Below are 57,671 nucleotides of genomic sequence, written 5' to 3'. Positions count from 1 at the left end.
AATCGCGAAGAACCAGACAAAGAACGATATTTGCGTATTGAATTACGAAAATGAATATACCAGAGCCTTCGGCGGCAGATGTTCCGCTCATGTTATCTTTTTTTCCTCTGTAAGAAAGCTGGAGAGAGGAATTTATCTGGAAGGGGAAGATATATATATAGCAGGTATCGGCCATGAGCAGGATGATAACAGAAGAAAAATCATGACTGTATACGATATGAACCTTGTAGGACTGTGCAACGTGGAAAACATAATGGCGGCCATCGCCATCGCGTTGAGCATGGAGGTGCCTCTCGAAAATATTTTGAGTACAATAAAGCGTTTTAAAGCGGTAGAGCATAGAATAGAATTTGTTGCTACGAAAAACGGAGTGGACTATTACAACGATTCCAAAGGCACCAACCCGGACGCCGCGATTCAAGGAATCAGAGCGATGTCCAAACCTACCGTTTTGATTGGCGGCGGTTACGATAAGCATAGTGAGTATGACGATTGGATCGAAGCCTTCGAGGGAAAGGTAAAATGCTTTGTACTGATCGGACAGACAGCGGATAAGATTGAGGAATGTGCCATAAAGCATGGCATCAGCAACATCATCCGTGCCGATAGTTTCGACGAAGCGCTGAAGATATGCACAAGAGAAGCGAAATCTGGAGATGCAGTGCTCTTGTCTCCGGCATGCGCGAGCTGGGGAATGTTTCCTAATTATGAGGTGCGCGGAAATATGTTCAAGGACTATGTGAACAACCTTTAAAGAGTTGCAGTTCAGCCTGAGCTGTTATTTTAAAGACATATATAAAAAAGAGAAGGAAGGAGTAGGACATTTCGTGGCGGAAAGAAGAGTAGGAAGACAACGGAAAAAACAATCGGAAAATTTTTTTGATTATAGTTTGTTATTTATTGTGCTGTTTTTGCTCGGATTCGGGTTGATTATGATTTATTCGACCAGTTCCTATGAGTCAAATCTTCAGTTCGGCGACTCCACCTTTTATCTTAAAAAGCAGGTAATAGCCACTGTGATAGGGCTTGCTGCGATGATAGTGGTAGCAAATATTCCTTATCATTTTTGGGAGCGCTTTGCGACTCTCGGTTACATAGGCTCCGGCGTGCTGATACCGCTTGTATTAGTTCCAGGTATTCAGTATTCAGCAAATGGAGCGACCAGATGGATTCGAATCGGCGGCTTTACATTACAGCCTGCCGAAGTGGCGAAGTTAGGTATGATTTTATTTTTGGCGAGTCTCGTCTGCCGGATGGGAAGAGGGATAAGGACGACGAAAGGTTTTTTTACCGTACTCGCTGTGCCGCTGCCGATTTGCTTGATGATTTGGCAGATTACTAACAATTTGAGTTCTGCCATCATTGTATTCGGAATCGCGGCTCTCATGCTGTTTGTGGCCAGCCCTGAGTATAAGAAATTCATACTGCTTGGCCTGGGCGGCGTAGCCGCCGTAGCGGTGCTTATATTCGCCGTGGTAAACGCAGCCTCCTCCGACGGCTTGAATTTCCGTGGGGAGCGTATTCTGGCCTGGCTGGACCCGGAGGCTTACGCAAGCGGGAAAGGCTTTCAGACATTGCAGGCACTTTATGCCATAGGCTCGGGAGGGATTCTGGGCAAAGGGCTGGGGCAAAGCATGCAGAAGCTCGGTTTTCTTCCGGAGGCTCAGAACGATATGATTTTTTCGATTATCTGCGAGGAGCTGGGGTTATTCGGAGCGATAGCTATTATTATTATGTTTTTGCTTTTAATATGGAGATTCATGGTAATCGCCAACAATGCGCCTGATTTATTCGGAGCTCTTCTTGTAGTAGGTGTTCTCGGGCATATTGCGATTCAGGTTATTTTAAATATTGCGGTCGTAACGAACACGATTCCCAGTACGGGTATCTCATTGCCGTTTATCAGCTACGGCGGTTCCTCCGTATTATTTTTAATGATAGAAATAGGTTTGGTCCTTAGCGTGGCGAAGGGAATTCGCCTGAAAGATCTGTAAGAAGGACATGGGCAAAAGCACTAAGGGGAAGTACAAGATACGTTTTTTAGTAAGTACCATATATATAGAATAGGTCAAATTCATAAAATCTGGATTAGAAGGTGAATCATTGGATTCTATTCATATGTATGGTGGAAATTTCTTACGTGGAGAGGTAAAAATACAAGGCTCTAAAAATGCCGTTCTTCCCATTATGGCGGCTTCACTTTTAATAAAAGGCACTTGTGTTATAGAAAACTGTCCGCGGATCGCGGACGTATATCTGATGCAGAACTTGCTTCAAGAATTGGGCTGTTTAGTGACATGGTCTGAGAATACGGTAACGATAAATGCTTCGCATGTCATCGACAACGCGATGTCAGGAGAATCTGTAAGGAGTATGCGCTCCTCGGTGATGCTTTTAGGAGCTATGCTGGGAAGAATCGGAGAGGTGTTTATGGCGTATCCCGGCGGATGCGTCATCGGTAAACGGCCTATCGACCTGCATCTTGCCGCCCTTAAGGAAATGGGAGTGGAGATAACAGAACAGGAGCATTTCTTTACGGCGAAGGTAAGCAGGCTGAAAGCTATGGATTATACGCTTCCATTTCCCAGTGTGGGTGCCACGGAGAACATTATATTGGCGGCGGTCTTGGCGGAAGGAACGACAACGGTACGAGGTGCGGCAAAGGAGCCGGAGATAACGGCGCTGTGCGAGTTCTTAAAGGCTGCAGGAGCCGATATCGAAGGAGCCGGAAAGCAGACGGTGGTCATAAAGGGAGTGAAGGAACTTGGAGAGGCGAGGTATACGGTACCGGGTGACCGTATCGTAGCAGGTACTTATCTCATTGCAGCACTGGCCGTGGGCGGAAACATTTTCCTGGAAAAAGCTCCGGCGGAACATATGACTGCTTTGCTGAAAACTGCTGTGCAGATGGGCGGTAATGTCACTATAAAAGAGAGCGGCGTGGGAGCCGTAGCGATTCGAAGGCTGGAAGCGGTTCCGTATCTCAAAACGGAGGTATACGACGGATTCCCCACCGATTTGCAGTCGCCTATAATGGCGGCCATGGCAGTAGCACGGGGAGACAGTGTGCTGGAGGAGACTATATTTGAAAATCGTTTTCGCATCGTGGATGAGCTTAGGAGAATGGGAGCGGACATTCGAACGGAAAAAAACAAAGCCTACATAAGCGGAATAGAGCGGCTGAAAGGGGCCGTTGTGGAGGCAGAAGAACTGCGGGGGGGAGCAGCGCTTATAGTAGCCGGACTCGAAGCCGAAGGGGAGACGGTTATTAAAAACAGACATTTTATCGAAAGAGGTTATGAGGATATTTGCAGGGATCTTAGAAATCTGGGGGCAGATATAAACATTGGGTAAAATAAATGAGCCAAAATAAGGATAAGGGAAAAAAAGAGAATAAGAACAAAAAGATAAAGTCCGGCAGCGGCGGAAAAGGTGTCTCTAAGTCAAAGAATAGCAATTCAAAGGCTGGAAGTTCGAAGAAAGGCGGTTCGAAAAACGGCAGTTCGAAGAACATCAATGTGAAGAGCAGCAGTTCGAAAGTCGATTATGCAAAAAGCGTTAGCAGTAAGAAAGTTGACTCGGGCAGGATTCTGATGGAAAGTTACTCTTCGAGGAGACCGCGAGGCACGAACCTGCGCCTCGTTAAAAACGGAGATTTGCCGGTGGATCCGCCGGCAAAGAGGTACGAGAGAAACGATGATTGGCTGGCACAGCATAAGAGTCTGGTAATTATAGGAATATCAATATTTGTGCTGGCGGCATTACTGCTTGCGGGATATTATTATATTATCACTACTTATACGGTAACTACTGTGTATGTGGATGGTAATGTACATTATACAAATGAAGAAGTGATGGATATGGTAATGAAGGGCAGATACGGGAACAATTCGCTGTATTTGGCTACGAAATATAAGGATAAGGGGGTAGAGGGTGTTCCTTTTGTGGAGAAGATGGATGTGAATATTCTGTCGCCGAATACGATTAGGATCAATGTATACGAAAAAGCGTTTGCCGGATATGTGGAATACCTCGGTCAGTATATGTATTTTGACAAGGACGGTATCGTAGCGGAAAGCTCTCAGGTAAAGACTGCGGGAGTACCGCAGGTGACGGGGCTTAGCTTCGATTATATCATTCTGAACGAGCCGCTTCCGGTAGAAAATGACACGATATTCAAACAAATACTAAGTATTACTCAGCTTCTTGAAAAATATAGCCTGTCGGCCGATAAGATATATTTCGATGCTTCTTACAGTATTACGTTGTTTTTTGGAGGGGTAAAGGTTACCTTGGGTACGGGAGAGGATATGGATGAAAAAATAATGAAGCTGCAATACATCCTGCCGGAGCTGGAAGGCAAGAACGGAACGATTCCGCTGGAAAATTACACAGAGGATACGAAGAGCATAACTTTTGATCCTGACTAGGCAAATTAACAGTAAGAAAAGCAAAAAAAACGAAAAATAGGTTGCTAATTTAGAAAAATAATTATATGATAACATGTAGGAGTTTAATTGGGAATGATGAAGGAGGAACCACCTTGCTTGAGATTAAGACAAACGATGCTGAGGCTGCAGCAAAGATTATAGTAGTAGGAGTCGGCGGTGCGGGCAATAACGCTGTAAATAGAATGATTGATGAAAATATTGACGGAGTGGAATTCATAGGAATCAACACGGACAAGCAGGCTTTGCAGTTATGTAAGGCTCCTAAGCTTCTGCAAATCGGTGAGAAGCTTACGAAGGGACTTGGCGCGGGAGCGAAGCCGGAGATCGGTGAGAAGGCTGCGCAGGAGAGCGAGGAAGAAGTGACTTCTGCACTTAAGGGTGCCGATATGGTGTTCGTTACATGCGGTATGGGAGGCGGCACTGGAACCGGAGCAGCGCCCGTTGTAGCTAAGATTGCCAAGGATATGGGAATTCTTACCGTAGGTGTTGTAACGAAACCTTTCCGTTTTGAGGCGAAGGCACGTATGGTAAACGCGTTGAACGGTATTGAGAGAATTAAGGATAATGTGGACACGCTTATCGTTATTCCGAATGATAAATTATTAGAAATTGTTGATAGAAGGACAACCATGCCGGATGCCCTTAAGAAGGCAGATGAGGTATTGCAGCAGGCAGTACAGGGAATTACCGACCTCATCAATGTTCCGGCTGTTATCAATCTGGATTTCGCGGATGTACAGACTGTTATGAAGGAAAAGGGAATCGCTCATATCGGTATCGGTTATGGAAAGGGAGACGACAAGGCTAGCGAGGCTGTTAAGATGGCAGTGGAAAGCCCGTTGCTCGAGACGACGATTTCCGGTGCTACTCATGTTATCATCAATGTTTCCGGCGATATTACCCTTGCGGATGCTTCCGATGCAGCAAGCTATGTACAGGAGCTTGCAGGAGATGAAGTGAACATCATCTTCGGTGCGATGTACGATGCGAACAAGGGAGATTCCTGCACGATCACTGTTATTGCTACCGGCCTCGAGGACGCGGGTGCAAAAACGGCTGCATTCAGTACATATAAGCCTGGGTATATCACGCCTTCATCTTTACAGGGTAAAGGTACTCACAGCGCGGGAGCGATGGCTACCGGAGGCTTGAATTCAGGAGGAAGCATTGTGCCGAATATTACGCCGTCGGCAACTCCTTTAAAGACGATTTCCGGGATCAATAAGCCGGGTGACATCAGAAGCTCGGTGGAGGAAAAGACCCTTAAGATTCCTGATTTTCTTCAGAGAAAATAGGAAGTGTTTATATTTGAAGTCGCCAGATTAGAATGTTAATTTGGACAAGCTGTCAGAACCGGATAGTGAATTAAAAACGACGATCTTGAATCTTTATGATTACAAGACCGTCGTTTTTTATCGTATAGGAAAAACTGTCGTTATGTGCGGTAAATAGCATGAATTATCAGCGCCCTTTTGACAAAAAAAGCGGACAATACTTTATATAATGTTTAAATCGAAGGGGACAAATAAGCTCCTTCAAATAGTGAAAAAGGAGGTGACTGCGAAGGGTTACGGGATATGTATGTCTATGAAATAAATATTGATAGTCTGTTTCTCATAAACTTTGTTATGAACCTTTATTTTTATATGCTTGCCGCCAAAACCTTGAAGCGTACTGCCACGCGCATCCGGGTGGGATGCGTAAGCTTTGCGGGATCCGGTTTGTTTTGTCTGCTTTTGCTGATGCCGGGAATACCTGCATTCATAAAAAGGTTTATAGGGCCGTTTACTATCAATATGATAATGACCGCAGTTATTTTTAAGACAAAGCAGGTGAATGAAATACTGCGTTGTACCGGATATATGCTCGTGTACGCTTTTTTGTTCGGAGGGCTTATGAGGTATCTGTTTTCCGGTATCCCATTCTTACATATAAGGCAGGAAAGCATCTGGTGCATATTGGGAACCGGGCTGCTCGGTTATGAAGCGGGGGCCTGGTGGATTGCTCAGATGAAAAAAAGAAAAGCGGATCATATCTATGCGGTAAGATTGTTGGGATATGGAGATGAGATTACGGTAACAGCTCTTTCCGATACCGGAAACAGCTTAAAGGAGCCGGTTAGCGGCAAGCCAGTATCGATCATCGAGGAGGAGGTGCTTAATCGGCTTAGTGCAGTAATGGTGCCGGAGAAGTTTAAGCTGATACCATATCACAGCGTAGGGAAAGAGAACGGTATGCTGGAAGGATATGAAATACCGGAAATAATTGTGGAAGGTGAAAAGGGGAATATACGATGGCAGAAGGTAATTGTGGGTATCAGCAAGACAAAAATATCCGCAAATGGAAAATATCAAATGATATTGCATCCGGATTTATGCGACGAGGCGCCCGGCAAAGCAGGGCAGCATTTGTTAATCAGAAGACTAGGAGGAAAATAAATGGTTTTTAAAGTGGCAATACCGGGGAAGGTTCAGTTCAAGATCATCAGGCGGGAACCGAATTTTTTCATGACAAAGCAAGGGGATATTCACTATATAGGAGGAACGGAGGTGCTGCCGCCGCCGCTGGAGGTTGAGAAAGAAAATGAAATTATCAGCGACCTTGGAACGGAATATGAGGATGAAGCGAAGTCCATTCTTATAGAACACAATTTAAGGTTGGTAGTATATATTGCGAAGAAATTCGATAATACCGGAGTCGGAGTGGAAGATTTGATTTCCATTGGGACGATAGGGCTGATAAAATCCATTAATACATTTAACCCGGAAAAGAACATCAAGCTGGCAACCTATGCTTCCAGATGCATTGAGAATGAAATCTTAATGTATTTGAGAAGAAATAATAAGACGAAGTTAGAGGTGTCCATCGACGAACCCCTGAATGTGGATTGGGACGGGAACGAGCTGCTCTTATCGGATATTCTGGGAACGGATGAAGATGTGATATACCGGGACATTGAAAATGAAGTGGAAAGAAAGCTTTTGCTGAAAGCTATAAATAAATTATCGGATAGGGAAAGAACAATTATTAATCTCAGGTTCGGCCTAGGAACGCCGGACGGTCAGGAAATGACACAGAAGGAGGTGGCTACACTATTAGGGATATCTCAATCGTACATATCGAGGCTGGAGAAAAAGATTATGAAGCGTTTGAAAAAGGAGTTGATAAGAGAAGAGTAGTGCAGTGTAAGTAAAAGGGGTTCATATATAGGGAGGTGTTGAGAAGAAGTTGCCGGAAACGGGATGATTCTTAACACCTCCTCTTAAATATGAGATATTTATTGCTTTGAAACTTTCCTGTCAAGCGATGGTATTAGTGACCGAGGTCAACAATGATGATGTCGGGACCGATTTTTTTAATATCCTTGTAGAGGATTATGAATTCGGGTTCATTGTTAAACCAATTGCAGAGCCTATTGTTGTTCGATACGATAATTTTACAGATTTGCCCGGAACATTCCTCGAATTCTAAATCGATGACTCTCCCAAGACATTTGCAGTCCTTGAGGTTGATGACTTGTTTACATTTTAGTTCGGAAAAGAGCATATGAACACATCCTATCAATACTTACCATAGTATATGCTGCATATGAAAAATGATTCGTTACTATAATGTTTGATCGGACGATGTATAATTTCACCTCTTTCTGTAAATCATTTTATATATAGATTCACAGTCAGAAAGGCCGCGTTGCGTGTTTGTCTGAATCAATCATAAATGCAGGAGGCGTAAAATGATACAAGGAAAAGTGGAAATATGCGGAGTGAATACGTCGAAGCTGCCTCTCCTCAAGAATGCGGAAAAAGAAGCTTTGTTCTCCAGAATTGAGGAAGGTGATAAAGAGGCGAGAGAGCAGTATATCGAAGGAAATCTGCGTTTGGTGTTGAGCGTGATCAAAAGATTTTCTTCCAGTAATGAGAATGTGGATGATTTATTTCAAATCGGCTGTATTGGGCTGATTAAGGCAATTGACAATTTCGATTCTTCTTTAAACGTGAAATTTTCCACCTATGCGGTTCCCATGATTATAGGAGAAATAAGGCGTTTCCTTCGGGACAACAATTCGATAAGGGTCAGTCGTTCCTTGAAGGATACGGCCTATAAGGCGATTTATGCGAAAGAAAATCTGACCAAAAGAAATCTAAAGGAGCCGACCATCAATGAAATCGCCTCGGAAATCGGGGTATCGAAGGAAGATATCGTTTATGCCCTGGATGCCATACAAAATCCGATGAGTCTATACGATCCTATCTTTACTGATGGAGGGGATACGCTTTATGTGATGGATCAGATCAGCGATAAAAAAAATAAAGAGGAGACGTGGGTCGAGCATCTGTCCTTAAGTGAAGCGATGAAAAGGCTGGGCGAAAGGGAAAACGAAATTATCAGCCTGCGCTTTTTCGAAGGAAAGACACAGATGGAGGTGGCGGATATGATAGGCATTTCGCAGGCGCAAGTGTCCAGGCTGGAAAAAAATGCGCTGCGCATTATGAAAAATTATTTGACGGCATGACATCCAAAGGTGGGAGTATTGACAAGAAAGAATGGGATTTGCTATACTAATTATTAGTTGGATGGCAGAAGTCTCCATTTGCACAGAAGTGCAGGATTATTGAAGAAATTATTATGAACTTTTTTAGTAAACAAGTACCAAGAAGGTATGAGCATTCGGAAGAACGCTGTCTTTTTTGGTACTTTTTTGATTTATGAGAAAGGCATGGTTATTAAAATGAAAAAATCGAGAACTTACAAGGTAGTGTGGTCAGGACTGTTTATTGCGCTGGGAGTGGTACTTCCTTTTTTGACGGGACAAATTCAAAGTATTGGGAGTATGCTGCTTCCCATGCATCTGCCGGTACTTCTTTGCGGCTTTATCTGCGGAGGGCCGTATGGACTTGCGGTAGGATTTATCGTACCGCTTCTTAGAAGCGTGCTGTTTGGTATGCCGCCCATGTTTCCGGTAGCGGTTTCCATGGCTTTCGAGCTGGCGGTTTATGGTTTTGTGACAGGTTTTTTATATAATAGGCTGCCTAAGAAGAACAGCATGATCTACATAGCTTTAATTGCAGCAATGATTATTGGACGTATTGTCGCGGGAGCGGTAAATGTGGTATTATATGGTATAGAGGGAAGCGGCTATTCCGTGCAAATGTTTATGGCGGGTATGTTCGTTAACGCGATACCGGGAATCATTTTACAGCTCGTTCTGATTCCTCTGCTTATCATCATATTCAGAAAATCAAAAGTTATGGAGTAATATGTCAATATTAAAGGGTACAAAAGAGGCAATAACAAAAATCAAGAATGAAAATCCGGGAGGTACTATTCTCGTAGCAATAGACGGAAAAAGCGGCAGCGGGAAGAGTACCCTCGCCGCCGGACTCCATGAGGAGTTTGGCGGTAATGTGTTACATATGGACGATTTTTTCCTGCGTCCTAAACAGCGAACCGAAGCACGGCTTGCGGAGATAGGCGGTAATGTGGACTATGAGCGCTTCGGTAAGATACTCCAGGAGGTACGCCGGGGAGAAACTATCATATACCGAGCCTTTGACTGTAAAAAGCAGATTATAGGAAATGGAATAATCATCATGCCCAAGCAGATTAATATCATAGAAGGTTCTTATAGTATGCATCCTTTTTTTGGACGTGTTTATGATTTGAAGATTGCCTTGGATATTGGAAAGGAAGAGCAGCGAAGGCGTATTTTACAAAGAAACGGTGAAAAAATGCTGAAGCGTTTTGAAGAGGAATGGATTCCAAAGGAAGACGCGTATTTGGAGAAGTTTAAAATATACCAGAGGAGCCATTTGGTATTTCATACGGATAAAGAAGAAGGAATGTTAGTCTAACATTCCTTCTTCTTTGTGAACGCCTTCTTCTCATAATTTACTTGGAAGTGAGTCTTGATGGGCTGTTCCGTCTCTTTGGCGCGTTGCCGTCTGATAGATGGAAACCAAAAATACTCCAATTATCCTGATTTTTTCTAAATTGTTGTCATTTCCTCATATATTGGGTATAATTTGTTTATAAACATAAGTTGACAGCAGAGTAATATAACCATTACAGAATGAGAGGAAGGGACGTTTTATGAAAATTGCGTTTTACGATGCCAAAGCATACGATATTGCATATTTTGACCATGAGAATGAAAAATACGGATATAAGCTGAAGTATTTTGATTACCATCTGGGGCCCGAAACAGCCCGGCTGGCGGCAGGGTATGACGCAGTGTGCGCGTTTGTCAACGATGTCATTGACGAGCCGACCATCAACGCGCTGTATGAAGCCGGAATTCGGCATATTGCGCTTCGCTGTGCGGGCTATAATAATGTGGATTTCAAGACGGCGTATGGAAAATGCCATATTACTCGGGTGCCGGCTTATTCGCCCTATGCCGTTGCGGAGCATGCGGCTGCGTTAATGCTTACGTTAAACCGTAAGACACATAGGGCTTATATAAGAACGCGGGACAACAATTTCACCATCAACGGCCTTATGGGCTTTGACCTGCATGGAAAGACTGCCGGTGTTGTCGGTACGGGTAAAATCGGGCGTATATTCATTGATATCTGCCGCGGGTTCGGCATGAATATCGTCGCCTATGATCCTTTTCCGGCCAAGGATACGGATTTTGAATACGCTACGCTGGACGAGCTCTTCCGCCGCAGCGATGTAATTTCTCTGCACTGCCCTCTGACACCGGACACGCATTACATCATTAACGAGGAAAGCATTTCCAAGATGAAGCCGGGGGGATTGATTCTCAACACTTCACGCGGTGCGCTGATTGATACCCGTGCGTTGATCGAGGCGCTCAAGGAGCGAAGAATCGGCGGTGCGGCGCTGGATGTTTATGAGGAGGAAAATGAGTATTTCTTTGAAGATTTTTCAGACAATATCGTTTCAGACGACACGCTTACGCGTCTGATTGCGTTCCCGAATGTGCTTGTGACTTCGCATCAGGCATTTTTTACCAAAGAAGCACTCGAGCAGATTGCGGCGGTAACGCTGCAAAACATTAAGGAATTTGAAGAGGGCGGTCCGCTGCCAAATGAAATCTGCTATAACTGCATGAAAAAGGGCACAAACGATTGCCGAAAGGATTCTAAACGCTGCTTTTAAGGCGTATCTGTCCTCTTTTTTTATTTTACTCTCAAGTACTATAATAATTGTGGAGAAGTCAGATAAGAACAGGTCTCAGTGCGGCGGCTGATCTGATGGCAGGAGTATCGACAGCAGTCCGCCCCTTAACTCTCTGTGATAACTGATTCAGTGCATAATTTTAGTTGACATAAAACGATATTTCGAATATACTGATAATAATAGTACGAAATAGGAGGTTACATCCATGAAATGTCCTTTTTGCGGTCATGAGAACACGCGAGTTATAGATTCAAGACCGGCGGAAGATAATAATTCCATAAGACGCCGCCGTGTGTGTGACGAGTGTGACAAACGCTTTACCACATATGAGAAGATAGAGACGATTCCGCTTATTATAATTAAGAAGGATAATAACAGAGAGACCTATGACCGTTCGAAGATAGAAGCAGGTGTGCTTCGCGCATGTCATAAACGTCCGGTCAGCGCCAATGAAATCACGGGATTGGTAGAGGAAGTGGAGACAGAGGTTTTCAACATGGAGGAAAAAGAGATACCCAGCCAGGTCATCGGAGAGCTTGTTATGAACAAGCTGAAGGATCTGGATGCGGTGGCTTATGTAAGATTTGCTTCTGTTTACAGAGAATTTAAGGACATTAACACATTCATGGATGAGCTTAAGAAGGTTTTGGATAAATAAAACGGTAAAAAGTATATATAATAGATATGGTGGAGGATTGCTCATAAATGAAGAGCAATCCTTTTTATCTTATTGGAGTATAGGATTGTACTGCATTTAGTACTTGCATTTTGAAAAAAAATTTTATACAATAAAACGACAATTAAATATAGACGAAGAAAAGGAAGGAATTGAAACACATGAAAAGAGAAGGAATAACGAAACTTTTTTTGGTGTTTGTGTTGACAACACTGACTATTGCACTGAGCGCGTGCTCGGGTGATAAGACAGGCGAGAATTCTTCTAAGATTACCGTCGGAATACCTCAGGATATAGAGGACAGTCTTGACCCCCATAAAGCAGTGGCGGCAGGAACGAAAGAGGTATTTTTCAACATGTTTGAAGGTCTGGTAAAGCCGGACGCAAACGGTAATTTAGTTCCCGCTGTATCCAGTGCGTACAAAGTCTCTGATGACGGTAAGGTTTACACATTTACATTGAGAAAAGGAATCAAATTTCACGATGGCAGTCTGGTTACGGTAGAGGATATCAAGTATTCGATCGATAAATGCGCCGATACCAGTAACGGAGAACCACTGATAGCGGCGTTTTCTAATATAGAAAGCGTAAATATCATCGACGATGAAACGGTAGAAATCGTGTTAACGGAGTCAAATACGGAGTTTGATGCGGATCTGGCGAGTGTGACGGCAGCGATTATACCGGCATCTAATCAAGAGCCGGATACGAATCCTATCGGAACGGGTCCGTACAAATATGTTTCCCGCTCTCCGCAGGAGAATTTCGTAATGGAGAAATTTAACGATTACTGGGGAGAGGGCGCACATATTGAAGACGTAGTTTTAAAGGTGTGTGCAAATGCAGATTCCTTTGTTATGGATCTGGAAGGCGGCTCCGTGGATATGATTGCCAGAGTGACTGCGACTCAGGCATCGGAATTGTCGGATAAGTTCGATATACTGGAGGGAGAAATGAATCTGGTACAAGCATTGTATTTGAACAATGCAGCAGAGCCGTTTTCCGATGTGCGCGTAAGGCAGGCTCTTTGCTATGCGATCGACCCTCAGGAAATTATGGATTTCGTATCGGGCGGCAAGGGGACGGAGATAGGCAGCAGCATGTTCCCCTCCTTTGAAAAGTATTATATAGAGGAGTTAAACGATACGTATTCCAAGGATACGGAGAAGGCGAAGGCCCTTCTTGCAGAAGCGGGATATCCGGACGGATTTTCTTTTACGATTACAGTGCCATCCAACTATCAGCAGCATATCGATACGGCACAAGTGCTCGTAGAGGAATTCAAGGCTATTGGCGTAACAGCACAGATTCAGCTGATAGAATGGGATAGCTGGCTCAGCGATGTATACGCGGGAAGAAATTTTGAGTCGACCGTAATCGGCGTGGATGCTTCCAGCCTGACGGCAGGGGCACTGCTGGGACGATTCGAATCTACGGCTTCGAATAACTTCATCAATTTCAGCAGTTCTAAATATGATACGGCGTTACAGAATGCAATTTCCAGCACCGACGATGGACAGAAGACAGAATATTACAAGGAATGCGAGCGGATACTGTCAGAAGAGGCGGCAAACGTTTACATTCAGGATTTGCCTGAATTCGTGGCAATCAATAAAAAATACGGTGGTTACCAATTCTATCCGCTATATGTGCAGGATTTTTCCAAGCTTTATATAGTAGAAGAATAAAAAGTACAGGATTAACTTTTTTAGGCAGGAGGACAAGAGGATGAAATATATCGGGAAAAAGGTCATTATGATGGCAGCTACCTTGTTTGCAGTTTCATTTCTTGTCTTTCTGTCTTTTTTTGTGATGTCGGGCGACCCGGTCACCTCCATGCTCGGCACGCAGGCCACACCGGAAAAAGTGGAGGCACTGCGGGAGGAGATGGGATTGAACGACCCATTTCTTACACAGTATTTCAGATGGGCGGGCTCATTTTTAAAGGGAGATATGGGAATCTCCTATAGTTATCGGATACCGGTGGAGTCAATGATTGTGGATAAGCTTCCCGTTACGCTTGTTTTGACCGGTATTGCTTTTCTTTTGATGATCGTTTTGGCGGTGCCTTTGGGAATATATACGGCTAAGCATGAAGGCGGTATTGCGGATAGAGTCATTTATGTCATTAATCAGATCATGATGGCGATTCCGCCTTTTTTTGCAGGGATACTCATTACATTTCTATTCGGACGGATTTTCCGGCTGTTTACGCCGGGAGGCTATGTATCCTATAAAGATGATTTCGTGCAATTTATCGGTTATATGTTTTTCCCGGCCTTGGCGATAGCTCTGCCGAAAACAGCGATGGCGGTGAAACTGCTTCGAAGCTCGGTAATCGGAGAGGTGAAGAAGGACTATGTCAGAACGGCTTTCAGCAGAGGAAACAGAAGCAATCAGGTGTTTTATAATCATATATTAAAAAATGCGGTTATCCCGGTAGTGACCTTTTGGGGGATGGCGCTTGCCGATATGGTGGCGGGCAGTATCATTATCGAGCAGGTGTTCAGCATACCTGGTTTGGGAAGGATTCTTCTGACCTCCATTTCTAACAGGGACTATCCGGTGGTGGAGGCGATTATTGTATGCATTGCCTTTATCGTCGTTTTTATAAATCTGGTGGTGGATATTATATATCAGTTGATCGATCCTCGGATATCGACGCAGGAGCGAGTATAAGTATGAAGAAGAAAAAGAAGAACTATAATTTAATAGTCGGAGGGATACTTACCGGAACAATGCTTCTTCTTATTATGATAGGCATTTTTTATACCCCTTACGATCCCAACGCCATGGATCCTGCGGCGAAGTTCGCCGGAGTTTCCCTCGCGCATCCCATGGGTTGTGATAATTTCGGAAGGGACGTATTCAGCCGTGTGCTTCAGGGAAGCCGGACAACCCTGTTCGTCGCTTTATGCACGGTAGCTATCGGTACCGTTTTCGGTATCGCTTTAGGAGCGGTTACCGGATATTATGGGGGAATTCTGGACGAAATTCTCATGAGAATCAACGATGCTGTTTTTGCGTTCCCAAGCCTTCTTCTTGCGCTTGTCTTTATCAGTATATTAGGCCCGGGCAGGAATAATGTTATCGCCGCGCTTGGAATCGCTTTCGTGCCCAGTTTTGCCCGTATTGTGCGGGGAGAATTTTTAAAGTACCGGAATATGGATTATGTGAAGAGCGCTAAGCTGCAGGGAGCGGGGGATTTGCGCATCATGTTCGTGCATATCCTGCCGGGTACCATGCCGGTGCTGCTTTCTGCAATTATCATCGGATTCAATAATGCGGTGCTGGCGGAAGCCGGAATGAGTTATCTTGGAATCGGCGTGCAGCCTCCTGAAGCGAGTCTGGGGCGCATGTTGTCGGAGGCTCAGTCCTATCTGTTTACAGCGCCGGCATATGCGATATTTCCGGGAGCCGTAATCATATGGATGGTGCTCGGCTTCAGCCTTCTCAGCGAAGGGATAGGAGCTAAAAATGATGGATAAAAAATCGCCCTTACTCGAAGTAATTGATTTGAATATTGAGTTTCACGACCATCTCGTGCCGGAAACGGTCGTATATGATTTCGATTTGACCTTAAATGAAGGAGAAATTGTCGGCATTGTGGGAGAGTCCGGTTCCGGTAAATCGATGACTGCTCTTGCGATAGCCGGACTTTTGAGCCGCCACGATATGGAAAAAAAAGGGCAGATTCTCTATGAAGGGATGGATTTGCTCTCTTGTCCGAGAGCACAGCTTCGTAAGCTTCAGGGCAAGGAAATCGGTATGGTTTTTCAGGAGCCCATGACCTCCTTGAATCCGGTGAAAAGAATCGGATGGCAGGTGGAGGAAAGCCTTCGCATCCATACACAGATGACAAAGGAGGAGCGCAGGGAAACCGCCCTTATGCTGCTAAAAAGTGTAGAGCTTGGGGATGCGGAAAAGATATATAAGATGTATCCCCATGAGCTTTCCGGAGGGATGCGGCAGAGAGCAATGCTGGCAGCGGCTATCATATGCGAGCCTAAATTATTGATTGCGGATGAACCAACTACTGCTTTGGATGTGACGATTCAGGCACAGATCGTGAAATTACTAAAAAAGATAAATAGACAGAAAAAAACGGCGATTCTCTTCATTTCCCATGACTTGAGCCTGGTGAGCAGGCTGTGTGAACGGGTGGTCGTAATGCAGGGCGGTTATATTGTAGAAACCGGAAATTCGAAAGAGGTTTTTGAAAATCCCAAGGAAGAATATACGAAGAAGCTGATAGCGGCGATTCCGAAATGCGAGAGAAAATAGGGAGAATGAGAATGGAAAATAAGAATATTCTTGTCGTCAGCGGCTTAAGCGTATCTTATAAAAAGCATGTGCATGTGCTTGACCATGTTTCCTTTGAAATAGAACGAGGAGAGATTCTTGGACTGGTGGGAGAGAGCGGCTGCGGGAAGTCCACATTAGCTAAGGCAATACTTAGTATGATAAAGCATGAAAGCGGAGAGATAACCTTCGATGTCTCTGCGGACAGTAAGGGCATCCGTCCGCAGATGGTTTTCCAGGACCCATACAGTTCATTGAATCCGGTTAAGAAGGTAGGATGGATATTAGAGGAGCCTCTTAAGTTAAAAGGAGGCATCACCAAGGCGAAGCGTTTGGAAAAAGTAAGTGAGATGCTGAATCGGGTAGGGCTTGGCGACGCTTATGCAGATCGGTATCCAAGACAGCTTTCCGGCGGACAGAGACAAAGAGTCGCTTTGGCGGGAGCCTTGATACTGGAGCCGGAGCTATTGATTGCCGATGAACCGGTATCGGCACTGGATGTGACGATTCAGGCTCAGATCATAGAGCTTTTGCTGAAGCTCCATAGGGATATGAACCTGTCCGTTTTATTTATATCCCATGACCTGCGGGTGGTCTATCAGATGTGCGATCGGGTGATGATTATGAAAAAAGGAGAAATCGTTGAAAAAGGAACGGTGCAGGAGGTGTATTTTGCACCGAAACACGAGTACACGAAGACTCTTTTGGAAGCAGCTGGAATCAGTGAGGATAAAAGCCTGATCGGTTGAGCTATATGTCATCGTTTAAAATTAAAAAATATCTTCGCATTTTGGGAACAATTTTGCTAATCAGAAATAAATTATATATAGGAATTATTGAAGGTGTGTTTTCCTCTTTTGGGAATAAATAGATGTTGTAAAATATGCAAAAAAATAGTACAATGGTACTATAAAAGCTAAAGAAAGTGTAGGTTATGTTCGATAAAACCAACAGATAAGAGGGAATGAATCATGTAAAGTAGAAAGGTGGTGAGAGTTATGAGGATGATAGAAGTGATAGGGATACCCAGGCCCTATGATGCTTTGCAGGTGCAGCCGAAGCCAGCGATTGAAGAAGCGGATCTACAGCCGAAGCCGGAGAAGCAGCCGGATACCTCTGACTACTCTCTGAACGAAGTAAAGCGGACCATTACGGATATAAATAACATTTCACTTACTTTTAATAAAGAAGAAACTTTTGATTACATAGGAAGCGAGAGCAGCCTTGCAAAGCTGGATATCCAACAAGCGATTTCCGATATGCGTAAAGATAAGATACTTGAGGAATATCAGTATTTTGTGGGCGGAAAGCCTGATTTGGAGTATGATGGCGACATCGACGGAACCGTAATTATAAAAAAATAGAGAGTGTAAGGATGTTCCTAACGGAGCATCCTTCTTTTTTGCTTGCTTAGCGAGAGTTACTTTGTTAAGATAGATTTATTAAAATAATGAAAATGAAGGCCTTAAGCCTGTGATTAAAAGGACGGAATGAATATGCTCAAGAGGTTTTACCCTGATGAATATGCAGATTCTACTTATGAAATTGATTTTAATAAGCTATATGAGGAAGGGTATCGTGGAATAATCTTCGATATCGATAATACGCTGGTTCCCCACGGAGCGCCCGCGGATGAGAAAAGTAAGGCATTTATCGGGCGGTTGAAGACATTGGGGTATCGGATTATATTGCTATCCAATAACAAAGAGCCCAGGGTAAAAGGCTTTAACGATGCAGTGGGCACAGAATACATTTATAAAGCAGGGAAACCCTCGGCAGGGAATTATCTGAAGGCCATGGAACGGATGAGCACAACGAAGGATAATACGCTGTTTGTGGGCGATCAGATTTTTACGGACGTATGGGGAGCGAATCGGGCCGGAATCAGGACTTTTTTAGTAAAGCCCATTCATCCCAAGGAAGAGATACAGATCGTTTTAAAAAGGTATTTGGAGAAAATTGTGCTGTTTTTTTATATGAGGAACTCCAGAAAGGAAGAGAAATTCAGGGGGAGGAGCAAAAGATGAGGCGGATAGACGGATATACGAGAACCTGCGGCCTGATTGGTAATCCGGTAGAGCATACCATGTCTCCCCTGATTCATAACACCTTGGCGGAAAGGGAAGGAAGAAATCTGGCATATGTGCCCTTCCATGTGGAGAATGGAAATGTTAAGGCTGCAATAGATGGCGCATATGCGCTGAATATATTAGGCTTGAATGTGACGGTTCCATATAAGAGTGAGGTCATGAAGTATCTTACTGAGACGGACGAGACGGCGCAGGGGATTGGTGCGGTTAACACGTTAGTGCGGACAAAGAAAGGCTACAAGGGGTATAATACCGATATGCCGGGCTTATATCGGGCGATGTGCAGCGAGGGTATTCAACTGAAAGACGAGTACGTCATACTTTTGGGCGCGGGCGGTGCGGCGCGGGCGGTGGCGTTCATGTGTGTCATGGAGGGAGCCAAAAAGGTATATATTCTAAACCGCACGCTGGATAAAGCGAATCAGATAGCCTTGGAGGTGAACCGGCTTCTCGGAACGGACTGTGTCATAGCCATGGAGATGCAGGATTACACCAGCCTTTCGGGAGAAAGAAAATATCTTGCCATACAAGCCACCAGCGTAGGGCTTTATCCTAACATAGAGGATGTGGTAATAGAGGATAAAACTTTTTTTGAAATGCTTCATACCGGCTTCGATTTAATATATAAGCCTGCGAACACAAAGTTCATGTCACTTGTAAAGGAAGCGGGCGGACAGGCCTTTCATGGCCTGAAGATGCTGTTGTATCAAGGAATAATCGCATATGAGCTCTGGAATGATATATCAGTAACAGAGGAAGATGCGCTTATCGTATACGAGAAGATGAAAGCTGAGACGGGAATTGGAGAAACATGAATAATATTATTTTAATCGGTTTTATGGGCTGCGGAAAAACCAGTGTAGGTATTCGGCTGTCGTATCTGTTAAAACAGGCGATGACGGATACGGACAGAATGATCGAGAGGCTGAGCCGGCTGACGGTCTCAGAGATTTTTGATAAATATGGAGAAGAGGAGTTTCGAAGGCTGGAGACGGACTGCCTGAGGAAGCTTTTGCAGGAGCCGGACAATCAGATCATTTCGGTGGGTGGCGGGCTTCCTATGAGGAATGAGAACAGGGAATTGTTAAAGCAGCTTGGCAAAGTAGTTTATTTGAGAGTGACTGCACCCACCGTCTGCGAAAGGTTGTCTGGAGATACGAGCAGACCCCTTTTACAAGGCGGTAATCCGGAGGAGAAGGTAAGAGCGCTTTTAGAAAAACGGTCGCCGGTATATGAAAGCGCTGCCGATGTGGTCATCGATGTGGACGGGAAAGACTTCGATGAAATATTGGATGAAATCATAAAGAAAACGGAGGAAATAAAGGCATGAATCTGCTCGTTATTAACGGACCTAACATTAATTTTCTCGGAATCAGGGAAAAGAGCGTTTACGGAGCGCAGGATTACGACTATCTTCTTGGGCTGATTGCCGGGAAAGGAGAAGAGACGGGCTGTAAAATAGAGGTTTTTCAAAGCAATCACGAGGGAGCGATTATAGATAGGATCCAGGATTCCTATTTTGATCAGACGCAGGCCATCGTCATCAACCCAGGAGCGTATACTCATTACAGCTATGCTATCAGAGACGCCCTCGCCAGTATAACGGTACCAAAAGTGGAGATACATATTTCCGATATAACGAAGCGGGAGGAATTCAGAAAGGTGTCCGTAACGGCTCCGGTCTGTGACAAACAAATATACGGTCATGGACTGGAAGGATATTTGGAGGCAATCGATTACTGTCTATCCCATGCAAAAAGTTTGCATTGCAGAATATCATGCGATGCGGAGAACAGAGTGGACAGTAACGGAAAGTTTAGAAAAAATAGTTGAAATATGTGAGCTTTTAGTATAAACTGTTATAGAATTATAACGTGAAAATTTTAGGAGGAATATTTTATGATTTCTGCAGGTGATTTCAGAAATGGTATTACTATTGAATTAGATAATAATATTTACCAGATTATTGAGTTCCAGCACGTAAAACCGGGTAAAGGGGCAGCGTTCGTAAGAACTAAACTGAAAAATATCAAGAGCGGCGGTGTAATTGAAAAAACATTCAGACCCACCGAGAAATGCCCACAAGCACGTATTGATAGAAAAGATATGCAGTACTTATATTCAGATGGTGATTTATTCCACTTTATGGATGTGGAGAGCTATGAGCAGATTGGACTCGATGAGGCCTCGGTAGGCGATTCTCTGAAATTCGTAAAAGAGAATGAGATGGTTAAGGTATGTTCCCATAACGGAAATGTATTCGCCATCGAACCTCCGCTGTTTGTAGAACTGCAGATTACGGATACAGAACCGGGATTCAAGGGAGATACAGCGACAGGCGCGACAAAACCTGCTGTTGTGGAGACGGGAGCAACCGTTTACGTTCCTTTATTCGTGGATCAGGACGACGTGATCAAGATCGATACCAGAACGGGAGAATATCTCTCCAGGGTATAATCTGTATCAACTATCATTTAAGCTTATAAGGCAATGGAAATATGAATTTTTCCGTTGTCTTTTTTTATTATTCAAATCATAAAATTGGCATCGCATACTTTTTCCGATGCCAAGCAAATCTTCGGCGGGAAATCCGCACAGTCAGGGTACGTCGTTACCACAAATCACAAACTAAAAAATATATTAGAAAGAAAGAGGATTTTACATGAAAATCATGGAATTTTGCGAAAAAGTAAAGGGTGAATTAGAAATTTGTTTAGGAGGAGAGGTAACCGTTGAGCTGAACCGGATCACGAAAAATAACGGGGTAATCTTAAATAGCGTAGTAATAGCCAAGACGGAAAGAAATATATCACCTAATATTTATCTCGATGATTTTTTTGAAGAATATGAGCGGGGAAAACCCATGCAAGATATTATTGAAGAAATAAGGCGGATTTATAAGGAAAACTGTTTTAAAAAAAATCTGGATATGAATTTTTTTTTGGATTATGGAAAACTGAAGGGAAAGGTAGCATATAAAGTAATAGGGTATGAAAAAAATCTTGAGATACTAAAAGAGATTCCCCACTTTCTTTTCCTGGATATGGCGGTAGTGTTCTATTGCAGTGTCGACGAAGAAGAGTTGAGCAAAGCTACTATTTTAATCTATAATAACCACCTTAAGTTGTGGGGTATTACGAAGGAAATATTATATGAGGATGCAAAGGAAAATACGAGACGGCTGCTTCCGGCAAGAGTGCTGCCTATCGAGAGGATGATGCAGGAAATTTTTTCTCAGGATTTGAAAAAGGAATTTATTGCGGGAACCGGCGAGGATGGCTTCATGCCCGACGAAGAATGGTTTGATAATGCGGCTTTGCAATTACTTACCACGGTAACAGATTGTGAAAGCTGTGGACAAATGTTCGTTATGGGAAATGAGAACAAGCTTTTTGGAGCAGCAACGCTGCTATATGATAATGCGTTGCTTGGATTTTCCGATGCAGTTTGTAAAGATTTATTCATTCTCCCCAGCTCCATCCATGAAATCATATTAATACCTGACGACGGAAAGCAGGAGCCCACACAGCTTTGGAGAATGGTCTGTGATATCAATGAAACCCAGGTGGACCCTGAGGATGTTCTGACAGATGCGGTATATCGCTATTCGAGAAAAGAAAACGCAATTACAAAGTTATTCTAAGATATCCAAATTTTTCCTATTGGTATGTTCACAAAAAGTACACTAGACAATAATAAATTGTTATGATATTATATCAGAGTGATGTAACAAATTTGTAATATATTATAATTTTATAAGTACCAATTTTTTATGCACTCGTAGTCTAATGGATAGAACGGAGGCCTCCGACGCCTTTAATGCAGGTTCGATTCCTGCCGGGTGCATTTACATCACTCTGAGTAATAGAAGAAGGGAAGTAAGAACAGAAAGGACAGTTTTATTTTATGAGTAGGCATAGAAAATCATCTATGAACAACAGCATAAAAGACAGATTGGATGATATAAAGGATTGGATATCAGACCATGCGAAAATAGTAATGCCGCTAATTCTCGTAGTATGCGTTCTGTTTACGGTTCTCATAGCGGTCAATGCGAATAAAAAAGCAGCGGCCGAAGAAGAAGCGCAGATGGCGGAGAGCACGGAGGTGGCGGATACCATGGCGGCTTCAGCAGAGGATGCGGAGGCAGTGCCGGAGCTTCCGCTTGAGGAAAATGCATATCCGGCGGTAAACGAACTTATGAGCAGCTATTATGCCGCTTTGGCAGAAGGAAATCTGGATACGGTCTCCTCCATTAACGCATTTGTGGATGATACGGAAAAAATAAGAATTCAGGAAATGAGCAAATATATCGATTCCTATCCACAGCTTGATGTATATACGAAAGCGGGGCCGGTAGAGGACTCCTATCTGGTATATGTTTATTCCAAAGTGAAATTTACCGAGTATGACGAAATGGTACCAGGAATGCAGGCGTTTTACGTTTGCACAGATGAGAATGGGATCTGTTATATTAATGAAGGCGAAGACAATTCCGTTGTAACAAACTATATCAGAGATATTTCTCTTCAGGACGATGTGGTTGATTTGAACAATAAGGTTGCCGTAGAATACAACGAGCTTCTGGAAAGCGATGAGGAGCTGAACGCCTTTCTCGTGGATCTGGCGCAGAGAATCGATGTTTCAGTAGGTGAAGCTCTTGCGAAGGCGGAGGCTGCACAGACGGAAAACGAAACCGCGGCTGCAGATGCAGATAATAGCGAGACGGCAGAAGCGGCGGACACGGAGACGGAACAAGCTGCCGAGGAGACACAGACGAATGTGACAAAGACAGTGCGCGCTACGGATGTAGTCAATGTTCGAAGTTCCGACAGCGAGACCGCCGATAAAGTTGGAAAAGCGCAAATAGGCGATGAATTTACTCTATTGGAAGAAAAAGGCAATGGCTGGAGCAAGATTACTTTCGATGGTAAAGATGCCTTTATTAAGACCGAATATCTGGAGCCCGTAGAAGAAGCTGCCGCAGCAGCCGAAACGGAGCAGGCAGATCAAGATACAGCACAAACTGAAACGAATGAGGGAACACAGACCGCCGCTGCCGGTGACGGTACTACAGTAACGGTAACAGAGAATGTTAACGTCAGAAAGACTGCCAGTGAGACCGGAGAGAAGTTAGGACTCGTATATGTCGGTGAGAAGCTGGAGCTGGTAATGAAGCAGGCGGATGGCTGGACGAAGGTAAAATACAAGGGGCAGACCGCATATGTGAAATCAGATTATGTGGAATAATATGCAAGCGCGAAATACTGCTCAGCAGTATTTTTGTGCATTAACCGTTGCTATGAAGCAGCATGCTGAATAGTGATAAATCTATGATTGAGAGGGAAGAATGGTGCCGGATATGAACTTGAACAATAAGATAAACGTGGCGATCCTGGGAGCCGGAGGTATCGGCGGAACGATGGCGCAGACCTTGATTAAGATGAAGACCGCAAGATGCTACGCGGTAGGTTCCAGAAACAAGGATAAGGCGGCTGAATTTGCTAAAAAATACGGATGTAAGAAGTTCTATGGATCTTACGAAGAGTTGGTTGCGGACAAGAAGGTAGATTTGGTCTATATCGCGACACCTCATTCCGAGCATTATGAACACGCAAGGCTATGTATAGAAAACGGGAAACCTGTGCTTTGCGAAAAGGCTTTCACAGCTAATGCTGCGCAGGCAGAGGAGCTAATTGCCTTAGCAAAGGAAAAGAATGTGCTTATAACAGAAGCAATGTGGACCCGTTATATGCCCATGCTTCAAACGATAAAGGAAGTACTAAACAGCGGCGTGATCGGTGTTCCTACAATGCTGACCGCGAACCTCGGCTATGTAATTAACGGAGTGTCCCGTCTGACAGATCCTGCGCTTGCAGGAGGTGCACTTCTCGATGTAGGAGTGTATACGATTAATTTTGCGTCGATGATATTCGGAACGGAAGTAAAGAAGTTATCTTCCGTCTGTACCTATACAAAGAGCGGTGTGGATGAGCAGAACAGCATAACAATGGTATTCGAAGACGGAAAGATGGCGGTGTTGAACAGCTCTATGCTTTCGTTAAGCGATAGAAAGGGAATCATACACGGGACCAAGGGTTTTGTGGTAATCGAGAATATCAATAACTTTGCGAGCATGACGGTATATGACAGCAGTTATAATAAAGTAGAAAAATACAACCGTCCGAAGCAGATTTCAGGCTATGAATACGAGGTTGAAGCTTGTGTGAGGGCTTTGCAGAACGGAGAGATAGAATGTCCTCAGATGCCCCATGCCGAAACGATTCGCATCATGAAGCTGATGGACGGCCTCAGATATGAGTGGGGAATAAAATATCCCTTTGAATAAAATATAAAAAAGAGCGCATACTCTTAATCAGAGGAAGTGAGGTGTAAGTATAGAAAGCTATACTTACACCTTTTCTATTTAAATTTCTGCTTAAAGGATTCTTAATTGAAATCAATGGAGCCAGCTAGGCTAGGAAGGAAGAGTGCGCGATGAAAAAAGACGATGTGGAAATTCTGCGTGGAGTGCAGAAAAATACGGAAATGGCAATAAAAGCTATCAATACGATAAGCGAAAAAGTTTTGGACGATAGTCTGGCGGTACAACTGTCCAAGCAGGCTTTAAAATATTCGGAAATCCATAATAAGGCGCTGGATAAGATTCTGGAAGGGAAATCGGAACCGTATCACACGAATAATGTAAGTCAGATGATGTTAGTAGGAGGTATCCATTCCAATACGCTGTTCGATACGAGCACGAGCCATATTGCGGAGATGATGATTCAGGGAAGTAACCGGGGGATAACGGATATGTGCAAGCATTTGAACCACCATGAGCATGCGGAGAACACTTCACTGGAAATCGCAAAGGAATTAATGGATTTTGAGGAAAAGAATATTGAACGGCTGAAGAAATATTTATGACTGTATACACGTATTATTGTACAAAGTGTATAAAAAAACAGTTAAATATGTTATAAAACTTTTACAGTTTAATATCCTAAAGTGTCTTGTGAAATCGGAATCAGCATTATATAATAATACGTGGACAAAGACGTCTTGGCACAGAAGCTTGTTCTTTTGTGCTTTTTTTTAAGTAAAAGAGCAATTCGCGAAGCGAATCGCTCATTGTTTACATAAGGATTATACATTCAAACTAAAGGAGGACACGTAGATGTCATATGTTGATGAGGTATTTGACTTGGTAGTAGCAAAGAACCCGGCACAGCCGGAATTCATTCAGGCGGTAAAAGAGGTTCTGGAGTCCCTTCGTGTGGTAATCGAAGCGAATGAAGAAGTGTACAAAAAAGATGCTTTACTGGAAAGATTAGTTACACCGGAAAGAATCGTTATGTTCCGCGTTCCCTGGGTGGATGATAAAGGACAGGTTCAGGTGAATAATGGTTTCCGCGTACAGTTCAACAGCGCTATCGGACCTTACAAGGGCGGATTGAGATTTCATCCGTCTGTTAATCTTGGCATTATCAAGTTCCTGGGTTTTGAGCAGATTTTCAAAAACTCCCTTACCGGACTTCCTATCGGCGGCGGTAAAGGCGGTTCCGATTTCGATCCTAAGGGCAAATCGGATAGAGAAGTTATGGCATTCTGCCAAAGCTTTATGACGGAGCTTTATAGACATATTGGCGCGGATACGGACGTACCGGCAGGAGATATCGGCGTAGGAGGCAGAGAAATCGGCTTCATGTACGGGCAGTATAAGAGAATCCGCAACAGCTACGAAGGAGTTCTTACGGGAAAGGGGCTTACCTATGGAGGTTCTCTTGCAAGAACGCAGGCTACGGGTTACGGTTTGTTGTATTTGGTAGAAGAAATGCTAAAGTGCAACGGTAAAGACATCGCGGGCAAGACGATCGCGGTTTCCGGTGCGGGCAACGTAGCTATTTATGCTATTGAAAAAGCGCAGCAGCTCGGTGCAAAACCGGTTACCTGCTCAGATTCTACAGGCTGGATTTATGACTCCGAAGGAATAGATTTGGATTTATTAAAAGAAATAAAAGAAGTGAAACGTGCAAGACTGACGGATTATGCAGCGGCCAGATCCAGCGCACAGTATCATGAAGGAATAGGCGTTTGGAGCGTAAAATGTGATATCGCGCTTCCCTGTGCAACGCAGAACGAGCTTAACCTCGATGATGCGAAGGCTCTTGTTGCGAACGGCTGCTTTGCAGTTGCAGAAGGCGCAAATATGCCTACCACCTTGGAAGCAACCGATTATTTTCTGCAGAATAAAGTTCTGTTCTGCCCCGGCAAAGCATCCAACGCAGGCGGCGTAGCTACTTCCGCACTTGAAATGAGCCAGAACAGCGAAAGACTTAGCTGGACCTTCGAAGAAGTTGACAGCAGGTTAAATCGCATTATGGTAGATATCTTCCATAACCTAGATGCAGCTTCCAAGAAATACAATATGGAAGGCAATTATGTGGCAGGAGCTAATATTGCAGGCTTCCTTAAGGTTGCAGAAGCAATGACGGCTCAGGGCATTGTATAAAATGTATTTACTATTGTACGTATGTTGTGATAATATATTAAGCATGAAAAAGATCAGAGAAAATAAAGATTTGATGCTGAACGAAGAAGTTTGGATAAGGTGTATTGCCTTGCCCAGACTTTTTTATTTCATAGGAAAGACCTTGTTACGTTGCAGTGATAATGTTTCGGTTTCCTATGAAATAAAAGCACTCCGTGCAGGATGCGCAGCTTTGCGCGGAACAAAAGCTGGGCTGCGGGAGTATATGATTGCGAGAGTGAGCAAAGCACACTTTTGTTCTGAAATAGGAAGGTGTATTTTATCTGATTTAAATTAAGAAGGAGAAGAAGCCATGATGAGTAAAAGAAGCATGTACAGACAATTGGAGAAGGATTGTGAGGCAATCAGGAAGCAGACGAACCGGCTTGCGAAAGGCAATCTGGATATCGATAAAATTGAGGCCGGGGAGGAGCATCTTCAAAGAGTGAGCGAGGATATTAACGAGATTGCTAACCTATTGAACGAATACATAGCGGAGATATCCGGAGTGCTTTCTCACCTGTCGGTAGGCGATTTGCTCGTTCAGATGTCGGATACTGCGAAATTTTACGGAGATTTTATTCCGATAAAAGCGGCTCTTACCAAAATAACCGTATCGCTTTCAGAGACGTTTGTTAAAATTAACGATATAATGAATCAGATCAACAAGATTGGGGAGCAGGCTAATCAAACCACTGTGCTTTTGGCGGAAAATGAAACGCAGATAGCGGAGGAGATGAATCTGGTAACGGTGAAAGCCGACAGCGTATATGAGGAGACTGAGAGAAATTATAATAACGTAAATAAAATATGCGCAGGTATGACGGAACTGATGGCGCACGCGAAAGAGGGACATGCCGACGCAGTGCAAATGGTGGATGCCATGGAGCAGGTAAACATAGCCTCAGGCAACATTTCCAAGGTGGCTGATATGATTTATTCTATCTCCTCTCAGACTAAGCTCTTATCCTTGAATGCATCTATCGAAGCGGCGCGGGCCGGCGAACACGGAAGGGGCTTCGCAGTGGTAGCGCAGGAGATAGGAGAACTGGCACACCAAACAACGAAGGCGGTGGAGCAGACAGGAAGGCTTATAGAAGAGAGCGTGTCTAAGGTAGGAGAATGTCAGACGGTAGTAAATTTGACGGCAGACCGTTTTGCACAGATGAAGGATTCCCTCGGGGAAATAAATGGGGATAGTCTGGAAATTGCGACAAATACGGCAAGACAAAAAGAAAATATAAAGGAAATGGTAGATACTATTGCGAGAATATCCTCTACGATTCAAAACAATGCTGCGCTGGCACAGGAAAATGCGAGTACAAATGCTTGCCTTTATGAGGAGACCGCGAGATTGAAGGAGGTCCTGGACACCTTTATTGTGGATCCTGCCAAAAGAATCGTTCTTGAGAAGAAACTCGTTGACAACGAGGCGGAAGTCTTTATGAAGAAAGCTTTGAATGCGTTAAAGGGCTGCGCAGAAAATAAAATAGATGAAACGCTGAAGAACTGTTTAAAGGAAGAAGCGCATATTGAATGTGCCTATGTGATTGGCAGCGACGGCAGGCAGACGAGCCATACGGTGATGAGCGGTCTGGTGGAAATAAGGACAGCAGGAGGATTTAAACCGGCGGAGCCCGGAGACGATCATAGGGCGAAACGTTATTTCAGTCAGGCGGATAGACAAAGAGATGAAATGTATGTGTCCCATGAATACATATCAAGCGCCACGGGAAATTTATGCTCCACATATTCCCAGGCATATGAAACGAGCTTCGGAAAGTCTTATGTATTATGTGTGGATATGAAATATATGTGATAACTTTGGCCTCATGATGCAGTAAAAGAAAATTAACAGCATGGATATAAAGCTGTTAGATATTGTGAAAATGTGATACAATAAATAAGACAAACTAAGATGCGGAATTCGCCTCGGACAGAGGTGAATTCTTTTCTAATAATAGGAAAGATAATGGCGGAAAAGACTAATATGGAACGTTTAAATAAATATTTGGCGGCGTGTGGTGTATGCTCCAGACGAGATGCGGATAAGCTGATTGAGGAAGGGCGTGTGACAGTAAATGGAAAAGCAGCCGCTATCGGCAGTATGGTAAGCGATTCGGATACGATTGCCGTAAACGGAAAAACCATAGGCGGGAAGAATAAAAAGGTGGTTTTGGCCTATTATAAGCAAGTAGGAGTCACTTGTACGCAGCGGGATAAATATGCGGAGAAGAAGATCAGCGATCAGCTAAAGTATCCGGTCCGACTGACTTATGCGGGCAGACTGGATAAGGATTCCGAGGGGCTTATCATTATGACTAATGACGGAATGCTGATTGATGCGATGATGCGTGGAGCCAACCGTCACGAAAAGGAGTATGTGGTGAAGGTGGCTAAAGAGATCTCGCAGGAGTTTTTAGAATCGATGGCGAGAGGTGTTCGTCTGGAAGAGCTGGATATTACAACAAGGCCGTGTGACATTAAGAAGCTTGGAAAGTATACCTTTGATATAATACTGACCCAAGGAGTCAATAGACAGATTCGGAGAATGTCGAAAACTTTGGGCTACGAGGTAAAAGAAATAAAAAGAACACGTGTTATGAATGTCGAGCTTGCAAGCTTAAAGCCCGGAGAGTATCGCAGACTCCAGGGAGAAGAATTGCAGCAGTTATATGAAACATGCGGGATGCGGGCCGCAGCAATTGGAAATTAGTATTTGAAAGTATGGGAGCGGAATGATAATATAGTAAGAAACAGATTGAGGGAAGAGTTGCCGGACATGAATAAAAGAGACGATAAAACAAAAAGAATGAGAGAATTAACGGAGTTGCTCAATCGGGCTTCTAAAGCGTATTATGCAGAAAATACGGAATTCATGAGCAATTTCGAATACGATAAATTGTATGACGAGCTGGCACAGTTGGAGGAAGAAACAGGAACAGTTCTGGCTAACAGCCCCACGATACATGTAGGCTATGCGGCTGTGGAGGAACTGCCGAAGGAGCGTCATGAAAGACAGATGTTATCTTTGGGAAAGACGAAGAGCAGAGAAGAGCTTCGGGATTGGGTGCAGGAACAAACTGCATTATTATCGTGGAAATTAGACGGATTAACCGTTGTTTTGACATATTTTGACGGAAAACTTGCAAAAGCGATTACCAGAGGGAACGGAGAAGTGGGAGAAGTTGTTACAAATAATGCCAAGACTTTCCGCAATCTGCCGGTATCCATTCCTTATAAAGGAGAATTGATACTTCGTGGCGAGGCAGTAATAACATATTCCGATTTCGACAAAATAAATGCAGGAATAGAAGAGGTAGCGGCAAAATACAAAAATCCTCGCAATCTTTGCAGCGGTTCTGTAAGACAGCTGAACAATGAAATAACTGCAAAGCGGAATGTGAATTTTTTTGCATTTGCTCTTGTAAAAGCGGATGGAGTTGATTTTCATAATTCCAGGGAAGAACAGTTTTTATTTTTGCAGGAGCAGGGATTTCAGACCGTAGAATTTAAAAAAGTAGATAAGAATACTATTATCCCCGTTATTGAAGATTTTGAAAAAAAGATTGAAAACTACGATGTACCGTCGGACGGATTGGTCATCGTTTATAATGACATTGCTTATGGGCAATCTTTAGGGACCACCGCAAAATTTCCCAGAGATTCTATCGCTTTTAAATGGGAGGATGAAGTAAGGGAAACAATGCTGAAGGAGATCGAATGGAGTCCGAGCAGAACCGGCCTCATCAATCCCGTAGCGATTTTCGAGCCGGTAGAACTGGAAGGAACCACTGTGAGCCGTGCGTCGGTTCATAACATAAGTATTCTGCGCGGGCTGAAGCTGGGAATCGGCGACCGCATTACTGTATATAAGGCCAATATGATCATCCCGCAAATCGCTGAGAATCTGACAAAAAGCGATAATGTGGAGCTTCCCAAGGAATGTCCGGCGTGCGGAGGAAATACTGAGGTCAGAAAGGTGAATGAGGTACAATCGCTATATTGCATTAATCCATTTTGCAGCGCGAAGAAAATAAAGGCGTTTACCTTATTTGTAAGCAGGGATGCCATGAACATCGAGGGGCTTTCGGAGGCTACGCTAGAGAAATTCATAGCCAGGGGATATATTCATGAATATGCGGATATTTTTCATCTGGAGAAATATAAGGATGAAATCATAGAGATAGAGGGATTTGGGGAAAAATCGTATACAAACCTTATAAACAGTATTGAGACCGCAAGAAAGACGACTTTGCCCCGCCTGATTTATAGTCTTGGAATTGCCAATATAGGCCTGGCGAATGCGAAGATGATATGCAGATATTACCGCTATGATCTTAATGCTATGATAGAGGCAGATACGGAGGATTTAAACGGAATTGACGGAATTGGCGGGGTAATAGCCGCTGCCTTTTATCAATATTTCAGAGAAGAAAACAACAAAGCGAATCTGGAGAACCTGTTAAAAGAAATAGAAATAGAAGTGGAAGAGGCACAGGAGGGCAGCGAAATGCTGACCGGAAAGGTATTTGTCGTCACCGGAAGCCTTAATATTTACGCCAGCCGCAATGATTTGAAGGAAGCGATTGAGAAGATGGGCGGAAAAGTGACCGGGAGCGTGACATCAAAAACCGATTGCCTGATCAACAACGATATTGCCTCTTCTTCATCGAAAAATAAGAAGGCTAAGGAACTGCAAGTACCGATTCTTACGGAGCAGCAATTTATAGAACAGTTTTTAGGAGGAGAAAATCATGCCAATTAAGACACAGAATGATTTGCCTGCAAAAGGGATACTGGAAAACGAAAATATATTTGTGGTGGACGAAAACAGAGCACTTCATCAGGACATTCGTCCGCTGCAAATCTGTATTTTGAATCTTATGCCCATCAAGCAGGATACGGAACTTCAATTGTTAAGGGCGCTGTCGAACAGCCCTCTTCAAGTGGATGTATCGTTCATGAAAATGAACAGCCACCGCTCACTCAATACATCTATGAACCATTTGAATAAATTCTATAATACCTTCGATGAATTGAGGGAAAACAAATACGACGGTTTGATTATTACCGGAGCGCCGGTGGAGCAGATTGCCTTTGAAGAGGTGGATTATTGGGATGAACTGTGCGAAATCATGGAATGGTCCAAGCGAAATGTGACCTCTACTTTACATATCTGCTGGGGAGCACAGGCCGGACTTTACTATCATTACGGACTGAACAAGGAACTTCTTCCGGAAAAGCTTTTCGGCATATATGAGCATAAGATAATGAACCGGAAGATTCCTCTCGTAAGGGGATTTGACGATTACTTTCTCGTTCCTCACAGCCGGCATACGACGGTATCCGCAGATGAAGTACACGCATGCAAAGAGCTGATGGTACTGGCGGAATCGCAGGAAGCCGGAGTGACGCTCTGTATGGCAGGGGAAGGAAAGCAAATATTTGTCATGGGACATCCGGAGTACGACCGCATGACGCTTCATAACGAATATGTGCGCGATAAGGAAAAGGGGCTGCCCATAGACATCCCGCAAAATTACTACCCGAACAATGACCCTGAACAAAAGCCGAGTCTCCAGTGGAGAGCTCATTGCAACTGCTTGTATGTGAACTGGCTGAATTATTATGTATATCAGGTTACGCCGTATGAGTTGTAGGAAAGTGGTGTAAAAGCCCATATTTCATGCGGTTCCAACGATTTTGAAGTTATTTTTCTTATCGTAAAATATCGTATGTTTTGGAGTCAAAAGGTGTCAAAATTGGAGTCAAAAACGGATGAAAAAGGTGTCAGAAATTTAGGGTGTCAATTGGATTTAAAATGAGCTTGGTGGTGTCGGTATTTTGGGTGCTAATTGGGTTTAGAATCTAAATTTGTATTAGGTCTTTTGACTGTAATGTGTAAAAATTAAAAATGAATTGTAACGATGAAAATGATTGTAGAAGATAATCTGTGATATGGGAATCGGTACATGGAATGTATGTAAAGCAGTGTGTTTTGAAGTTGTCTGTAAAGGGCGATTTTGACATGCTGCTTTTGGTTTTATTAAGTTTTTCTTTTATCTGTATTTGAAGGATTGGAATTAGGATCGTTTTATTTGCCTTAGTTGTCATGAGAAAGGATGATTATTATGAATGGAATATATGCAAGGTATAATGAACAGAAAAATTATATTGATGTAACGGTATATGAAGCAGGATATGTATTACGGATAGATTGTGGGAAGTGGGAAGATGGAATTAAGACCACTATGAATTCACAGGGTAGACTGGATGCATTGGCAATTGATGATCCGCTGGAATATGTAAGATTGGCATTGGATGAGGAATTGCAGGTATGGGTGGAGGCTATGGATGATGATAGTGTGTGGTAGTTAGATGATAATAAAATTGATGTTGTATTAGAATGTTCCCCGTGGAAATTCCATGGGAAAATGATCTTTTGATGGGGAATTTCCAATGAGAATTGCTAATCTATGGGGAAATTCTATGGGGAATATAAATTATCAGGGGTTTTAGGGGAATTAACTCCACTAACAGGTGTCAAAAAGCCAGAGATGGCTTAGTGGCGTATCCTGCGATGTCGGTGGGGAGTGTTTTGTTTGCAAGGCAAGGAGACATGGATAAAAAAATGACGGATAAAGATAATAAAAAGTGGTTATTGGAAATGTATTAGGCGATGAGATGAGTGCTGTTATTGGAACTAATTTTGCAGTTAGTATTAAGCAAAGTCCTAGGGGGTCCATTGCTAGATACGCATAAGAGACAGCTCCAGTCTCTGATGCATCTAGTTAGGGGGAAATCCCCTAAAACCCCTGAAATAATATAATGATAGCACTTTTTGCTATCAATTTGGAAGGTGAGTGCACAAAATGCTATCATAGGGAAATTATGAGTGCATAAAATGCTATCACTTTTTTGAAGTAATTATACTGGTGTGGATAAGGTGGTTAAAGTGAGTGCACTTTTTACTATTACTTTTGGAAAGTGAGTGCACAAAATACTATCACGGGGGATTTTGATTGCATTTTATGCTATCACATATTTTTGTAAATTTAAGGGTTATTTGTTGTAAACTGTAAAACGTAGTTGTATAATTAAAATATTGTGTATACAATTAGAAATTATATATAGTGGGGGCGACTAATGAGTAGAAAATATCGAATTATTTTATTAACACTTTCGTGTATAGTATTAATTGGTGTAGGTTACGTATTAGAAAGAAATTTTGAAAATTTATTGAAGAGTTTTTGGTTTACTTCAGGTTTTTTGCTATTGATATTGTTATCTTTGGTTGACCAACCATTCTTTTCTAAAGATTCAAATATATTTGTAAATGCTATAACAGCAGGTTTATCTTTATTAGTTATACCTATTGAAAATAGAGATGCTGTATTTTTCTTTTTTTTAGTTTTAATTGTATATTTGTGCGTATCAAGTTATTCATTGATGATTATTAGAAAGAATTCGTTAAAAGATGAAAATAAAGCTGTGCAGTTTTTTTCACGTATAAATCGTATTCTAGGGAAACCAGATGTACTTTTTTCGGCTTTTTTCATATGGGGAGCACTAACTCAATATGCATCTTCTTCAACAAAGTTAAATTCGTTATTACTTTTCTGGGCATTATTCATGTTACTTAACTTACCAGAATTAGCTAAAGTAATAGAGATGTTATTTTCTCGAAAAGAAAGTACTCATTTTACAGGGATTGGGACGATAATGGGTATTCAATCAACAAATATTTTTTTAGTTAAATTAGATTGTACATATAAGAAAAATGAACTTTTTAGTTTTGTTGAGTTTAAGTGCTCTTCAGATGGTGAATATAAGAGGGGACTGATATTTGAATCAATGTTATTGGACCAAGAACAGTGGATAAAAGTTATTTCAAATCAAGATTTTAGCTCACTATGCTGTAACATTCCACAAATAGAAAAACCAATTGAAGACATTGTTTATTTATTGGATAGTATTTCTGATGATTGTATTGTAAATAAGTTTATTGGCTTAATTACAGATGGAAGTAAAATCGGGAAAATAAAATTTTTATATGCATCAAAAGTATGTGTTGCCGAAGGAAGTATGTTAGAAGTAAATGTAAATGAAAATAAAGTGTTATATCAGATTGTAGATGGAATAACACACACTGAGTCTTTGGCAAATAAAAATGAAACAGGATATATTATTGGAGAAGCTATACAATTAGGAACTTGGAATAAAGAAAAATTTCAATTTGAAAAATATGGTTGGGTACCAAATATGAATAGCCCTGTTTATCTTGCATCAGACATTGATGAAACAACAACGACTTCAAATGAAATTATATTAGGAAATTTACCAGGAACAAATTATCCAGTAATTCTTGATAAGAAGGTCGCTATTACGCATCATACTGCTATTATCGGTGTTACTGGTACAGGTAAATCAATATTTTCAAGAAATATAATTAGAGAGTATATTAAGGATGAGAACGTAAAAGTTATATGTGTTGATTTTACAGGAGAATATAAAGAAAAATTTGCTGATTTAAAACCGAAATCTATAATTGATGATGAAACATCAAGAAAATTATTTAACGATATCGACTTTATTGAAAATGAGATGGCTAATAATTATAATAAAGATACTGCAAATTCAAGAAAGAAAAAAATTGAGGTATATGATAAGGTAATTTCTTCTGTCAAAGAATTTATTGTTTCAGATGATGAGAAGTTAAGTATTTTTGAACTTCCCGAGGTACAAAATACTTCAGGGGTTATGAAGTATACACAAACGTTTTTTAAAGCTTTATTCAAGATAGCGAAAGAGCAAGAAAATTATGGCAAGTGTATTTGTTTGGTACTTGAAGAAGCGCATACAATAATTCCAGAATCAAACTTTGCTGGAATTTCGGATAAAGTATCACAACCTCTGATTAATTCGATTGCTCAAATTGCCTTACAAGGAAGAAAATATAATATTGGTCTTTTAGTAATTGCACAAAGAACAGCAAATGTTTCAAAGACGATTCTTACACAATGCAATTCAATTATTTCATTTCAAGAATATGATAAAACTAGTATAGATTTTTTGTCTAATTATTTTGGACAAGAAATCTCCAGTGCACTAAATAAACTTCAGTTTCGACAAGCAGTAGCAGCAGGGAAGGCTTTCAAATCGAGTGTCCCAATGATATTTGAAGTGCCTGAGATTAAAGAGATGGATTCAGAACATTAATTGCTTAGGAATGTTATAATAAGTTAATTACATGCATGTTAACAATTGGGATAAAGTGAGGTTTTTGAAGGGGGTAAGTTTTTGAAAATAAATGATTTGAAGGGAAAATTTATTGCAATAGATGGACCAAATGGAGTTGGAAAATCAACATTATTAGCAGGTGTAAAATCAAAATTAGAAGAATTAGGGTATGAAGTATACTTTACAAAAGAACCATCAGAAACGCAATTAGGTAATTACACTAGAGAGTATGCTGAAAATCATGGAGGATTAGAATTAGCTTGTTTAGTAGCTGCAAATAGGTATGAGCATTTGAGTATAGAAATCATTCCAAATTTAGAAAATGGAAAAATCGTGGTTTCAGATAGATATTTATTGTCTTCCTTAATTCTCCAAAGAATGGATGGTGTTAGTGAAGAATTTATATTAAGTGTAAATCATGATGTGATATTGCCTGATTTACAAATTACAATATGTGCAGATGAAGATATCATTCAAAAAAGGTTATCTGAACGCTCTATTTTAACAAGATTTGAAGAAGGAAATCAGACATTAAAAGAACTTAACTATATGAAACTAGGAGTTCAGACATTAATAAAAATAGGTGTAAATGTATTAAGTGTTGTAAATAATGACCGACCAGATGTGAACATTGAAACAATTGTTAACCACATAATAAATCTGAAGGAGAAACAATGAAGAGTGTAGTGATTTTGAATTCGCCTATTTTTAAAAATACAACAGATGAACATGAAGAATATTTAGCTCCTCTTGGCTTAGGATATATTGCCACATATTTAGAATATAATGGATTTAAGGTTGAACTAATAGATTGTGTAAAAGAAAGATTGGGTGTAGATGATATTGTTAATACAATTGTCCATATAGCTCCAGATTATGTCGGTATAAATGTTTTTACCCAAAATTATCATTTAGTTAAGAACATACTTGAGAACATAGAGATTAACTGCGAATATTTTATTGGAGGACCGGCAGTTAAAAGTATATATGAAGAAATATTGTTGTGGAATATAAATAATAATTTAAGTATAGTAATTGGTGAAGGAGAACTTATTTTACCTGATATCCTTAATGGACAATGCAAAGAGTCTCCAATAAAGGAATTAAAAAATAAAAAAGTATATAGAGTAGATAATAATTCGGATTATTTGCCTAAGGATATTTCCTCAATTCATTTAAATAGAAAGTACTTTAAGAAAGAGATAATAACAAATCACTATGGAGATAATGAAGCATCAATTATTACATCTCGGGGTTGCGCGTTTGACTGTGCATTTTGTGGTGGAGCAAGAAGCCTAAATAATAACGTTGATATTCGAATTAGAACAGAACAAAGTGTTATTGAAGAGATAAATGAATTGTTAGTATTATATACTGGTATTAAAAGTATAAGGATTTTAGATGATCTATTTTTAAGGAATAGTAAAAGTATAGATATGGCAAGTAGAATATTCGGTCATTATCCAAGTATAGAGTGGAGGGGAATGGTTCATGCTATTTCATTAGTCAATTCACTAGATAAAGTAGAATTACTAAAACAAAGTAATTGTAAAGAATTATTTATGGGGATTGAATCAGGCTCTCAAAAAATAAGAAATAAAATTAACAAAATTGGAACTTTGAATGATATAATAAGTGTTGCAACCGAGATATTAAGAAATGGGATTGACTTAAAAGGATATTTTATCTATGGTTTTCCAGACGAAACAATAGAAGATTTTGAAGCTACATACGAATTAGCATGTAAGATTATGGATATATCTAGAAATTTTAAGGGAGTATTTAGGACAAGTGTTTTTAAATTTCGTCCTTACCATGGAACTTTATTATATAAAGAAATAGTTGCAAAAAAGGGAGAAATTCCCACATGTATACAAGATGAAATTACTAATACATTACTTGATAGAAATCAGTTTAATTTTAGTTCTGGAAATTACAGTGAAGTTAATGATGATGTATTAAATGAATTTATAATAAAAACGCAAAATTTAGTGGAGTAAAATATGATTGATCAAATAAAAAAATGTCAAAAATGCGGATTATGCAATAATCAGAAACCTTTAATGGATTGCAAAAAAGAGTGTCAAATTGTATGGGTTGGATTGTCCGCAAAAAAAATAGAATCAGATGATGAGATACCGTTATCAGTAAATACTAATACGGGAATGCTAATAAATAACATTGAATTGAAAATTGGAGATGTGTCTACATACAAGACCAATTTAGTTAAATGCTTGCCATTGAATGAAGAAGAAAAACTACGGTACCCCAATAAAAAGGAGATTGACAGTTGTATTGGGAACTTAAAAAAAGAAATAAACCAGTTATCACCTAAAATTGTTTTTCTTCTTGGAGAAAAAGTTTATTCATCTGTGGGAAAACACTTTGATATAAAATTTGATAAATGGAAAGAGTTTGATTATTTTTATAAGGAAAATAATGGAGTATATTACGTTCCGATACACCATCCGTCATATATTTATGTGTACAAAAGAAAAAAAGTAGATCAATATATTCAAAGTATTCAAAATATAGTTAATAATCTATTGGAAACTTCGTTATAACGGGTTATTGTGGATGATTTGTTTCCCAACTCCCCACATGTGGAGATGGTTGTATTTATTGAAATGAATATGTTTTGCACAGTAATTTTTAGAGGAGTATATATGATAAAAAGTATTATAGAGTTATTATCAGGCTTGAAAGAAAATGGAATAAAAGATATTGAAAAATATCTATGTATTAAGCATGGTCCGACTATTGGTGACATGTATGAAGGATTAACAAAAGAGCTAATTAATAAAGCTATATTTGATAATTTGGAATTGGAGGTATGTTCTGGGTTTATTAAAAACTCAAAAGGTGATTACAGTAGACAAATCGATTGTATGATTGTTGTTGGTGAGGGAGAAAAAATACCCGAAACAAGTAAAAAAGTATATAGTATTGATAAAGTTATCGCAGTTATAGAGGTAAAGAAAGACTTGTTTTCAGATGATTTGGCTTCAGCATATAATAATCTATTAAGTGTTAAGTCACTTTCTGAACCTACTAGAGATATGAAGATAGATATGTTGGAAATGGCATATAAACAAATTGTTGGAAATGCATTGCCTAATCCCGAACAAATTATTGAGCTGAGTGAAGAATTACAGTATACATACCATGCTTTGGTTTTGGAAGCATATTTACCTTTGCGAATAGCATTTGGATATGATGGATTTAAAAGTGAAGAGAGTCTAAGAAAATCTTTTGTTAATCATATAGATAATATGAAAGGTAAAAAAGGAGGAGGAATCGTCAGTTTTCCAAATCTAATTATATCTGGTGAATTTTCATTAATAAAAACAAATGGAATGCCTTTTGCTTTAGCAACAGATTCTAATGCATGGATTTCCTATGGATCTTACAATGGAAATCCATTAACATTGTTAATAGAATTAATTTGGACAAGATTGTATTATATGTATGATGAGATATCATATGAAATTTTTGGAGAAGAAGATAAAGTTGAAGGCATTAATCCGTTTTTAATAGCTAGAGGAAATGCTAATGGATGGATATATAATGTTCTTAATGCAAAGTTAGCAAAAGGAGATGATATCTGGAAGCCAAATGAAGTGACTGATATTGAATATGGAATAGTTCATCTACTTTGTAATGGCAAAGATATATCAGTATTTGATCAAGGATTTAATGATTACTGTGAAGAAAATAATACTACTGTTAACAAAATATGCAAAAATTTAAATGAGGCTAGAATAACCACAGTGGAAAATGGAAACTTGAAATTACTAACAACTAATTGTGTCTGTGCTATTTATAATGGAAAGTTTTATGTTGGTGAAGATAGTAATGGACAAATGACAAGGTGGTTGGGAAGAGTACAAAAAATATAATAAGTAAGAAAAATAACTTTAAGCCCTAATTTTCTGGGGCTATTATTTTGCCCTAAAATAACAAAAGTACACGGTAAATAACCAGTACCGTGTCAATTAGTTACATCCATGAGATAATGCCTCCAAAGAATCAAGGAGGTCTATTGAATGGACAAGATCACTCACAAGATGAGATTGGCCCGTTGGAGCAAGCTCATCCAGAAATGTAATGTAAGCGGATTATCAAAAAAACAGTGGTGCGAACAAAATCAGGTCGACGAGAAACAGTTTTACTACTGGCAGCGTAGGGTTCGGGAAGAGGCCTATACCATACAGGCAAGTATGGCTCCCACGGATCTCTCAACTGGTTTTGTTGAAGTTCCTAACGTAATTAAGACTGCGGAACCAAAATACGAATGCGGAAGTTCTTCCGCTACCATCCATGTAAATGGATGTATGATTGAAATTGCAGATTCTGCATCGGATGCATTTCTCCGCCGGTTGATAGGAGCACTATCTTATGTTCAATGATTCATCTGGATTTCGGAAGATATATCTTGCCACCGGCTACACGGACTTACGACGTGGAATTGACGGGTTAGCATCCATTGTAAAATATAATTTCAATCTTGATCCGTTCCAGAAGAATATTTTGTTTCTTTTTTGCGGCAAACGGACAGACCGTGTGAAAGGACTTCTTTGGGAAGGTGATGGTTTCCTGCTACTATATAAGCGACTTGAAATTGGAGGCTTCAACTGGCCTCGTACTACCGAAGAAGCACTGGAGATTACGCAGGAACAGTACCAACGGTTAATGGAAGGTATCGAAGTCATTGCAAAGAAACCGATCCAGGAAGTTGATCGTACAGATCTACTCTGATTTTGTGCATTTCGTAGAAATTGAAAATGTTAAATCTGACAGGATTCGCCGCATCCGGATAGTTATCCACCAGAACAAGCTAGTAAAGTGAATTAGTTCTCCCTGCAAAACCCGGAAAACTAATTCAAGTGGATAAAACTTTGAAAAACCAAGAAAACCAGCCATTTCTTAGAGGTTTCAGAGTAGTTATACACCGTCAAAATGCCGATGACCCGAATTACCCGGATTCGCTTTTTCCCTGCATTTATCGTATAATAGATGACAGTTAAAGGAGCGGCGAAATGGCTAAAAAATACACGGTTGATGAACTGAATGGCTTAAGCAAAGAGAGCATGATGGTTGTCATCCTGTCCATGCAGGAACAATTAGAGCAGCTGAACCAGAACATGGAACGTCTCATCGAGCAGATTGCAGTTGCAAACAATCAGCGGTATGGCCGCTCTTCGGAAAAGCTTGAGGTAATGGATGGGCAGCTGAATCTTGACTTCATATTTAATGAGGCAGAAGCACTCACGGAAACCCTCTATGTGGTTGAACCGGCTGAAGATGATGTACTTCCTGCAAAGAAGAAAAAGCAGGTCGGAAAACGAGATAAGGATTTAGCAGGCCTTCCAGTTGTCGAAATCCCTCATGTATTATCCGAGGAAGAACTGACAGAAATCTTTGGAGTGAACGGATGGAAACAATTGCCTGACGAAGTATATAAAAGAGTCAAGGTGGAACCAGCTGTCTATACCGTAGAAGAGCATCACGTGGCAGTCTATGCAGGCAGGGACAATCAAACGATTGTAAAAGCAGACCGTCCAAAGAGCCTTCTTCGAAACAGTATTGCAACACCATCACTTGTTGCGAGTATCTATAATGCAAAGTACGTAAACGGAATGCCGTTGGAACGTATCAATAAAGAGTATTTACGAAACGATATCCATATATCCAAGCAGGTCCTGGCAAACTGGGTAATCCAATGTGCGGAACGTTATCTGGGGATCATGTTCGATTATCTGCAGAAGGAGCTGCTTACATTCCGCATTCTTCAGGCAGATGAAACACCAGTATTCGTAACAAAGGATGGACGTCCTGCGAATAGCAAGAGTTACATGTGGGTATACCGCACAGGAAAGGGTTATAAGGATACTCCTATCATTCTTTACGAGTATCAAAAGACTCGAAAGACGGAGCACCCGCAAGAGTTCTTAAAGAACTTTCATGGAACCTTAGTGACCGATGCATACGCTGTATATGATTCACTAGATCGAAAGAATCCGGATATCATATTTGCAGGATGCTGGGCTCACGGCAGGCGGCGATTTGCCGAAGCAATCAAAGCGATTCCCAAGAATAGACGGGAATCCGCACAGGATACGGTCGCATATCAGGCATTGAAGCAGATCGCAGCCATATATCATCTGGATAATGGATTATCCGGGCTATCTCCTGAGCGAAGAAGGCAGGAGAGACAGCTCACCGTAAAGCCACTGGTAGAGGCCTTCTTCGCATGGGCAAAAGATGTTCAAATGAGTAACCGCCTATCAAAAGGCAAAACATTGGAAGGCATCAGCTACTGTATCAATCATGAAAAGAATCTTAAAGTGTTCCTGGATGACGGGGATGTACCTCTGGATAACAATGCAACAGAGTCAGCACTTCGCACCTTCTGTGTCCATAAACATACCTGGCGCTTAATCGATACGATTGACGGAGCAAAGGCTAGTGCCATAGCCTACAGCATTACTGAAACAGCCAAGGCAAACAATCTGAATCCATTCCGCTATCTGGAGTTTTTACTCACAGAATTGATGGAACATCAAGAAGATACCGATCAGGATTTCCTGAAAGATCTACTTCCCTGGTCAGATAAAATCCCGGAGAACTGCCGGATAAAAACAAAAGATTAATCCAGGCCGCCAAAATGGCGGTCAAAATTCAAGGCGGTACTCATGGTTTACCGTATACTAACAAAAGGAGGTCCCACATGAATAAACAACCCGAAAAAGCCCTATTAAACTTAGAAGAATTCTGCTCATATCTAGGCATAGGCAAAACCAAAGCAAGAGAATTATTGAAAGACCCATCAAGCACATATACCTTTAAAATCGGCAACCGATATTACGCCAACAAGAGGAGATTAGATCAATGGCTTGATCGATACAGCGGGAATTAGCTTATGATGATTTTAGCGATAATCCTTGAAACGGTAATTCAACAGACGGTGTCTGTTATATTAAGCAAGTTTATGGCAACTACAGATAAAAAATTAAATAATATAATCCAACCAGCCTGTTTTATAGTATAATAAGTCCATATATTGCTATGTACTTACGATTCCTATAACGCAGGTTGTTTTCGTTTACGAAAGGAGCCTGTTTATGGGAAAAGATTTAAGTAGCAAAGAACTGGGCACAGGAATTATGCAGAGAAAAGATGGAAGATATGTTGGACGATTTACCAATCGTTTTGGTCAGCGGCAGGAAGTAAAGAGCCGTGATCTTAAGGAACTGAAGACGTTATTAAACACAGCAATTTATGAAGATACGAATCATATGAATCTGTGTAAAACGTCAATTACCTTAGACAAATGGTTCAAAACATGGATGGAGCACTACAAGGAAAATACCATTTGTGCCAATACCAAACGACGTTATATGGAAATCTATCGGATGCACATTTCACCAGTTCTTGGAAAAATGAAACTGCTGGACATTACACAATTACAGATTTTGCAGCTCCTAAAAAAGATGGATGCAAAGGGATTACAGTTTGAGAGTCGGAATAAGGTTCGTATTTTGCTTCAGGATATGTTTGATAAAGCTATGATTAATGACATGCTTTACAAGAATCCAGCAAAAGGAATCAAATTAGGCGCTCATGATAAGAAAGAACCAAGAGTACTTACACCAGAAGAACAGGCAAGTTTTTTTGAATGTTCCAAGGGCACCTTTTATGACAATCTTTTTGTGGTTGCCGTATCTACAGGTCTAAGACCTGGCGAGGTATGTGCCTTAACCCTGAAGGATATTGATTTTAAAGATTCTCTTATCCGCGTAAATAAGACCCTTGTTTATCAGACCTTTGAAGGAGACGAGAAAAAGACATTTCATTTTGATGATCCAAAAACCAAATCAAGCAAAAGAGAAATTCCGATGAATCAGCAATGTGCATTGGCATTTAAGAAACAGCTCATGCAACGAAACGTTGTCATGGGAAGAATGACTGCCAAGCCAATTGCAGGATTTGAAGAACTCTTATTCACCACCAAATTTGGAACACCAATTAATACACAGACCTATTCCGATGCCATTAAGGCAGTTTTGGAAAACGTGAACCTATGCAGGGATGAACTGGAGAAAATTGAATATTTTAGTCCCCATTGTTTCAGACATACTTTTGCGACCAGATGTTTTGAAGCAGGGATCAAGTCAAAAACAGTGCAACAGTATCTGGGGCATGCCACGTTACAGATGACCATGGACTTATACACTCATGTATTAAAGGAACATTCGCAGGAAGAGATGACTAAGTTAGAAAAGGTTCTGGACAATACACTGGATGTTTCAGATTCCACAATTCAGGAACGATTTGATAAGTTTAATCATACGTTTCAAAAGTCAGCGAAAGATATAGAAAAAGACGTAAATGCAAACGAAATCGAAGATACTACCAAGCATACAAGTAAAAGAAAGAAGAACATCGTCTATCTGGCTTCCGTAGGTACCTGAGAGAGCCAAAAGCTCTTTAAGAAAATGCTCAAAAATCTTCAGGTGCCAAAATTGGAGTCAAATTCAACGAAATTGGTGTTGGTGGTCTAAGAACCTAGATTCTATAAGCCCTCACGAGTTAATAAGAACAAATGTTTGCACGTCTTACTATGTGTATCAGGTGACCCCTTATGAGTTGTAGTGGGAGTGTGGAAGAATGGCATATTCATAGGTGTTTGCGGGGTTTGAGAGGAAAATAAAAATCTATGTAAATCCATGTTATTTGATGCGAAAATGGTGTAGTAATGGTGTAGTAAATGGTGTAGTAAAAATTCAAATGGTGTAGTAGTCTTGATACAGTGATGAGAGCGAGGAGAGCATACGACTTCCGGTTACTTGAAATAGGTGGTCAGATTTACCCAGTTGTCACTCCATGATTTTGCTATTTTGGGGTATTTCCCGCTCCATTTTCCATCAAAGGAAACGTCTACACAAGCGATCAGGACATCCTTTATTCCATTCAGATCAATCCCGATGGTACTGTCGGATATATCCATATTGTACAGTTCTCGCATATGACTTTCAATGTCATTGGTAATCATGCCCTTTGCGTACATAGAGATGATTTTTTCTTCCATTTTCCTTGCCATAATAAACCTCCAAACTGAGTATTTTTATCTTACATCAGTTTGGAGGTTTATACAAACTTTGGGATACTCCCTTTTATATTTTTTGCACGCCGCGATCCTTTCATATAGTAAAAACAATTTTTATTAGAATTGTATTAGTTGAGTAATGTACTGGCGGCGCTTTTTCCAATTTCATTAATTACAATGGAGTGAAGTTTCCTTTCCGACCATTGCGGGTTCTTCCTGTTTGGATTGTGTGTTTAACACCTTTTCAGCTTTCCTATCACGCTGTGGCTTATTATAACACTCGTTTATGATTGAAATCGTAATATTCCCTTCACTTTGGGTTGTATAGGATAAGTAAAGAAATGCATAATTTGTTTGGTTTAGTCACTGATGGGTTGGGAGACGGATATATATTGAACAAGATTACAACAGAAAAAACATGTAGAAAAAGAAGGCTAACTGCTTTCGAATGATTTTCAATTAGGTTTTCTCCATAAGTATTTTGCTTAATTATACTTTGGCAAGTAGCAAGTTGCTGTAAGTTTATCAATATTTTGAGATATCCTATCAAAAACATGTGTCTGTTATATGATAAATCATCGAAAGGGGATTATATAAACAAATAAATATCAAATTTTTTTGTTTTTTTACAAAAAATGCCAAATAATTTCATAAACATTGTAATTTGAAAGCCGCTATGATAATATTTTAACGAACAAATATTATACAAGAGAGGATTATTATGAAAAGTATTAAATCAAAAATGATAGTTTCAATTACAGCTTTAGTAATAGGAATTATTGTAGCAATGACTTTGGTAACGAAATTTTATTCGACCCAGGCACTAAATGATACCACGAATTCCATGTTAGTTTCTTTAGCTGATCGGTCTGCGGACTTAATAGCCAACAAGGTGGAGTCAAACCTGGAGTATGTTAGCGCAATTGCGTCTCGTTCTGAAATATTAAATAATAGTTTAACAATTGAGCGGAAACTAAAAAGTCTTGCAAATGTAATTGAAGAAAGAGACTATATCAAAATAGGCATTTCAGATATCAATGGACATATAATATTTAGTAATAGTACCAATGCAGACATATCTGAAAGGGATTATTTTAAATTGGCTGTTAATGGAACTGCGAATGTTTCAGATCCTTTGATGAGTTCAACAGAAGGTATTATCGTTGTCGTATATGCTGTTCCTATCATAAATGATGGAAAAGTAGTTGGTGTACTTACCGCGACCAAAGATAGTAATGAAATCAGTAATATGATTAATGAGATAACGGTTGGTCAATCGGGCAAAGCATTTATGCTTAATGCTGAAGGAGTAAAAATCGCTCATTATAATAATGAATTAGTTGAAAAAATGGACAATGATTTAGAAAACGTTAAAAATGACAGTGAATTGCTTGAGCTGGCCACACTGGAAGAAAAAATGATAAGGGGAGAGCAGGGAATTGGGGAGTACACTTATAACGGAGAGGATAAAGAATTGGCATATGCTCCTGTGAGCGGGACAAGCTGGTCTTTGGCAGTTAGTGTACTTAAAAGTGAGGTCTTATCACAGGTTGATCAATTGGTAAATATTCTGGTTACTCTGGCAGTAGTATCAATTATTGTTTCTGTTATTATAGTGTATGTAATAGCTAATCAATTTGCAAAGAATCTTCGTATGGTAACACAGTATATGATTCCAATGTCTGAGGGCGATTTTACGCAGGTAATTGAAGAAAATAAGCTAAAGACAAAGGATGAGATTGGACAAATGATGCGTGCCTTTAACACTATGCAGAATTCGTTAAGCGACATGTTTAAGCTGGTGGTTGATAATTCTGAGAAAGTTGATGAAAATGCGGAGAATTTATCTCAGGTTTCAGGTCAGATGAATGAAGCTGTGGGCATGGTGAACGATGCTATTCAAGACGTTGCACAAGGAAGCGCGGTACAAGCGGAGTCAATATCATCTATTGCAAGGGATATGAATACTTTTTCTGGAAATATGGAACAAATTGTGTTAGATATTAAGGATGTAAATACAAGTACTTACGGAATTAAGACCTTATCAGAAAATAGTAATCAAAACATGGAAAGCTTATCTGAGTCAGTGAAAAATACGAATAATACCTTCGGTATATTCCGTGATAGAATAATTATATTAGGTCAGAATTTAGAACAAATAAATGATATTACTAAATTAATTAATGGTATCTCGGAACAGACAAATCTCCTTTCACTTAATGCGACTATTGAAGCCGCCAGAGCAGGAGATGCGGGAAAGGGCTTTGCGGTGGTTGCTGATGAAATCAGAAAGCTTTCGGAACAGTCTAAAAATTCTGCGGAAAGAATTAACGATTTAATTAGCAAAATCAGTGCAGGGAATGTTGAAATCGAGGAATCTACTAAATTATTGGACAAAGAATTTATGGATCAGACAGACGTAATAGATATTACACTTGAATCATTCAATGAAATAGTTGTTTCTGTACAGAATATTCTTCCTAAGATTAAAAATGTTAATGATTCTGCAGAAAGAATTAACGAGAAAACAAATTCCATTATGGGAGAATTGGATCAGATTTCAGCAATTTCAGAGGAATCATCTGCGGCAACGGAAGAGATAAGTGCTTCGATGGAACAGTTGTTCAGTTCCTCTGAGCAAATAGCTGAATCAGCTTCTAATTTACGTGATCGCATGGAGGAAATGATAAAAGAAACAAGAAAGTTTAAGCTTTAAAATTGAGCATATAAGGCTGTGATAATTGTCGAAAACGGTATAAGATGATGTATGTAAAAGCGGACGCCGCACCTGTGGACAAGCCGACATGAGCAGCGGAATATTTAGGCAAGTCGGGCATTCTTTTCTATCCTCTATTCAAGGTTATGTCATTAGATGTAATTGGTAATCGTGGTTTTTTTTTACCCGCACAGGAAAGGCAACGCAATGCAGGTATACCCCGGGCGCTGCCTTTTTCTGTATCCGCGACCTTTTCAAGATCCATTGTGGAAGGTCCATTCTTCCTTTGTCCTGAAAACAACATTGTAGGAATGAAGAGCCGGAGAATAGATGGCATACATTTTTAAGTCGGAATTGCCGGTGTTAACTACATTATTCCAGGTACCAGCCGGAATAATTATTGCATGGCCTGCATACACATGTGTTTGAATATCAAGGCATTCTTCGCAGAAACCCATGATTACTAATGCTTCTCCCTGCTCAATGTAAAGAAATAACGTTGAATTATAATATACATCCAACCCGGTTTCTACGCCGACTGGTACGGACATATGCGCAAATTGAATAGTTCTGGTAGTCCATCTTGTGGCAAAGAAATGTGTGTTATTAAGAACTTCTTGTCTTAAATTAATTATGTAGGGAATTGAGCCCTCACCAAAAGTGTTTTGGCTATCGGGTGACTCACAGGTGTTAAAGTCCATGTAGTTACTCCTTGATAGATTTGATAATAGTATTATATGAGTCGGTTGCACTAAGTTATGTAGGTTATTGATAACTATGACAGGCATTATTTAGATATGTATATACCACACATGACCAAGTTGCAAAATCTGTCGAATTGAATAATATAGTATTGGGCTAATGATTATGCTTAATACAATAATTATTGTTTCATCATAAACCCCTCATACTATGGAGAAAGGCGGCGTAACGTTCCTTTATTGCGCTGCCTTTTTGTGCTGTTATAGATATTATTCTGCAGTCAATTAATCTTTTTATATAAATTTCGTTATATTATATTTACTATTGATAAAAATGAACGCATATTGGAATTATTGTTAACACATGTAGGGGAACGACGTTTACGGAAAACCAACATTTTACGATTTTTAGTGTTAGCAGTTTCCAATTAGAGTGGCTACTGTCTGTACTTGGCATCTATTAAATATAAAGAAAGAATTCAACGGGTATTTTGCCATAATAATATGGAAGAATACCTGATTTTTTTTATGCAAAAAACATGAAAAATAAAAATCGAATCGGGATGATTCTCACATAGTGAACAAAGAGTGTTATATAAATCCAAATAATGTTAGGTTGTTTGCCCAAAAGGACTGTGTTACATTATTTTAAGGATAAGAAACAAGAAGGGAACAAACAAAGCATGGTAAGAAAGAGCGGATTTTTTTATAATCTGAAAAAGTATAAATGCCAGTATATTATGATAATGTTTGGACTAGTGTGTCTGATATTATTTAATTATATTCCGATGATTGGCCTCCAGATTGCCTTTAGAGATTTTAGACCGGGAAATACTATCTGGAATGCTGCCTGGGTGGGGTTAGATAATTTTTGGTTTTTAAGGGACAATGAATTCTGGAGAGTGGTAAAAAATACTATGTTGCTGACCGTTTCCAGATTTGCAGTTACATTTCCTGCCCCTATTATTCTGGCACTGCTTATTAACGAGGTACGAAGCGTCTGGTTCAAACGGATTGTACAGTCAATAACTTATATTCCTCATTTTATTTCTTGGGTGGTGGTAGTATATATGCTAAATTCCTTTTTGTCCCCCTACGATGGACTGATTAATGAGCTTATAGTGAAACTGGGCGGCTCGCCGATTTATTTTATGGGAGAGAACAAATGGTTTGTCCCTATGGTCGTAATTGCCAGTGTATGGAAAGAAGTTGGCTGGGGGACTATCATCTATCTGGCAGCAATAACCGGGATTAGTCAGGAAATGTACGAAGCAGCCAAACTGGATGGAGCGGGAAGATGGAATCAGATGAGGTATATTACCCTGCCTTCCATTCGTCCGACCATTGTGCTTTTATTGATACTTGGAATTCCGGGTATTATCAATGCAGGTGTGGATGCGGTATATCCGCTGATGAATAATGCCAATCTGGAGGTGTCCACCGTGTTGGATACTTATGTATTGATGAACGGTCTGCAGCAAGGAAGATACAGCTTTGCTACCGCAGTGGGCATGGTATCTTCGGTAATCAGTTTTCTGCTTATTGTTACAGCAAATAAGATTGCTAATGCGGTCAACGGAGAAGGGCTTTGGTAGGGTAAAAAGGCTGAAAGGAGAATGACATAAAAATGAAGGCAGGCTTAGGAGAAAGAATATTCAGAGTGTTTAATACGGCTTTTTTAGCGGTATTGTGCGTGATTACATTATACCCTCTATATTATATCATTGTGTATTCCCTGAACGAGGGATTGGATTCTTTGAAAGGCGGCTTGTATTTGCTGCCCAGAATATTTACAACATTCAATTATGAATATGTGCTGGGAAACGGAGTGATACAGCGTGCGTATCTAATTACGATAGGGCGTACCGTTTTGGGTACTTTACTGGGATTGGTGGTAACAGGTATTACCGCATATGGTTTTTCCTTTAAAGAATTGCCCTACCGGAAGAAATTAATGTACTTGATTTTAATTCCTATGCTGTTTAACGGAGGGATCATCCCATACTATATTCAATTGTCCCGATTGAGATTGGTGGATACCTTCTGGGTATATGTGATTCCCAATATGTTTAATATTTGGAATATGTTTGTTATGATGAAATTCTTTTCGGAAATTCCGACAAGCCTTAGGGAAGCAGCATTAATGGACGGGGCGGGAGAAGTCAAAATATTTTTAAAGCTCATACTTCCTCTTTCCAAGCCTGTACTGGCAGCGATAGGTTTGTTTATCGCAGTATATCATTGGAATGACTGGTATTCGGGAGCGTTTTATGTGAATTCAACCGGACTGCTTCCGGTACAGACCTACCTTCAACGGTTGTTCGAAGCGGATAATCTTGGGCTGATGTCCAGTAACAATGCTATTGTTGCGGAGGCGGCGGTCAGAGCTTCTCAGACATCCAAGATGACAGCTACTTCTGTGAAAATGGCGGCGGTAATCATCGGTACGGTACCCATACTGTGTGTTTATCCGTTTGTTCAAAAACACTTTGTGAAGGGTATGATGATTGGATCTGTAAAGGAGTAAAAAACACCGCAAACCGGTGTATAAATATAAAGGAGGATACTATGAAACAAAAAAAGGGTTTAGCATTATTGCTTGTGTTAGTTATGCTGCTGTCTCTTACGGCATGTGCCGGAAACGGCGGGGAAGCACAAACAGAAAGTACCGTGGGGGAAACAAATGCGGCCGGAGACGCTTCCGGAACCGAAACGGCAGAAGGATTCTATGTGCCTGAGAGCGAGGGCGGTAAGACTACGGACCAGTTTACCATACTGGCCGGATGGACTTCCGAAAGTCCGAATAACACCAAGGTTCAGCAGGTCATGAAAGATGAGCTGGGAATTGATTATCAGGTTGAGTATATGCAGAGCAATGATTACATGACCACACTCAACTTGAAGCTCAGCAGCGGAGCCAATCTTCCGGATATTATGATTTTTCCATATGATAAATCCGTAGAGAGCGCTTTGACTACGGCAGACCGAGTCATGAATCTGAATGATATCTACACGAATGAAAAGCTGAATAATATTCCTAATATTGATTCCCAGGTGCAGGATTACATAAAGACCAGTTCCGGTGATTTATGGTGGATTCCCGGATATTATGCTTTAGAGTATGATGAGCCTTGGGGAGGCTGGACGGTAGATGCATGGTGGGTCAGGATAGATCTTCTGAAACAGGCGGGTAAAACCAAGGAGGATTTGAAAACGATAGAAGGAATGGAGGAAACATTGCGTGCCTTTGCTAAATTAAAGAATGAAAACGGCAGCAACATTATTCCGTTATCCTTTGCCCAGTCCTATGGACAGAGCAAGAGCCAGAGTCCGGAAGAGAGAATCATTCTGTCTACTTTTGGCGTAGATACTGCTAATGGTGTCAGCGGAATGCCGGCGGTCATGGATAACAATGGAGAAAAGGTATTTTTATATGATAATCCCAACTATAAAGAAGCATATTTCTGGATGAATAAAATGTATCGGGAAGGCCTGATAGATATGGAGACCACCACGATGTCTCAGGAAAGATTTAAAGAGAAAATCACAAGCGGACAGATTGGTATGTTTACAACAGATTTATGGGTATCGGGGCTGAATGAAACCTGGAAGAATTATGACAGCGGCGATGACAGCGTAACCTTCTATTATGAGCCGGTTGCCAATCCGGAGGTGGAAGGAGTGGAAAAAGCTTATACCTCCTATGTCAATCCCAATCCGGGATATATGGTGTATATTAATAAGGACACCGCTCATTTGAACGCAGTACTGAATTTTTTGGAATGGGTCAATGAACCAAGCCCTTATATAGGACAGGAAGTGAATGAAGGTCCCAGAGGCGTTTTATGGGACTTTGTGGATGAGGATGCGGGCACTTGGGATTTCGAGGCGAGTTATAAGGTGGAAAGAGATTCCGGCGACAGTGCAAGAGTCGCGGCTTGTACTCATCAGCTTTGGCAGTTTGCCAGCTACAGCAATCAATGGTATGCATGGTGGAATCAGAATACCGGCGGCAATAAGGCGGGGGCGAATCTGGTGTCTCAGTGGTGCAAATACATTAGCGGCGATATTGTAAATCACCGAGCCATCAACGATATGGATTCCGTAAAGGCCGATGTGGACAGTGTAATTGCAAAAAGTCTGGAATCCCTTCATAATGTTGTAGATGAGTATACGGCCAAGCTTATTATGGCGGATTCGGATGACAAGTTCCAAGAGGTATACGATGAATTTAAGGAACAGCTTGAGTTAAGGGCTAACTGGTCCCAGATGAAAGCGGAATGGATGACCTTATATCAGGAACAGAGTCAAAACTAGTTTCTCCCTGAATTTATGCTCTGATAAAGTTTCCCGTACCGTTTGGTATGGGGAACTTTTGGTGCTGTTATCGTTGATTTCTCAGAGGGGGATTTCAAAGGAATGATGAAAAAGCTGCTTTTCCATATAAAAAACTCAATTAAAATAAAAATTATTTTGATTTACATAGCATCCTTGATTATTGTATATTTAGTGACTTGGATGGTGCTGTCCGCATTTCTCTTCCGTTCTCTGGAAGATGAAAGAGTACAGAATATGAGGTCCAATTCCGAGAAAATAGTGGAGGATGTTCAGGTGATAAAGGAGAATTACGGAAATATCCTATATCGATTAAGCAATAACCATATTATTTACAAATCCTTATCTAATCGGTGCAAACAATATGAGCAGGTATGGGAGGCACTGACCAGCATAAAATATACGCTCAGCGAGGACATGGCGCGTTCCTCCATTATTAAGCGGCTGGAAGTGTATCAGCAGGGAAGCGATATTGGGGAGGACGGAAAATATGTTTTTAATGACAGATTCGACAGCGCTGTGCTTGAGAATACCGGCTGGATTACAGAATTGGATGACAAAACAGCCTTGCTGTGCAGATATCAGAAAATATCCGCTCTTTATAATAATGTGGAGGCGTATATAAGAATAGGCATAGACAGTCAGGAAGCATTTGGACCGGTAACCGAAATCAAAGGAGATATTGCCGGTCTTGTCTATCTCACAGATGAAGAAAATGTAATAATAGCTTCTTCCGAAACCGATGCAGTGGGAAAGCACATGAGTAATATTTTGCCGGATACCCGTTTGGATTATGAGGAAGGAAGTATCGCGGAGCAAAATAATATTATGGTTATGAAGAACTCTGTGGATGAAAAGTGGAATGTTTGGGTTTTCATATCCTCCAGCCATTTTGAGAATCAGGTAAAGCATGCAAAGCTTGTGGTAGGGCTTATCCTTTTAAGCTATGGAATATTTTCGGGAATGGCTCTTAGTATTTTGCTGAACCATGTATTTAAACGGCTGCATAAGCTGGGAGAGAAAATGGAGCAGATTCAGGGAGATATCAGCTATATTGCCGTTCATGAAACAGGGGATGAGGTCGCCGTATTGGAAGCGCAGTACAATAGTATGCTGAAAAAACTGGAAAACGTAATTGATGAAATGGCGGAGGTCAAGAGCCAAAAGCAAAAGTTCGAATTTAAGAGTCTGGAATCCCAAATCAATCCCCATTTCCTGTATAATACACTTGGGGTAATGCGATGGGAAGCATTGGAATCCCAAAATCCCAAGCTAGTCACTATGCTTGATGATTTAACTGCTTTTTACAGGCTGTCTCTGAATAAGGGACGGGGCCTGCTGAGCGTAGAACAGGAATTAAATCTGGTAAGGGCGTATATTAATATTCAGCAAATGCGCTGGGATCATGTGGTTGAAGTTAAGCTTACTATGGACTCTGAATTGAAGGATATTACCGTTCCGAAAATGATTTTGCAGCCTTTAGTAGAAAACATATGGCTCCATGGAAATATAACGGCTCCGGGGAACCGGAAAGTTGAAATTAATGCGAAGGATTGCGGCATAAATGTAGAATTTAAAATTTGGGATAACGGAGATGGGATTCCGGAGGAAGTGCTTCAAAAGTTCAGAATGAACAGGGAGACGGATGGAGACTCCTTTGGTATCGGAATACAATTTATCGGCAATATATTGAATTATTATTACGGAAATCATTTTGTTTATGAGATAACGAGCAATAGGCAATCGGGAACCTTGATTCGTATCCGACTGCCTAAAGAAATGGGGGGAATGAAATGAAGGTTATGGTTATTGATGACGAACCGGTTCACGTGCGGGGAATTATGAAATATGTAAACTGGAGTAAGCTGGGCGTCGATCAGGTAGTCGGAGCATACAGCGTAAAGGAGGCTCTTAGGAAATTCAGGGAAGAGGTTTTTGAGTTGGTCATTACAGATATCAATATGCCTGAAATCAACGGCTTGGAACTGATTCAGAGAATATATTTGCGGGGAAAACGGCCGGATATCATCATTGTCAGCGGGTATAACGAATTTGCATATGCTCAGGAAGCCATACGTCTGGGCGTCAGTGCCTATATCCTGAAGCCGGTCAAACCGGAAGAGATTGAGGAAAATATTCGGATACTGAGTGAGAAGAGAAAATGGGAAACAGAAAAGCAAGATGAGGAAGGCGCGGCACAGCTGCTGAACGAAATCTGGACGGGGAAAGAGACTGCATCCGATGTGGGCCGGGGAAAACAGATTCATCCGGCTATTCAGAGGGTAATGATTTATATCAGTAAAAATTATGCGGAGGAAATTACCCTTTGCGAAATTGCGGAGCAGTTTAAAATGAATGAGAGTTATTTAAGCACACTTTTTAAAAAAGAAATTGGCATTACAATTACCAATTATCTTAAGCGTTATCGCCTGCATCGGGCTATGGAGCTGTTAAAGCACTCGGAACTAAGAATCAATGAAATCGCCTACCGGGTAGGTTATCAGAATCCATGCTACTTTACGGAGCAGTTTAAAAATTTATTTGATATTACACCAAGCGAAATAAGAAAGAATTTTACAACGGTATAATCCCCATACTGTCAATGGACGGAGGAATGAAAATGAAGAAAATAGATTTGAAGGGAGTTTGGAACTTCTGCCTCGATAAAGAGAAAGAGGGAATTAAAAAGCAGTATTATAACAGAACGCTCGAGGATATCATCGACCTTCCGGCTACCGTATCGACGGCAGGGAAAGGAACGCCTTCCGGAGAAGAGAATACAGGGCATTTAACCGATCCATGGTTGTTTGAGGGATATACGTGGTATTCCAGAGAGGTGGACTTTTCAGAGGCAGAGGGAAAAGAATTCTTTCTTGTATTGGAGCGGACCAGAATATCTCATGTGTGGATAGACGAAGATTATGTGGGAAGCGCAGATAGTCTGTGTACCTCACATCGGTACCGAGTCACGCCTTATGGGAAGACTTGCAGAAAAATCACCATTATGATTGATAATACGTCCTATCCGGTAACGGGAGGACATATGACCTCACCGGATACTCAGAGCAACTGGAATGGAATTACCGGAGGAATCTATATAGAAGAATACGGCCATAGCTATCTGGACAAGGTCAGAATATATCCAAACGGGGCAGGGCGGTATATCGACGTGCGACTGGAGCTGGAAGGTACAAAAGAGGAGGATTTAACCATTTTTGTATCCGGCGGCGACCATACCTATCCGACGGTTCGGCATACGTTATATCGGGGCGAGAACCGGTTTCGCTATTCGTTGGAGGAGACGGCGCAGCTGTGGAGTGAGCATACCCCCAACCTATATCGGCTGCATATGGAATTGTCACAGGCGGCCGGCGCAGAAGACCGGGAGCTTTATTCTTATGTCTATTCCTTTGGATTGAGGGATTTTGAGGCGGCGGGAAATTATTTTGAAATAAATGGTATGCGGACCTTTCTCAGAGGAAAGCATGACGGCATGATTTTCCCCTTGACCGGACATGCGCCTGCCGATGTGTCAAGCTGGCTCAAAGTGCTTGAAACAGCGAAACAGTACGGCATTAACCATTACCGGTTTCATACATGCTGTCCTCCGGAGGCGGCTTTTACGGCTGCGGATATGCTAGGCATATATATGGAACCGGAGCTGCCTTTCTGGGGGACGGTTACGGAGCCGGGAGAAGAAAGCCACGACGAGAGAGGGCAGAAGTATTTGATGGAAGAGGGCTTTCGTATTCTGGATGAGTTCGGAAACCATCCCTCCTTTGTTATGATGTCTTTGGGGAATGAATTATGGGGCAGTAAGAGCAGATTGAATAGAATATTGGGAGATTATAAGAAATATGATTCCAGACATTTGTATACTCAAGGCTCCAATAATTTCCAGTTTATGCCCTGCATATTGGAAAATGAAGATTTCTTTTGCGGAGTACGCTTTTCTAAAACACGGCTGTTCAGAGGTTCTTATGCCATGTGCGATGCACCTCAGGGGCATATTCAGACGATGCCTCCGGATACGGTATATGATTATGATTCGGTAATACGCCCGCCTGAAATAGAACAAGGGGACGGAGGGGAGAACTATGTGACCATTCAGTTCGGAACCGGAATAAAGACGGTAAAAATGGAAGAAGAGAAAGAGCTGATTCCCCGGGTTCCGGTGGTATCCCATGAAATAGGACAGTATGCTATGTATCCGGATTTTTCGGAAATCGACCGGTATACCGGTGTCCTAAAGGCAAGAAATCTGGAAGTGTTTAAAAGGAATATGGAGAAAAAAGGAATGCTTCCTATGGCCGAACGTTTTTTCCGGGCTTCGGGAAGATTTGCGGCAGATTGCTATAAGCTGGAGCTG

General features: G+C 41.0%; 52 protein-coding genes, 1 tRNA gene and 2 pseudogenes (2 of these 55 cut by a window edge). 52 read left to right on the top strand and 3 right to left on the bottom strand.

Annotated elements, in window-relative coordinates; genetic code table 11:
- The 7 genes from murD to sigE all read left to right on the top strand — a co-directional run.
- Positions 1-754, top strand: the 3' portion of a protein-coding gene (gene murD, locus V6984_RS14395) for a UDP-N-acetylmuramoyl-L-alanine--D-glutamate ligase (RefSeq protein WP_342756307.1). The gene continues 617 nt to the left of window position 1, outside the view; the window shows 754 of its 1,371 coding nt (coding positions 618-1,371); the start codon falls outside the window, past its left edge; its stop codon occupies positions 752-754.
- 73 nt (positions 755-827) lie between these two features.
- Complete coding sequence (locus V6984_RS14390; protein WP_342756306.1) at positions 828-1,994, top strand: putative peptidoglycan glycosyltransferase FtsW; 1,167 nt, start codon at positions 828-830, stop codon at positions 1,992-1,994.
- A gap of 109 nt (positions 1,995-2,103) precedes the next feature.
- Positions 2,104-3,354 carry a UDP-N-acetylglucosamine 1-carboxyvinyltransferase gene (gene murA / locus V6984_RS14385; protein ID WP_342756305.1) on the top strand — a complete coding sequence of 417 codons (1,251 nt, stop codon included), beginning with the start codon at positions 2,104-2,106 and terminating at the stop codon, positions 3,352-3,354.
- 5 nt (positions 3,355-3,359) lie between these two features.
- Positions 3,360-4,430, top strand: a complete 1,071-nt coding sequence (locus tag V6984_RS14380) for a cell division protein FtsQ/DivIB (protein ID WP_342756304.1) — start codon at positions 3,360-3,362, stop codon at positions 4,428-4,430.
- A gap of 113 nt (positions 4,431-4,543) precedes the next feature.
- On the top strand, positions 4,544-5,746 hold the full coding sequence (gene ftsZ / locus V6984_RS14375) for a cell division protein FtsZ (RefSeq protein ID WP_342756303.1): 1,203 nt from the start codon (positions 4,544-4,546) through the stop codon (positions 5,744-5,746).
- A gap of 282 nt (positions 5,747-6,028) precedes the next feature.
- A complete protein-coding gene (locus V6984_RS14370) occupies positions 6,029-6,889 on the top strand; it encodes a sigma-E processing peptidase SpoIIGA (RefSeq protein WP_342756302.1) in 861 nt (286 codons plus the stop codon).
- Positions 6,890-7,630 carry an RNA polymerase sporulation sigma factor SigE gene (gene sigE / locus V6984_RS14365; RefSeq protein ID WP_342756301.1) on the top strand — a complete coding sequence of 247 codons (741 nt, stop codon included), beginning with the start codon at positions 6,890-6,892 and terminating at the stop codon, positions 7,628-7,630.
- Between the two features lie 133 nt (positions 7,631-7,763).
- Here sigE and V6984_RS14360 read toward each other — a convergent pair whose 3' ends face one another.
- A complete protein-coding gene (locus V6984_RS14360; RefSeq protein ID WP_342756300.1) occupies positions 7,764-7,997 on the bottom strand; it encodes a PRC-barrel domain-containing protein in 234 nt (77 codons plus the stop codon).
- Between the two features lie 187 nt (positions 7,998-8,184).
- On the opposite strand from V6984_RS14360, the gene sigG reads away from it, so the two are divergent.
- The 38 genes and pseudogenes from sigG (at position 8,185) to V6984_RS14170 (ending at position 44,915) form a co-directional block, all read left to right on the top strand.
- Complete coding sequence (gene sigG / locus V6984_RS14355) at positions 8,185-8,964, top strand: RNA polymerase sporulation sigma factor SigG (protein WP_342756299.1); 780 nt, start codon at positions 8,185-8,187, stop codon at positions 8,962-8,964.
- A gap of 216 nt (positions 8,965-9,180) precedes the next feature.
- Positions 9,181-9,708 (top strand): ECF transporter S component, encoded by a 528-nt coding sequence (locus V6984_RS14350; RefSeq protein ID WP_342756298.1) that lies wholly within the window; start codon positions 9,181-9,183, stop codon positions 9,706-9,708.
- 1 nt (position 9,709) lies between these two features.
- Positions 9,710-10,303: a hypothetical protein gene (locus V6984_RS14345; protein WP_342756297.1), complete on the top strand. Its 594-nt coding sequence runs from the start codon at positions 9,710-9,712 to the stop codon at positions 10,301-10,303.
- A gap of 238 nt (positions 10,304-10,541) precedes the next feature.
- Positions 10,542-11,576 (top strand): 2-hydroxyacid dehydrogenase, encoded by a 1,035-nt coding sequence (locus V6984_RS14340; RefSeq protein WP_342756296.1) that lies wholly within the window; start codon positions 10,542-10,544, stop codon positions 11,574-11,576.
- Between the two features lie 226 nt (positions 11,577-11,802).
- The gene (nrdR, locus tag V6984_RS14335; protein ID WP_031389558.1) at positions 11,803-12,255 is read left to right on the top strand and encodes a transcriptional regulator NrdR; all 453 of its coding nucleotides are present in this window, start codon (positions 11,803-11,805) and stop codon (positions 12,253-12,255) included.
- Positions 12,256-12,434: 179 nt separating this feature from the next.
- On the top strand, positions 12,435-13,961 hold the full coding sequence (locus tag V6984_RS14330; RefSeq protein ID WP_342756295.1) for an ABC transporter substrate-binding protein: 1,527 nt from the start codon (positions 12,435-12,437) through the stop codon (positions 13,959-13,961).
- Between the two features lie 40 nt (positions 13,962-14,001).
- Entirely contained in the window at positions 14,002-14,952 is a 951-nt protein-coding gene (locus V6984_RS14325; protein ID WP_342756294.1) for an ABC transporter permease, read from the top strand.
- A 2-nt stretch (positions 14,953-14,954) separates the two neighbouring features.
- Complete coding sequence (locus V6984_RS14320; protein WP_342756293.1) at positions 14,955-15,761, top strand: ABC transporter permease; 807 nt, start codon at positions 14,955-14,957, stop codon at positions 15,759-15,761.
- Positions 15,751-16,557 (top strand): ABC transporter ATP-binding protein, encoded by an 807-nt coding sequence (locus V6984_RS14315; protein WP_342756292.1) that lies wholly within the window; start codon positions 15,751-15,753, stop codon positions 16,555-16,557. The genes V6984_RS14320 and V6984_RS14315 overlap by 11 nt, the downstream gene beginning before the upstream one ends.
- A gap of 11 nt (positions 16,558-16,568) precedes the next feature.
- Positions 16,569-17,324 carry an ABC transporter ATP-binding protein gene (locus V6984_RS14310; RefSeq protein WP_342756291.1) on the top strand — a complete coding sequence of 252 codons (756 nt, stop codon included), beginning with the start codon at positions 16,569-16,571 and terminating at the stop codon, positions 17,322-17,324.
- A 249-nt stretch (positions 17,325-17,573) separates the two neighbouring features.
- A complete protein-coding gene (locus V6984_RS14305; protein ID WP_342756290.1) occupies positions 17,574-17,939 on the top strand; it encodes a hypothetical protein in 366 nt (121 codons plus the stop codon).
- Between the two features lie 132 nt (positions 17,940-18,071).
- Positions 18,072-18,602, top strand: a complete 531-nt coding sequence (locus V6984_RS14300; RefSeq protein WP_342756289.1) for a YqeG family HAD IIIA-type phosphatase — start codon at positions 18,072-18,074, stop codon at positions 18,600-18,602.
- The gene (aroE, locus tag V6984_RS14295; RefSeq protein ID WP_342756288.1) at positions 18,599-19,480 is read left to right on the top strand and encodes a shikimate dehydrogenase; all 882 of its coding nucleotides are present in this window, start codon (positions 18,599-18,601) and stop codon (positions 19,478-19,480) included. The genes V6984_RS14300 and aroE overlap by 4 nt, the downstream gene beginning before the upstream one ends.
- The gene (locus V6984_RS14290; RefSeq protein WP_342756287.1) at positions 19,477-19,995 is read left to right on the top strand and encodes a shikimate kinase; all 519 of its coding nucleotides are present in this window, start codon (positions 19,477-19,479) and stop codon (positions 19,993-19,995) included. The genes aroE and V6984_RS14290 overlap by 4 nt, the downstream gene beginning before the upstream one ends.
- Positions 19,992-20,414 (top strand): annotated as a pseudogene (aroQ, locus tag V6984_RS14285) (type II 3-dehydroquinate dehydratase); the annotation flags it as partial. The gene V6984_RS14290 and the pseudogene aroQ, both read left to right, overlap by 4 nt.
- A 150-nt stretch (positions 20,415-20,564) precedes the next feature.
- Complete coding sequence (gene efp, locus V6984_RS14280) at positions 20,565-21,122, top strand: elongation factor P (RefSeq protein WP_342756286.1); 558 nt, start codon at positions 20,565-20,567, stop codon at positions 21,120-21,122.
- Positions 21,123-21,327: 205 nt separating this feature from the next.
- On the top strand, positions 21,328-22,308 hold the full coding sequence (locus V6984_RS14275; RefSeq protein ID WP_342756285.1) for a DUF5688 family protein: 981 nt from the start codon (positions 21,328-21,330) through the stop codon (positions 22,306-22,308).
- A gap of 131 nt (positions 22,309-22,439) precedes the next feature.
- Positions 22,440-22,511 (top strand) — tRNA-Arg (locus V6984_RS14270).
- A 60-nt stretch (positions 22,512-22,571) separates the two neighbouring features.
- On the top strand, positions 22,572-23,915 hold the full coding sequence (locus V6984_RS14265; protein ID WP_342756284.1) for an SH3 domain-containing protein: 1,344 nt from the start codon (positions 22,572-22,574) through the stop codon (positions 23,913-23,915).
- A gap of 130 nt (positions 23,916-24,045) precedes the next feature.
- Positions 24,046-25,014: a Gfo/Idh/MocA family oxidoreductase gene (locus tag V6984_RS14260; RefSeq protein ID WP_342760015.1), complete on the top strand. Its 969-nt coding sequence runs from the start codon at positions 24,046-24,048 to the stop codon at positions 25,012-25,014.
- A gap of 149 nt (positions 25,015-25,163) precedes the next feature.
- A complete protein-coding gene (locus tag V6984_RS14255) occupies positions 25,164-25,595 on the top strand; it encodes a hypothetical protein (protein WP_342756283.1) in 432 nt (143 codons plus the stop codon).
- 250 nt (positions 25,596-25,845) lie between these two features.
- Positions 25,846-27,180, top strand: coding sequence for an NADP-specific glutamate dehydrogenase (gene gdhA, locus V6984_RS14250; protein ID WP_342756282.1), 1,335 nt, complete (start codon positions 25,846-25,848; stop codon positions 27,178-27,180).
- A gap of 43 nt (positions 27,181-27,223) precedes the next feature.
- Complete coding sequence (locus tag V6984_RS14245) at positions 27,224-27,496, top strand: hypothetical protein (protein ID WP_342756281.1); 273 nt, start codon at positions 27,224-27,226, stop codon at positions 27,494-27,496.
- A 15-nt stretch (positions 27,497-27,511) separates the two neighbouring features.
- Positions 27,512-29,017, top strand: coding sequence for a methyl-accepting chemotaxis protein (locus V6984_RS14240; RefSeq protein ID WP_342756280.1), 1,506 nt, complete (start codon positions 27,512-27,514; stop codon positions 29,015-29,017).
- A gap of 171 nt (positions 29,018-29,188) precedes the next feature.
- Positions 29,189-29,914, top strand: coding sequence for a pseudouridine synthase (locus V6984_RS14235; RefSeq protein WP_342756279.1), 726 nt, complete (start codon positions 29,189-29,191; stop codon positions 29,912-29,914).
- 66 nt (positions 29,915-29,980) lie between these two features.
- Positions 29,981-31,966 carry an NAD-dependent DNA ligase LigA gene (gene ligA, locus V6984_RS14230; RefSeq protein ID WP_342756278.1) on the top strand — a complete coding sequence of 662 codons (1,986 nt, stop codon included), beginning with the start codon at positions 29,981-29,983 and terminating at the stop codon, positions 31,964-31,966.
- Entirely contained in the window at positions 31,956-32,861 is a 906-nt protein-coding gene (gene metA, locus V6984_RS14225) for a homoserine O-acetyltransferase MetA (protein ID WP_342756277.1), read from the top strand. Before ligA ends, metA begins: the two co-directional genes overlap by 11 nt.
- Before the next feature lie 471 nt (positions 32,862-33,332).
- On the top strand, positions 33,333-33,575 hold the full coding sequence (locus tag V6984_RS14220) for a DUF6061 family protein (protein ID WP_342756276.1): 243 nt from the start codon (positions 33,333-33,335) through the stop codon (positions 33,573-33,575).
- A gap of 772 nt (positions 33,576-34,347) precedes the next feature.
- Positions 34,348-36,420, top strand: a complete 2,073-nt coding sequence (locus tag V6984_RS14215) for an ATP-binding protein (protein ID WP_342756275.1) — start codon at positions 34,348-34,350, stop codon at positions 36,418-36,420.
- Between the two features lie 81 nt (positions 36,421-36,501).
- Positions 36,502-37,119 (top strand): dTMP kinase, encoded by a 618-nt coding sequence (tmk, locus tag V6984_RS14210; protein ID WP_342756274.1) that lies wholly within the window; start codon positions 36,502-36,504, stop codon positions 37,117-37,119.
- The gene (locus tag V6984_RS14205; protein ID WP_342756273.1) at positions 37,116-38,441 is read left to right on the top strand and encodes a B12-binding domain-containing radical SAM protein; all 1,326 of its coding nucleotides are present in this window, start codon (positions 37,116-37,118) and stop codon (positions 38,439-38,441) included. The genes tmk and V6984_RS14205 overlap by 4 nt, the downstream gene beginning before the upstream one ends.
- A gap of 3 nt (positions 38,442-38,444) precedes the next feature.
- The gene (locus tag V6984_RS14200) at positions 38,445-39,005 is read left to right on the top strand and encodes a uracil-DNA glycosylase family protein (RefSeq protein WP_342756272.1); all 561 of its coding nucleotides are present in this window, start codon (positions 38,445-38,447) and stop codon (positions 39,003-39,005) included.
- 9 nt (positions 39,006-39,014) lie between these two features.
- Entirely contained in the window at positions 39,015-40,340 is a 1,326-nt protein-coding gene (locus V6984_RS14195; protein ID WP_342756271.1) for a DUF6602 domain-containing protein, read from the top strand.
- Positions 40,341-40,487: 147 nt separating this feature from the next.
- Positions 40,488-40,850 (top strand): IS66 family insertion sequence element accessory protein TnpA, encoded by a 363-nt coding sequence (gene tnpA, locus V6984_RS14190; protein WP_342756270.1) that lies wholly within the window; start codon positions 40,488-40,490, stop codon positions 40,848-40,850.
- The gene (gene tnpB / locus V6984_RS14185; protein ID WP_342756269.1) at positions 40,840-41,199 is read left to right on the top strand and encodes an IS66 family insertion sequence element accessory protein TnpB; all 360 of its coding nucleotides are present in this window, start codon (positions 40,840-40,842) and stop codon (positions 41,197-41,199) included. Before tnpA ends, tnpB begins: the two co-directional genes overlap by 11 nt.
- 281 nt (positions 41,200-41,480) lie before the next feature.
- Positions 41,481-43,094, top strand: coding sequence for an IS66 family transposase (tnpC, locus tag V6984_RS14180; protein ID WP_342756268.1), 1,614 nt, complete (start codon positions 41,481-41,483; stop codon positions 43,092-43,094).
- A gap of 77 nt (positions 43,095-43,171) precedes the next feature.
- On the top strand, positions 43,172-43,360 hold the full coding sequence (locus V6984_RS14175) for a DNA-binding protein (protein ID WP_342756267.1): 189 nt from the start codon (positions 43,172-43,174) through the stop codon (positions 43,358-43,360).
- Between the two features lie 205 nt (positions 43,361-43,565).
- Positions 43,566-44,915: a tyrosine-type recombinase/integrase gene (locus V6984_RS14170; RefSeq protein WP_342756266.1), complete on the top strand. Its 1,350-nt coding sequence runs from the start codon at positions 43,566-43,568 to the stop codon at positions 44,913-44,915.
- Between the two features lie 374 nt (positions 44,916-45,289).
- Here V6984_RS14170 and V6984_RS14165 read toward each other — a convergent pair.
- A pseudogene (locus tag V6984_RS14165) lies at positions 45,290-45,544 on the bottom strand (transposase); the annotation flags it as partial.
- A 727-nt stretch (positions 45,545-46,271) separates the two neighbouring features.
- Between V6984_RS14165 and V6984_RS14160 the strand changes: the two are divergent.
- Entirely contained in the window at positions 46,272-48,266 is a 1,995-nt protein-coding gene (locus V6984_RS14160; RefSeq protein WP_342756264.1) for a methyl-accepting chemotaxis protein, read from the top strand.
- 254 nt (positions 48,267-48,520) lie between these two features.
- Here V6984_RS14160 and V6984_RS14155 read toward each other — a convergent pair whose 3' ends face one another.
- Positions 48,521-48,967 carry a cupin domain-containing protein gene (locus tag V6984_RS14155; RefSeq protein ID WP_342756263.1) on the bottom strand — a complete coding sequence of 149 codons (447 nt, stop codon included), beginning with the start codon at positions 48,965-48,967 and terminating at the stop codon, positions 48,521-48,523.
- Positions 48,968-49,713: 746 nt separating this feature from the next.
- Between V6984_RS14155 and V6984_RS14150 the strand changes: the two genes are divergently transcribed.
- From V6984_RS14150 to V6984_RS14125, 6 genes are all read left to right on the top strand, one after another.
- Positions 49,714-50,562 (top strand): ABC transporter permease, encoded by an 849-nt coding sequence (locus V6984_RS14150; RefSeq protein ID WP_342756262.1) that lies wholly within the window; start codon positions 49,714-49,716, stop codon positions 50,560-50,562.
- Between the two features lie 32 nt (positions 50,563-50,594).
- A complete protein-coding gene (locus V6984_RS14145; protein WP_342756261.1) occupies positions 50,595-51,494 on the top strand; it encodes a carbohydrate ABC transporter permease in 900 nt (299 codons plus the stop codon).
- A gap of 41 nt (positions 51,495-51,535) precedes the next feature.
- Positions 51,536-53,284 (top strand): hypothetical protein, encoded by a 1,749-nt coding sequence (locus tag V6984_RS14140; protein ID WP_342756260.1) that lies wholly within the window; start codon positions 51,536-51,538, stop codon positions 53,282-53,284.
- Between the two features lie 102 nt (positions 53,285-53,386).
- The gene (locus V6984_RS14135; protein WP_342756259.1) at positions 53,387-55,099 is read left to right on the top strand and encodes a sensor histidine kinase; all 1,713 of its coding nucleotides are present in this window, start codon (positions 53,387-53,389) and stop codon (positions 55,097-55,099) included.
- The gene (locus V6984_RS14130) at positions 55,096-55,890 is read left to right on the top strand and encodes a response regulator transcription factor (RefSeq protein ID WP_342756258.1); all 795 of its coding nucleotides are present in this window, start codon (positions 55,096-55,098) and stop codon (positions 55,888-55,890) included. Before V6984_RS14135 ends, V6984_RS14130 begins: the two co-directional genes overlap by 4 nt.
- A 32-nt stretch (positions 55,891-55,922) precedes the next feature.
- A protein-coding gene (locus V6984_RS14125; RefSeq protein WP_342756257.1) for a glycoside hydrolase family 2 TIM barrel-domain containing protein crosses the window boundary here: on the top strand, positions 55,923-57,671 show its 5' portion. The gene runs 1,002 nt beyond the window's last position; only the first 1,749 of its 2,751 coding nucleotides appear in the window; its start codon is at positions 55,923-55,925; the stop codon falls past the right edge of the window.

Origin of the sequence: Kineothrix sp. IPX-CK (assembly GCF_039134705.1) — a bacterium.
GTDB classification, from domain to species: domain Bacteria; phylum Bacillota; class Clostridia; order Lachnospirales; family Lachnospiraceae; genus Kineothrix; species Kineothrix sedimenti.
This window is presented reverse-complemented; position numbering and strand designations above follow the sequence as displayed.

Bases quoted from the DNA above. Each gene is read 5' to 3' on its own strand.
- V6984_RS14380 (WP_342756304.1), top strand. From the start codon at position 3,360: ATGAGCCAAAATAAGGATAAGGGAAAAAAAGAGAATAAGAACAAAAAG.
- V6984_RS14370 (WP_342756302.1), top strand. From the start codon at position 6,029: ATGTATGTCTATGAAATAAATATTGATAGTCTGTTTCTCATAAACTTT.
- sigE (WP_342756301.1), top strand. From the start codon at position 6,890: ATGGTTTTTAAAGTGGCAATACCGGGGAAGGTTCAGTTCAAGATCATC.
- V6984_RS14360 (WP_342756300.1), bottom strand. From the start codon at position 7,997: ATGCTCTTTTCCGAACTAAAATGTAAACAAGTCATCAACCTCAAGGAC.
- sigG (WP_342756299.1), top strand. From the start codon at position 8,185: ATGATACAAGGAAAAGTGGAAATATGCGGAGTGAATACGTCGAAGCTG.
- V6984_RS14350 (WP_342756298.1), top strand. From the start codon at position 9,181: ATGAAAAAATCGAGAACTTACAAGGTAGTGTGGTCAGGACTGTTTATT.
- V6984_RS14345 (WP_342756297.1), top strand. From the start codon at position 9,710: ATGTCAATATTAAAGGGTACAAAAGAGGCAATAACAAAAATCAAGAAT.
- V6984_RS14340 (WP_342756296.1), top strand. From the start codon at position 10,542: ATGAAAATTGCGTTTTACGATGCCAAAGCATACGATATTGCATATTTT.
- nrdR (WP_031389558.1), top strand. From the start codon at position 11,803: ATGAAATGTCCTTTTTGCGGTCATGAGAACACGCGAGTTATAGATTCA.
- V6984_RS14330 (WP_342756295.1), top strand. From the start codon at position 12,435: ATGAAAAGAGAAGGAATAACGAAACTTTTTTTGGTGTTTGTGTTGACA.
- V6984_RS14325 (WP_342756294.1), top strand. From the start codon at position 14,002: ATGAAATATATCGGGAAAAAGGTCATTATGATGGCAGCTACCTTGTTT.
- V6984_RS14320 (WP_342756293.1), top strand. From the start codon at position 14,955: ATGAAGAAGAAAAAGAAGAACTATAATTTAATAGTCGGAGGGATACTT.
- V6984_RS14315 (WP_342756292.1), top strand. From the start codon at position 15,751: ATGATGGATAAAAAATCGCCCTTACTCGAAGTAATTGATTTGAATATT.
- V6984_RS14310 (WP_342756291.1), top strand. From the start codon at position 16,569: ATGGAAAATAAGAATATTCTTGTCGTCAGCGGCTTAAGCGTATCTTAT.
- V6984_RS14305 (WP_342756290.1), top strand. From the start codon at position 17,574: ATGAGGATGATAGAAGTGATAGGGATACCCAGGCCCTATGATGCTTTG.
- V6984_RS14300 (WP_342756289.1), top strand. From the start codon at position 18,072: ATGCTCAAGAGGTTTTACCCTGATGAATATGCAGATTCTACTTATGAA.
- aroE (WP_342756288.1), top strand. From the start codon at position 18,599: ATGAGGCGGATAGACGGATATACGAGAACCTGCGGCCTGATTGGTAAT.
- V6984_RS14290 (WP_342756287.1), top strand. From the start codon at position 19,477: ATGAATAATATTATTTTAATCGGTTTTATGGGCTGCGGAAAAACCAGT.
- efp (WP_342756286.1), top strand. From the start codon at position 20,565: ATGATTTCTGCAGGTGATTTCAGAAATGGTATTACTATTGAATTAGAT.
- V6984_RS14275 (WP_342756285.1), top strand. From the start codon at position 21,328: ATGAAAATCATGGAATTTTGCGAAAAAGTAAAGGGTGAATTAGAAATT.
- V6984_RS14265 (WP_342756284.1), top strand. From the start codon at position 22,572: ATGAGTAGGCATAGAAAATCATCTATGAACAACAGCATAAAAGACAGA.
- V6984_RS14255 (WP_342756283.1), top strand. From the start codon at position 25,164: ATGAAAAAAGACGATGTGGAAATTCTGCGTGGAGTGCAGAAAAATACG.
- gdhA (WP_342756282.1), top strand. From the start codon at position 25,846: ATGTCATATGTTGATGAGGTATTTGACTTGGTAGTAGCAAAGAACCCG.
- V6984_RS14245 (WP_342756281.1), top strand. From the start codon at position 27,224: ATGAAAAAGATCAGAGAAAATAAAGATTTGATGCTGAACGAAGAAGTT.
- V6984_RS14240 (WP_342756280.1), top strand. From the start codon at position 27,512: ATGATGAGTAAAAGAAGCATGTACAGACAATTGGAGAAGGATTGTGAG.
- V6984_RS14235 (WP_342756279.1), top strand. From the start codon at position 29,189: ATGGAACGTTTAAATAAATATTTGGCGGCGTGTGGTGTATGCTCCAGA.
- ligA (WP_342756278.1), top strand. From the start codon at position 29,981: ATGAATAAAAGAGACGATAAAACAAAAAGAATGAGAGAATTAACGGAG.
- metA (WP_342756277.1), top strand. From the start codon at position 31,956: ATGCCAATTAAGACACAGAATGATTTGCCTGCAAAAGGGATACTGGAA.
- V6984_RS14220 (WP_342756276.1), top strand. From the start codon at position 33,333: ATGAATGGAATATATGCAAGGTATAATGAACAGAAAAATTATATTGAT.
- V6984_RS14215 (WP_342756275.1), top strand. From the start codon at position 34,348: ATGAGTAGAAAATATCGAATTATTTTATTAACACTTTCGTGTATAGTA.
- V6984_RS14205 (WP_342756273.1), top strand. From the start codon at position 37,116: ATGAAGAGTGTAGTGATTTTGAATTCGCCTATTTTTAAAAATACAACA.
- V6984_RS14200 (WP_342756272.1), top strand. From the start codon at position 38,445: ATGATTGATCAAATAAAAAAATGTCAAAAATGCGGATTATGCAATAAT.
- tnpA (WP_342756270.1), top strand. From the start codon at position 40,488: ATGGACAAGATCACTCACAAGATGAGATTGGCCCGTTGGAGCAAGCTC.
- tnpB (WP_342756269.1), top strand. From the start codon at position 40,840: ATGTTCAATGATTCATCTGGATTTCGGAAGATATATCTTGCCACCGGC.
- tnpC (WP_342756268.1), top strand. From the start codon at position 41,481: ATGGCTAAAAAATACACGGTTGATGAACTGAATGGCTTAAGCAAAGAG.
- V6984_RS14175 (WP_342756267.1), top strand. From the start codon at position 43,172: ATGAATAAACAACCCGAAAAAGCCCTATTAAACTTAGAAGAATTCTGC.
- V6984_RS14170 (WP_342756266.1), top strand. From the start codon at position 43,566: ATGGGAAAAGATTTAAGTAGCAAAGAACTGGGCACAGGAATTATGCAG.
- V6984_RS14160 (WP_342756264.1), top strand. From the start codon at position 46,272: ATGAAAAGTATTAAATCAAAAATGATAGTTTCAATTACAGCTTTAGTA.
- V6984_RS14155 (WP_342756263.1), bottom strand. From the start codon at position 48,967: ATGGACTTTAACACCTGTGAGTCACCCGATAGCCAAAACACTTTTGGT.
- V6984_RS14150 (WP_342756262.1), top strand. From the start codon at position 49,714: ATGTTTGGACTAGTGTGTCTGATATTATTTAATTATATTCCGATGATT.
- V6984_RS14145 (WP_342756261.1), top strand. From the start codon at position 50,595: ATGAAGGCAGGCTTAGGAGAAAGAATATTCAGAGTGTTTAATACGGCT.
- V6984_RS14140 (WP_342756260.1), top strand. From the start codon at position 51,536: ATGAAACAAAAAAAGGGTTTAGCATTATTGCTTGTGTTAGTTATGCTG.
- V6984_RS14135 (WP_342756259.1), top strand. From the start codon at position 53,387: ATGATGAAAAAGCTGCTTTTCCATATAAAAAACTCAATTAAAATAAAA.
- V6984_RS14130 (WP_342756258.1), top strand. From the start codon at position 55,096: ATGAAGGTTATGGTTATTGATGACGAACCGGTTCACGTGCGGGGAATT.